This is a genomic window from Arthrobacter zhaoguopingii (genome assembly GCF_009828595.1).
Lineage (GTDB): Bacteria > Actinomycetota > Actinomycetes > Actinomycetales > Micrococcaceae > Arthrobacter_D > Arthrobacter_D zhaoguopingii.
In genome coordinates, this window is record NZ_WPNY01000011.1 from 1 (window position 1) to 57,671 (window position 57,671).

44 protein-coding genes (1 of these 44 running past the window's edge) are annotated in these 57,671 nt (G+C 70.4%); 17 read left to right on the forward strand and 27 right to left on the reverse strand.

Annotation, left to right across the window (positions count from 1 at the left end; genetic code table 11):
• The 3 genes from GVV86_RS13910 to GVV86_RS13920 form a co-directional block, all read right to left on the reverse strand.
• On the reverse strand, positions 1-792 hold a 792-nt coding region (locus GVV86_RS13910; protein ID WP_246669992.1), incomplete at its 3' end, for an aconitase family protein.
• 81 nt (positions 793-873) lie between these two features.
• Complete coding sequence (locus tag GVV86_RS13915; protein ID WP_159803107.1) at positions 874-2,190, reverse strand: class I SAM-dependent RNA methyltransferase; 1,317 nt, start codon at positions 2,188-2,190, stop codon at positions 874-876.
• Between the two features lie 9 nt (positions 2,191-2,199).
• Complete coding sequence (locus tag GVV86_RS13920; protein ID WP_246669993.1) at positions 2,200-4,170, reverse strand: APC family permease; 1,971 nt, start codon at positions 4,168-4,170, stop codon at positions 2,200-2,202.
• Positions 4,171-4,375: 205 nt separating this feature from the next.
• On the opposite strand from GVV86_RS13920, the gene GVV86_RS13925 reads away from it, so the two are divergent.
• On the forward strand, positions 4,376-5,050 hold the full coding sequence (locus tag GVV86_RS13925) for a potassium channel family protein (RefSeq protein ID WP_159618904.1): 675 nt from the start codon (positions 4,376-4,378) through the stop codon (positions 5,048-5,050).
• A complete protein-coding gene (locus GVV86_RS13930) occupies positions 5,047-5,736 on the forward strand; it encodes a potassium channel family protein (protein ID WP_159618906.1) in 690 nt (229 codons plus the stop codon). Before GVV86_RS13925 ends, GVV86_RS13930 begins: the two co-directional genes overlap by 4 nt.
• Positions 5,737-5,803: 67 nt before the next feature.
• Here GVV86_RS13930 and GVV86_RS13935 read toward each other — a convergent pair whose 3' ends face one another.
• From GVV86_RS13935 to dut, 4 genes are all read right to left on the reverse strand, one after another.
• A complete protein-coding gene (locus GVV86_RS13935; RefSeq protein ID WP_159618908.1) occupies positions 5,804-6,553 on the reverse strand; it encodes a DUF3159 domain-containing protein in 750 nt (249 codons plus the stop codon).
• Positions 6,554-6,874 (reverse strand): single stranded DNA-binding domain-containing protein, encoded by a 321-nt coding sequence (locus GVV86_RS13940; RefSeq protein ID WP_159618910.1) that lies wholly within the window; start codon positions 6,872-6,874, stop codon positions 6,554-6,556.
• Positions 6,867-7,625: a DUF3710 domain-containing protein gene (locus GVV86_RS13945; protein WP_159803109.1), complete on the reverse strand. Its 759-nt coding sequence runs from the start codon at positions 7,623-7,625 to the stop codon at positions 6,867-6,869. The genes GVV86_RS13940 and GVV86_RS13945 overlap by 8 nt, the downstream gene beginning before the upstream one ends.
• A 79-nt stretch (positions 7,626-7,704) precedes the next feature.
• Positions 7,705-8,199 (reverse strand): dUTP diphosphatase, encoded by a 495-nt coding sequence (gene dut, locus GVV86_RS13950; protein WP_281406961.1) that lies wholly within the window; start codon positions 8,197-8,199, stop codon positions 7,705-7,707.
• 288 nt (positions 8,200-8,487) lie between these two features.
• On the opposite strand from dut, the gene GVV86_RS13955 reads away from it, so the two are divergent.
• Complete coding sequence (locus tag GVV86_RS13955) at positions 8,488-8,952, forward strand: DUF3093 domain-containing protein (RefSeq protein ID WP_159618914.1); 465 nt, start codon at positions 8,488-8,490, stop codon at positions 8,950-8,952.
• 6 nt (positions 8,953-8,958) lie between these two features.
• Here GVV86_RS13955 and GVV86_RS13960 read toward each other — a convergent pair whose 3' ends face one another.
• Complete coding sequence (locus GVV86_RS13960) at positions 8,959-9,258, reverse strand: DUF4193 domain-containing protein (RefSeq protein WP_159618916.1); 300 nt, start codon at positions 9,256-9,258, stop codon at positions 8,959-8,961.
• Positions 9,259-9,573: 315 nt separating this feature from the next.
• Here GVV86_RS13960 and sepH point away from each other — a divergent pair, with 315 nt between their 5' ends.
• Positions 9,574-10,839 (forward strand): septation protein SepH, encoded by a 1,266-nt coding sequence (gene sepH, locus GVV86_RS13965; protein WP_159803110.1) that lies wholly within the window; start codon positions 9,574-9,576, stop codon positions 10,837-10,839.
• 173 nt (positions 10,840-11,012) lie between these two features.
• On the opposite strand, the gene GVV86_RS13970 is transcribed toward sepH, so the two are convergent.
• The 4 genes from GVV86_RS13970 to GVV86_RS13985 all read right to left on the reverse strand — a co-directional run bounded on the left by GVV86_RS13970 (position 11,013) and on the right by GVV86_RS13985 (position 16,439).
• Positions 11,013-11,735: a thymidine kinase gene (locus GVV86_RS13970; protein WP_159618920.1), complete on the reverse strand. Its 723-nt coding sequence runs from the start codon at positions 11,733-11,735 to the stop codon at positions 11,013-11,015.
• Entirely contained in the window at positions 11,728-12,960 is a 1,233-nt protein-coding gene (locus GVV86_RS13975; protein WP_159803111.1) for an alkaline phosphatase family protein, read from the reverse strand. Before GVV86_RS13975 ends, GVV86_RS13970 begins: the two co-directional genes overlap by 8 nt.
• Before the next feature lie 7 nt (positions 12,961-12,967).
• Entirely contained in the window at positions 12,968-13,645 is a 678-nt protein-coding gene (locus GVV86_RS13980) for a DUF5998 family protein (protein WP_159618924.1), read from the reverse strand.
• A gap of 64 nt (positions 13,646-13,709) precedes the next feature.
• Complete coding sequence (locus GVV86_RS13985; RefSeq protein WP_159803112.1) at positions 13,710-16,439, reverse strand: bifunctional acetate--CoA ligase family protein/GNAT family N-acetyltransferase; 2,730 nt, start codon at positions 16,437-16,439, stop codon at positions 13,710-13,712.
• Between the two features lie 97 nt (positions 16,440-16,536).
• On the opposite strand from GVV86_RS13985, the gene GVV86_RS13990 reads away from it, so the two are divergent.
• Positions 16,537-19,050: a DNA gyrase/topoisomerase IV subunit A gene (locus GVV86_RS13990; RefSeq protein WP_159803113.1), complete on the forward strand. Its 2,514-nt coding sequence runs from the start codon at positions 16,537-16,539 to the stop codon at positions 19,048-19,050.
• A 429-nt stretch (positions 19,051-19,479) separates the two neighbouring features.
• On the opposite strand, the gene GVV86_RS13995 is transcribed toward GVV86_RS13990, so the two are convergent.
• The 4 genes from GVV86_RS13995 to GVV86_RS14010 all read right to left on the reverse strand — a co-directional run bounded on the left by GVV86_RS13995 (position 19,480) and on the right by GVV86_RS14010 (position 26,771).
• On the reverse strand, positions 19,480-20,463 hold the full coding sequence (locus tag GVV86_RS13995; protein WP_246199801.1) for a GNAT family N-acetyltransferase: 984 nt from the start codon (positions 20,461-20,463) through the stop codon (positions 19,480-19,482).
• Complete coding sequence (gene cydC / locus GVV86_RS14000; protein ID WP_159803114.1) at positions 20,450-24,043, reverse strand: thiol reductant ABC exporter subunit CydC; 3,594 nt, start codon at positions 24,041-24,043, stop codon at positions 20,450-20,452. The genes GVV86_RS13995 and cydC overlap by 14 nt, the downstream gene beginning before the upstream one ends.
• Before the next feature lie 83 nt (positions 24,044-24,126).
• Complete coding sequence (gene cydB / locus GVV86_RS14005) at positions 24,127-25,149, reverse strand: cytochrome d ubiquinol oxidase subunit II (protein WP_159803115.1); 1,023 nt, start codon at positions 25,147-25,149, stop codon at positions 24,127-24,129.
• Positions 25,150-25,190: 41 nt separating this feature from the next.
• Complete coding sequence (locus GVV86_RS14010; RefSeq protein ID WP_159803116.1) at positions 25,191-26,771, reverse strand: cytochrome ubiquinol oxidase subunit I; 1,581 nt, start codon at positions 26,769-26,771, stop codon at positions 25,191-25,193.
• A 218-nt stretch (positions 26,772-26,989) separates the two neighbouring features.
• On the opposite strand from GVV86_RS14010, the gene GVV86_RS14015 reads away from it, so the two are divergent.
• Together GVV86_RS14015 and GVV86_RS14020 are read left to right on the forward strand one after the other, a co-directional pair.
• The gene (locus GVV86_RS14015) at positions 26,990-27,358 is read left to right on the forward strand and encodes a BlaI/MecI/CopY family transcriptional regulator (RefSeq protein ID WP_120169614.1); all 369 of its coding nucleotides are present in this window, start codon (positions 26,990-26,992) and stop codon (positions 27,356-27,358) included.
• Between the two features lie 6 nt (positions 27,359-27,364).
• Complete coding sequence (locus tag GVV86_RS14020) at positions 27,365-28,342, forward strand: M56 family metallopeptidase (protein WP_159618936.1); 978 nt, start codon at positions 27,365-27,367, stop codon at positions 28,340-28,342.
• Positions 28,343-28,627: 285 nt separating this feature from the next.
• On the opposite strand, the gene GVV86_RS14025 is transcribed toward GVV86_RS14020, so the two are convergent.
• On the reverse strand, positions 28,628-30,736 hold the full coding sequence (locus tag GVV86_RS14025; RefSeq protein ID WP_159618937.1) for a DNA gyrase/topoisomerase IV subunit B: 2,109 nt from the start codon (positions 30,734-30,736) through the stop codon (positions 28,628-28,630).
• Between the two features lie 266 nt (positions 30,737-31,002).
• On the opposite strand from GVV86_RS14025, the gene GVV86_RS14030 reads away from it, so the two are divergent.
• Positions 31,003-31,224, forward strand: coding sequence for a DUF7455 domain-containing protein (locus GVV86_RS14030; protein ID WP_120169620.1), 222 nt, complete (start codon positions 31,003-31,005; stop codon positions 31,222-31,224).
• A gap of 173 nt (positions 31,225-31,397) precedes the next feature.
• On the opposite strand, the gene GVV86_RS14035 is transcribed toward GVV86_RS14030, so the two are convergent.
• The gene (locus GVV86_RS14035; RefSeq protein ID WP_425513933.1) at positions 31,398-32,654 is read right to left on the reverse strand and encodes an RNA polymerase sigma factor; all 1,257 of its coding nucleotides are present in this window, start codon (positions 32,652-32,654) and stop codon (positions 31,398-31,400) included.
• 239 nt (positions 32,655-32,893) lie between these two features.
• Positions 32,894-34,333 carry a DUF4192 domain-containing protein gene (locus GVV86_RS14040; RefSeq protein ID WP_159803118.1) on the reverse strand — a complete coding sequence of 480 codons (1,440 nt, stop codon included), beginning with the start codon at positions 34,331-34,333 and terminating at the stop codon, positions 32,894-32,896.
• A 321-nt stretch (positions 34,334-34,654) separates the two neighbouring features.
• On the opposite strand from GVV86_RS14040, the gene GVV86_RS14045 reads away from it, so the two are divergent.
• On the forward strand, positions 34,655-35,896 hold the full coding sequence (locus GVV86_RS14045) for an MFS transporter (protein ID WP_246199810.1): 1,242 nt from the start codon (positions 34,655-34,657) through the stop codon (positions 35,894-35,896).
• A 28-nt stretch (positions 35,897-35,924) separates the two neighbouring features.
• Here the strand turns inward: GVV86_RS14045 and GVV86_RS14050 are convergent, their stop codons facing one another.
• The 5 genes from GVV86_RS14050 to GVV86_RS14070 all read right to left on the reverse strand — a co-directional run bounded on the left by GVV86_RS14050 (position 35,925) and on the right by GVV86_RS14070 (position 41,079).
• Positions 35,925-37,031, reverse strand: a complete 1,107-nt coding sequence (locus tag GVV86_RS14050; RefSeq protein ID WP_159803119.1) for a winged helix DNA-binding domain-containing protein — start codon at positions 37,029-37,031, stop codon at positions 35,925-35,927.
• An 11-nt stretch (positions 37,032-37,042) separates the two neighbouring features.
• Positions 37,043-38,800, reverse strand: coding sequence for an ABC transporter ATP-binding protein (locus GVV86_RS14055; RefSeq protein ID WP_159803120.1), 1,758 nt, complete (start codon positions 38,798-38,800; stop codon positions 37,043-37,045).
• Complete coding sequence (locus GVV86_RS14060) at positions 38,797-39,036, reverse strand: hypothetical protein (RefSeq protein WP_159618942.1); 240 nt, start codon at positions 39,034-39,036, stop codon at positions 38,797-38,799. Before GVV86_RS14060 ends, GVV86_RS14055 begins: the two co-directional genes overlap by 4 nt.
• An 87-nt stretch (positions 39,037-39,123) precedes the next feature.
• Complete coding sequence (locus GVV86_RS14065; protein ID WP_159618943.1) at positions 39,124-39,888, reverse strand: SDR family oxidoreductase; 765 nt, start codon at positions 39,886-39,888, stop codon at positions 39,124-39,126.
• A gap of 201 nt (positions 39,889-40,089) precedes the next feature.
• Positions 40,090-41,079 carry a proteasome assembly chaperone family protein gene (locus tag GVV86_RS14070; RefSeq protein ID WP_425513935.1) on the reverse strand — a complete coding sequence of 330 codons (990 nt, stop codon included), beginning with the start codon at positions 41,077-41,079 and terminating at the stop codon, positions 40,090-40,092.
• Between the two features lie 322 nt (positions 41,080-41,401).
• Between GVV86_RS14070 and GVV86_RS14075 the strand changes: the two genes are divergently transcribed.
• The 3 genes from GVV86_RS14075 to sucB all read left to right on the forward strand — a co-directional run bounded on the left by GVV86_RS14075 (position 41,402) and on the right by sucB (position 46,521).
• Positions 41,402-42,961 carry a leucyl aminopeptidase gene (locus GVV86_RS14075; RefSeq protein ID WP_159618945.1) on the forward strand — a complete coding sequence of 520 codons (1,560 nt, stop codon included), beginning with the start codon at positions 41,402-41,404 and terminating at the stop codon, positions 42,959-42,961.
• 195 nt (positions 42,962-43,156) lie between these two features.
• On the forward strand, positions 43,157-44,539 hold the full coding sequence (gene lpdA / locus GVV86_RS14080; protein WP_159618947.1) for a dihydrolipoyl dehydrogenase: 1,383 nt from the start codon (positions 43,157-43,159) through the stop codon (positions 44,537-44,539).
• A 149-nt stretch (positions 44,540-44,688) separates the two neighbouring features.
• Positions 44,689-46,521 (forward strand): 2-oxoglutarate dehydrogenase, E2 component, dihydrolipoamide succinyltransferase, encoded by a 1,833-nt coding sequence (sucB, locus tag GVV86_RS14085; RefSeq protein WP_159803122.1) that lies wholly within the window; start codon positions 44,689-44,691, stop codon positions 46,519-46,521.
• Between the two features lie 151 nt (positions 46,522-46,672).
• Here sucB and GVV86_RS14090 read toward each other — a convergent pair whose 3' ends face one another.
• The gene (locus tag GVV86_RS14090) at positions 46,673-50,122 is read right to left on the reverse strand and encodes a S41 family peptidase (protein ID WP_159803123.1); all 3,450 of its coding nucleotides are present in this window, start codon (positions 50,120-50,122) and stop codon (positions 46,673-46,675) included.
• An 83-nt stretch (positions 50,123-50,205) separates the two neighbouring features.
• Between GVV86_RS14090 and GVV86_RS14095 the strand changes: the two genes are divergently transcribed.
• Complete coding sequence (locus GVV86_RS14095; protein ID WP_159803124.1) at positions 50,206-51,099, forward strand: TIGR01777 family oxidoreductase; 894 nt, start codon at positions 50,206-50,208, stop codon at positions 51,097-51,099.
• A gap of 1 nt (position 51,100) precedes the next feature.
• On the opposite strand, the gene GVV86_RS14100 is transcribed toward GVV86_RS14095, so the two are convergent.
• Complete coding sequence (locus GVV86_RS14100) at positions 51,101-53,323, reverse strand: serine/threonine-protein kinase (protein ID WP_159803125.1); 2,223 nt, start codon at positions 53,321-53,323, stop codon at positions 51,101-51,103.
• A gap of 73 nt (positions 53,324-53,396) precedes the next feature.
• On the opposite strand from GVV86_RS14100, the gene lipB reads away from it, so the two are divergent.
• The 3 genes from lipB to GVV86_RS14115 all read left to right on the forward strand — a co-directional run bounded on the left by lipB (position 53,397) and on the right by GVV86_RS14115 (position 55,957).
• Positions 53,397-54,119, forward strand: coding sequence for a lipoyl(octanoyl) transferase LipB (lipB, locus tag GVV86_RS14105; RefSeq protein ID WP_159618957.1), 723 nt, complete (start codon positions 53,397-53,399; stop codon positions 54,117-54,119).
• On the forward strand, positions 54,116-55,117 hold the full coding sequence (lipA, locus tag GVV86_RS14110; protein WP_159618959.1) for a lipoyl synthase: 1,002 nt from the start codon (positions 54,116-54,118) through the stop codon (positions 55,115-55,117). Before lipB ends, lipA begins: the two co-directional genes overlap by 4 nt.
• Positions 55,118-55,204: 87 nt before the next feature.
• Positions 55,205-55,957, forward strand: coding sequence for a DUF4191 domain-containing protein (locus GVV86_RS14115; protein ID WP_159618961.1), 753 nt, complete (start codon positions 55,205-55,207; stop codon positions 55,955-55,957).
• Between the two features lie 150 nt (positions 55,958-56,107).
• Here GVV86_RS14115 and GVV86_RS14120 read toward each other — a convergent pair whose 3' ends face one another.
• A complete protein-coding gene (locus tag GVV86_RS14120; protein WP_159618963.1) occupies positions 56,108-56,545 on the reverse strand; it encodes an RDD family protein in 438 nt (145 codons plus the stop codon).
• A gap of 292 nt (positions 56,546-56,837) precedes the next feature.
• On the opposite strand from GVV86_RS14120, the gene glnA reads away from it, so the two are divergent.
• Positions 56,838-57,671 carry the 5' portion of a type I glutamate--ammonia ligase gene (glnA, locus tag GVV86_RS14125; RefSeq protein ID WP_159618965.1) on the forward strand. It continues 591 nt past the right edge of the window, so the window shows 834 of its 1,425 coding nt (coding positions 1-834); the start codon lies at positions 56,838-56,840; its stop codon lies off the right edge, out of view.

Sequence of the window (57,671 nt, forward strand, 5' to 3'; positions counted from 1 at the left end):
CGTGGCCCCGGCCGGAATCGACCCCGAGAGCCTGAAGCCGACCACCCGCGGGATCAGCATCGACACCGGCTGGCCCAGCATCGCCGCCTCCGCCTCGATCCCGCCGACCCCCCAACCCAGCACGCCCAGCCCGTTGACCATGGTGGTGTGCGAATCGGTGCCCACACAGGTATCCGGATACGCCCGCAGCACCGTCGCCCCGTCCGCCCCGGTCACCTCCCGGGTCATCACCGTGCGGGCCAGGTACTCAAGGTTCACCTGGTGCACAATGCCCATCCCCGGGGGCACCACCTTGAAATCATCAAACGCGGTCTGGCCCCAGCGCAGGAACTGATACCGCTCCCCGTTGCGCTGATACTCGATTTCCATGTTGCGCTCCAGCGCCCCGGCATTGCCGAACACATCGATCTGCACCGAATGATCAATCACCATCTCCGCCGGCGCCAACGGATTCACCTTCTTCGGATCCCCGCCCAGCTCGGCCACCGCCTCACGCATCGTGGCCAGGTCCACCACGCACGGCACCCCGGTGAAGTCCTGCATGATCACCCTCGCCGGAGTGAACTGGATCTCCGTATCCGGCTCCGCCTCAGGATTCCACCCGGCCAGGGCCCGCACATGATCGGCGGTGATATTGGCCCCGTCCTCGGTCCGCAGCAGATTCTCCAACAACACCTTCAGGCTGAACGGCAGCCGCTCCGCACCCTCCACCGCCCCCAAACGGAAAATCTCATACGAGGTCCCGGAAACCTCCAGCACACCCCTTGAACCAAAGCTGTTGGCAACTCCCATGGCCGAGTCCTTCCACCGCTGGAGGAGTCCGGGGCGGGGTCCGCGTCCGGAACCGATGCCTCAGATTCTAGCCTCGGGTTCTCACGACGCACCCCGTGGCGGGGAAAGCAGTGCGAATGATTCCATGTGGTGCGTGTGCGGGTACAGGTCGAAGACCCGCAGCGTGTCAAGGGTCCACCCGCGGGCCTGGAAGAGGCCGAGGTCGCGGGCGAAGGAGGCGGGGTCGCAGGAAACGTACCCGACCCGCCGCGGGGCAGCGTCGAGGATCTGCCCGACGACCTTCTTGCCGGCACCGGCCCGCGGCGGGTCGAGGAGCACGACGTCGAGCGGGCCGTCGTGGGAGGAAAGCACCTTGTCCACGCGGCCCTGGACGATGCTCACCTGGTCCTGGCCGTGAAGGTTGCGGCGGGCGTCCCGGCTGGTGCCGGCCGAGCCCTCGACGGACAGCACCGACCCCTTGGCGCCGACGGCGGAGGCGAGCGGCACGGTGAACAGCCCGGCCCCGGCGTAGAGGTCGGCGGCGTGCTCGCCCTCGGCGACCTGCAGCCCCTCCAGCACGGCGCCGGTCAGGACCTCGGGCCCCTTGCGGTGGATCTGCCAGAACCCGGCCCCGGTGACGCGGTAGGCGTGCGGACCGACCTGCTCCTGCAGCCAGGTCCGGCCCTTGAGGCGGTGCACGGTGCCGGTTGCGGCGTCGAGGACCGCCACGGAGGCCCCCGCAATCTGGGCCGCGATGGCCCCGGCCCGGCGCGGCGCCGTGCCCTCGGCGGGGATGAGCAGCACGAGGGGATCCCCGCCGCCGGAGCCGACGGCGACGTCGACGCGCTGCATCCCCGAAAAGTCCAGGTCCCACAGCCGCAGGGCGTTCACCGCGTCGACAGCCAGCGGCATCTCAGTGACCGGAACCAGCGCGTCCGAGCGGTGCACGTGCATGGCCAGCCGCCCGTTGCCGGTGACGGCGAAGGCCGCCCGGGTGCGCCAGCCGAGCCCGTCGGGGGTTTCCCCGGGCGCGGCCTCGACGGTGACGTCCCGCTCGGTGCGGGCGATCCGGGTCAGCTGCTCGGCGAAGATCTGCGCCTTGACCCGGCGCTGCTCCTCGAGCCGGATGTGGCCGAATTCGGCTCCCCCGACCGGCGCGGTGCCCTGTGCGGCGGCGGCCAGCGCGTCGGCCTGCGGCCACGGGTGGGTCACCCGGTGGGGTGAGGCCTCGAGGACCTCCACCGTGTCACCGCGCCAGAAGCTCGCGTCCGGCTCCTGCTCGGTGAGGCGGACCCGCACCCTCTCCCCCTGAAGGGCGTGCCGCACGAACACGACCCGCCCTTCATGCCGGGCGACGGTGTGCCCGCCGTGGGCCGGGCGCTCGATGGTCAGCTCGACGACTGTCGATTCGTTTGTCACTTGCTCACTTCAGATCTTGGTTTCTTGGTCGGCCCTGGCGGACGCCAGCTGCCAGGGGACGCTGGCCACCATCACCCCGGGGACGAAGTGGAGGCGGGCCTTGATGCGCAGGGCTGTCTGGTTGTGCACGAGCTGCTCCCACCACTTCCCCACCACATACTCCGGGATGTACACCACGATCAGGTCGCGGGGCGATTCGCTGCGGATGGTTGCGATGTAGTCGAGGATCGGCGTGATGGTGTCCCGGTACGGCGCGGCGAGCACGGTGATCGGGACGGGCAGCTCCAGTCTTTCCCAGTCCTCAAGCGTACGCCGGGTCTGCTCGGCGTCCACATCGACGATGATGGCCTCGAGCCGTGAGGGCCGCGATGCGCGGGCGAAGGCCAGCGCCCGCAGCACCGGCTTGCGCACGTGCGAGACGAGCAGGACGGCGTGGACCCGGGCCGGCAGGGCGCGCAGGTTGTCGGCGTCGTCAATGGCCAGCTCCGACGCCACGCTGTCGTAGTGGCTCTTGATGCTGCGCATGATCGCGAAGAGCACGGCCATGGCGAGGACTGCGATCCAGGCGCCGTATTCGAACTTGGTCACGAGGATCACCACGAGCACCGCCGCGGTCAGGATGAATCCGGCGGTGTTGATCGCCCGGGACTTGCGCATGCGCCACCGGGCCTGCCGGTCGGCGGTGCTGCGCAGCTCGCGGGTCCAGTGGGTGATCAGCCCGAGCTGGCTGGCGGTGAAGGAGACGAACACCCCGACGATGTAGAGCTGGACGAGCTGGGTGACGTCGGCGCCGAAGAGCAGGATCAGGGCGGCCGCGCCGAGGCCCAGCGCGAGGATGCCGTTGCTGTAGGTGAGCCGGTCCCCGCGGGTCCTCAGCTGGCGCGGCAGGTAGCCGTCGCCGGCGAGCCGGGAGGCGAGCAGGGGGAACCCGTTGAAGGCGGCGTGCCCGGCCAGCAGGAGCACAAGCACCGTGGCGCCCACGACAAGGAAGAACGGAAGCGTCGCATCGTTGAAGACCGCCGCCGCCAGCTGGCTGAGCACCGGACTCTGGAGGTAGTTCTCCCCCACCGGGAGGCCGTCGATGAGCAGCTGGTTCGCGGGATCAAGCACCACGCGGACCTTCGCGACGTTGGCCAGGTAGATCACCCCGGCCATCATCAGGGACGCCACGGCCGCCAGGACCACCAGGGTGGTGGCGGCGTTGCGTGCCCGCGGCGCCTCAAAGCTGGGCACGTTGGCGGCCGGGGCCTCGATGCCGGTCAGCGCCGCCGCGCCGGCGGAGAACGCGCGCAGGATCAGCAGCGCGCCCCCAAGCCCCACCAGCCCGGCGTCGAAGGCGGCGTCGGGCACAATTTCAAAGCCTGCGCTCGGGGCCTCGCGGAGGGTCCCGGCCGCGCTCTGGAACACGCCCACGGCGCACATTCCGAGCACCACCGCGGTGAACAGATAGGTGGGAATGCCGGTGAGGCGTGCCCCGCGCGTCACTCCGCGCAGGTTCAGCAGGACCAGCGCTGCCACCCCGGCGACGGCGAGGCCGGTGCGCATCGGCGCCGCGCCGGGTGCCAGTTCGACGGCGTACTGGGCCGCCGCGGACACCGACACTGCCACGGTCAGCACGTAATCGACCATCAGGGCCGAGGCGACCAGGGCGCCGGCCTGCCCGCCGAAGTTCCGGCGGGCGATTTCATAGTCCCCGCCTCCGGTGGGATAGGCGCGCAGGGCCTGGCGGTAGGAGGCGATGACCACCAGCAGGACGGCGATCACGGCGAGGCCCACCCAGGGGGCGAGCACGACGGCGGCCACTCCGGCGAGGGCCAGCGTCAGGATGATCTCATCGGGAGCGTAGGCCACCGAGGACAACGCGTTGGCTGAAAAGGTGGGCATGGCCCAACGCTGGGGCAGGGTCTGGCGCCTGCGCCTGTCACTGCGGAAAGGCTTGCCCACCAGCACCCGCTTGGCGGCCCCGAAGAAAGTCAGCACGGCCCCCAGACTAGCGCGTTTGTGCGCCGCGGAAGCCATTAGGCTGGAGACCTACGGCAGCCGGCGCTGCGGTCTGCGGCTGCGCAAGCCGCCGCCTAAGCACCGGCCGCCGAGCGCCTCCGGACGACGACCGGACACCGACCGGATTGAGCCGGTAAGCAGCCCGGAATGCCGCCGGGCGCAGCAGGAGACAGGGGTGCCCTCGATGGCTCATTTTGTGATCATGGGATGCGGCAGGGTGGGGGTCAGCCTCGCCCACACACTCGACGAGTCGGGCCACAGCGTGGCGATTATCGATCAGGACGACCGGGCGTTCCGCCGCCTGCGGTCCTCCTTCGGCGGCCGGAAAGTCACCGGGGTCGGGTTCGACCGGGACACCCTCAAGCACGCCGACATCGAGAACGCCTACGCCTTCGCGGCCGTGTCCAGCGGAGACAACTCGAACATCCTGGCAACCCGGGTGGCCCGGGAAACCTTCCACGTCCGTCACGTGGTGGCCCGGATCTACGACCCGGGCCGGGCCGAGATCTACCAGCGGCTCGGCATCCCCACGGTGGCGGCCGTCCGTTGGAGCGCCGACCAGGTGCTGCGGCGGATCCTGCCGGAGCAGAGCATCGACGGGGACTACCGCGAGACCTCCGGGCGCCTGATCCTGGGTGAACTCTCACTCAATGACGCCTGGCTGGGCCGTCCGCTCAAGGACATCGAGGCCGCCGGCGGGGTGCGCATCGCCTACCTGACGCGGTTCGGGGAGGGAATGCTGCCCACGGATGAGACCAGCTACCAGCAGGGCGACATCGTGCACGCCATGATGAAGACAACCGCGACCGATGAAATAGGGCGGATTCTCGCAAGTCCACCCAAGGAGAATGCCGAATGAGAGTTGTCATTGCCGGAGCAGGGAGCGTCGGGTCCTCGATCGCGCGCGAACTGCTGTCGAACAACCATGAGATCCTCCTGATCGACGAAAAGCCCGAGGTGATCGGGCGCAGCGGGCTCAAGGGCGCCAAGTGGCTCATCGGGGACGCCTGCGAGCTGACGACCCTCAAGGACGCACGGCTCGACGAGGCCGACGTCGTCGTCTCTGCCACCGGGGACGACAAGGTCAACCTCGTGGTGTCGCTGCTGGCCAAGAGCGAATTCGGTGTGGGGCGCACCGTGGGCCGGGTGAACAACCCGAAGAACGACTGGATGTTCGACGATTCGTGGGGTGTCGACGTTGCGGTGAATACGCCGCGCCTGATGACCGCGCTCGTCGAGGAGGCGGTCGAGATCGGCGACCTGGTGCGCCTGCTCACGCTGCAGACCGGGGTCTCCTCAATCCTCGAGTTCACGGTGCCCCAGGATTCTCCATTGGTCGGTCAGCCTCTGAGCTCGGTCGAGCTCCCGCTCGACTGTGCGGTGGTGGCGATCCTGCGCGACGACGTGCCCGTCACGCCGAGCGCTGACGACACCGTGGAGGAGGGCGACGAACTGTTCTTCCTGGCGGCTGTGGCGGCGGAGAACGACCTGCGGAGCGCTCTGGCGGCGCGCAGCCGGCCGGAGGCGGACTCGACCCCGGCCTGACGGGCGGCGCCGGCTCCCGACGTCGGACCTCCGGACGTCCGCCCGTCGGTCGAGGGCCGGGCTCCGCCTAGCGGGCGGGCCCGGGCTCCGGGGCGGGGGTTTCGGGTGCGGCGGGCCGCGACACCAGCCACGCCAGCCACAGGCCCAGCGCGTACAGCGGCAGCCCCATCGCGACGCGCAGCGTCCCGAGGGCGGCCACATTGCCGGCCAGGTAAAGCGGCAGCTGGACGGCCAGCCGCAGCGCGAGCACGGAGATGATGATCCACGTCGCCAGCGAGTAGGCCCTCACGCGCAGGGGGTCCTTCCGCCATTCGGTGCCCTCGGACCGGATGAAGCCGAACAGGACGCCTGCGATCGGCCAGCGCACGGCGATGGAGAGGGCCATGGCGGCGATGTACGCGGCGTTGATGTAGAAGCCGGGCAGGAAGAAGTCCTCGGCGTTGCCGGTCCGCAGTGCGACGATGGCGCAGAACGCCACGCCGATGAGCCCCGAGAGGGCCTGGGTGAGGGGCCGGCGGGAGACCAGCCGAACCACCGAGAAGGCCGCGGCGGCGGCGAGGGCGGCCACCAGGGACACCGTCAGGTCCCGCGTGATCGTGAACAGCACGGTGAACACAAGTCCCGGCACGATGCTCTCGGAGAGTCCTTGCACCCCGCCGACGGAGGAGAGGACGTCGATGCTGCCGTGGGCCGTGCGCTTCACGCCCGCCCGCGCCGCGTACTGGGACGCAAGGTCCTCCGGCCGTGGCCGGTCCTGTGCGTCGCCGTGCTGGTTTTGGGCGTCGCCGTGCTGGTTCTGCTTCGGGTTCTGGTTCACTCAGGGCTCCTCGGGCCGTCCAATAATTTCATAGCGCGGGTTGTACACGGTCAGCATGCCCTCGACCCGGCTGGCCATGCCTTCGAAGGCGAGTTCGACGCCGGCTTCGATGCCGCGCACTTCACGCTGGCCCATCCACACGAGGCGCACGCGGGTCCCGGGCAGGGGCCCGGCGTCGACCCTCACGATGGCGGAGAAACGCGGTGAGGCGTTCTTTGGCTGGTAGGTGACGGAGTCGATCAGCCCGCGACCGCGCAGCCGCCCCCGGGATCCGCGGGCCGCCCCGCCCGCCGGGGGCAGGGACCGGCCGGTGTCAGCCAATCTCGGTGATCTCGGGGCCGCGCTGGGGCGCGGTGAGCCCGGGCCGGACCGGCGTCGACGGGTTCGGGGTGGCGGATGCATCCTTGGGCAGGCGCAGCGGCAGGAGTTCGCGCGGGGGAAGCGGGTGGTCCCCGCGGACGACGACGACGTTGCGGAAGAGCGCCTCCACCGGCGCGGCCGCGGCCTCGTTGAGCGCCGCCGGTCCGCCGAAGACGCCGCGCAGGAACCAGCGCGGCCCGTCCACGCCGACAAACCGGGCCACGCGGACGCCGGAGGTTCCGTCGGGCAGCGGGGCGGGCAGCTGGGCGATCAGTTCGGTGCCGAAGGTGCCCTTCCGTTCCTGCACCGTGCCGCCCTGGGACCCCACCGAGAGGCCGATCTGCTGGCGGATTTCATCCCAGACGCCCTCGGAGCGGGGTGCGGCGAAGGCCTGGAGCTGCAGGGTTGAGCCGCCGAGGTCGAGGGTGACGGCGATGACCCGTTTGGTGCGCTCCTCCACCTCGAGGCGCAGCTGCAGTCCTTCGGCGGCACCGATCTTCAGCGCCCCGAGATCGATGTAGCCCTCGGTTGAGTCCTTCTCGGCCGAATCGAAGGGACCGGATTCACGCCGCTGTGCCTCGAGGGTCGCCTCCGCCGGCTCCGGGGTCTCGGCGGCTTCCGCCTCGGTTCCGCCGGTGTCCGCGGCGTCGGTGCCCTGGGGCTCCGGCGAGCCGTCGTCCTGCTTTTTCTTCTTCAGGCGCCCAAAAACCATTTGTGGGTTCCTCTCCTCGATCTGTCGACGTGGTGTTCGGTTCCGGACGGCGAAGCGCCCGGTCTGCTGTGGGGGCGGCTCAGCCGCCGGTGGCGGGGTTGTGCGCCTCCGGCACGGGGGTGAAGCCACCGGTGGAGCCGAAGCCGCCTGCGCCGCGTACCGATTCGGGCAGTTCCTGGACCTGCACGAAGGACGCCTGCTCGACCCGCTGGATCACGAGCTGCGCCACCCGGTCGCCGCGCGCCAGGTGCACTGTTTCGGAGCGGTCGGTGTTCAGCAGGATGACCTGGACCTCACCGCGGTAGCCGGCATCGATGGTGCCGGGGGCGTTGACGACAGACAGGCCGTGCCGGGCAGCCAGTCCGGAGCGGGGGTGGACGAAGCCTGCGTAGCCGGCGGGCAGGGCAACGGACACCCCGGTGGGCACCAGTCGGCGTTCCCCCGGCGCGAGCGATACGTCGATGCGGCTGCACAGGTCCGCGCCGGCGTCCCCCGGCTGGGCGTACGCGGGCGGTTCGAGGGCGTCGTCGAGCATCACGATCTGCACCTGCAGGTCCTGCTGCGGGTCTGGCACGGGTTTCTCCAACCTCTGGTGTGCACCGGCGCCGGCAACGCCGGAACCGGTGGGACGTTCGGTGAACTTGGGTGTTCGGTGGTCCTGAACTGATGGTGTTTCTATCGCTGCGGTGGTCCTGGCGGGGGTGCCGCGGGTGGACTCCGCGGCGGGCAGGGCGGGCCGCCATCCCCGCGCTGATCTTCCACCGCTGCTGCTGCCCCAGCACACCACTTTAGCGCCTCGGGCGCGGGGCGAGGGCCCGCTGCCGGGATGAAACCTCAAGGCAAAAGGTGTAAATGTTAGAGCATGTCGAAAGCCGCAGAAGGGTCCGTGGAGGACACTGTCATCTATTCCGAGCGGCTGTGGCCATCAACCTGGGTCTGGCTGCTGGTGCTTGGTGCCGCCGCAGCGTCGATCGTGACCTTTGCCCCCATCGATGTGTTCATCGGATTCGCGGCGGCGGTGGTGATCGCACTGGTCCTGGTGACCCTGCTTGTCCTTTCCACCCCGCGGATTGTGGTCACGCCCACCACCCTCACGGTCGGCCGGGCGACCATCGAGCGCCGCTACCTGGGCGCGGTGTCGGCCTACACCGGCGACGACGCGACCGAACAGCGCGGTACGGCCCTCAACGGCCTGGCGTACCTCTGCATCCGGGGCTGGATCTCCCCCGTGGTCCGCATCGAAGTCACCGACCCCGAGGACCGCACCCCGTACTGGCTCGCGTCCACCCGCAGGCCCAAGCAGTTCACCGCCGCCCTCGCACGCTGAGCCGGCTCAGCCCTCGCACTCGCTGCAGAACAGCAGACCGTTCTTCTCGCGGGCAATCTGCGAGCGGTGGCGGACCAGGAAGCATGAGGAACAGGTGAACTCGTCGGCCTGCGCGGGCAGGATCTGGACCGTGAGTTCCTCACCCGAGAGGTCGGCCCCGGGTAGCTCGAAGGAATCGGCGGCCTCAACCTCGTCCTCGTCGACCACCGGCGACTGCACGGCGGCGGCCGTGGTGCGCAGCTCCTCGATCGGCTCGGCGGCTGTTGCTTCATCGGTGGTGCTCGACGCGTCGTAGTCGGTCGCCATGGTGGTTCCTTCACGCTCCGGTCTTAGGGGGCAGCGGCCGGGCCCGTCCGGAAAGCCCGGCCCGGCCCCGGTGTGTGGGACTTTTACCAGTGCATTCTGCCCCATTGGGGCCGACCGGGGCCGCCGCCCGGCGCCCGCCGTGTCGACCCGGGTGGCCGCAGTGTCGGCCGGAGCGCCTGCCGGGCCGGGCGGCTGCCGTCCGCCGGCTGGCCGCCGCAGCCCAAGAAACCGCGCCACACCACGGGGTGTAGTAGGAATGACGGGCATTCAGTGGCAGAGTTTCGACTAGTAATTACTGTCGGCTGGAGGATTTTAATGCAGGAGCTGCGCCTGGTTGGTGTGGATGGCGATCATCTGCTGTTAAGCGGCGACGGAGGAGCCACGTTTCGTCTGCCGATCGACGAAGCTCTTCGAGCGGCAGCGTCCCGGCAGTCGACGCGGGTCGCTCCCGCCGCCCCGCCCTCCCCGACCGGCCGGACCGGCCCATCGGTCCACCTGACACCGCGGGACATCCAGGCCCGCATCCGCAGCGGCGCGACCGCGCAGGGGATCGCCGAGGAATCGGGGCTCGAGCTCTCCCACATCCTGCGGTACGAGGGACCTGTGCGCGCCGAGCGCGACTACATGGCCTACCTCGCCCAGCGCGTCGAGGTGGCAGCCCCCCTTCCCTCCCACGACGGCTACCGCTCCGCCTTCGGCGACAACCCGGCCCAGCTCGGCGAAATGGTCGCGTTCCGGCTCGAGGCCTACGGGGTCGACGCCGCGAACATCGAATGGGACTCCTGGCGGCGCTCCGACGGTGCCTGGACAGTTGTGGCCCGCTTCGACCTTCCCGAAAGCTCGGCCGTGAACGTCGGCGAGGAGCCGCCCGCGCAGTGGACGTTCAACCCCTCCCGCAAGACCGTCGTGAACGCCAACCGGTGGGCGCAGCTGCTGAGCGAACTCGAGCCGCTCGACGGGCCGCTTCCCAACCGCCGGCTCAGCGCCGTCGCCGACCGGGTCTTCGACTTCGAGGCCGAAAAGGCCGAGGAGCCCCCCGTCGAGACGCACGACGACGCGGACGGCCTGCTCGATGTCCTGCGCTCGCGCCGCGGCCAGCGGCTCGGGGCCGATGAGGACAGCGATGACAACCTCGCCGAACTGCTGACCAAGGGAAGCATTCCCGCGGCGCATCCCCGCGACGGCTTTGAAGCCGAGGACGGCTCGCTGCCCCCGGGACTGAGCCTCGCTCCCCCGCCCCGGGAGGGCGGTGAGGACCCCGACCTCCACGCGGACGGCTCGCCCCGGCTTTACCACGGGGTCAGCACCGAGACCCGCGAAATCAGCATTTTCGCCGTGCCGGTCCGCGCCGCCGAGGACGGCGGAGCACCCGCGGACGGCTCCCGGGGCAAGGACACCCCCGACGCTTCCGGGACACCCGCAGAGGCCGGTCCGGGCGACCGCCGCGAGCAGTCCGGAGACAAGGGCAGGGACACCGGTGCCGAAGCCAAGACCGAGGAACCAGCAGACCGGCGCATCAAGCCCAAGCGCTCAAGCGTGCCCAGCTGGGACCAGATCGTCTTCGGCACCAAGGGCGACTAGCAGTACCCGGCCCGCCTACACCGGCGGGCCGCAAGGGTTAGAGGTTCCCTGGGAGCCCGGAACCACCGGTTCCCCGAGCCTGCGGTTCGCCCGGATCCCCTTGGCTCCTCGGGCCCGCGGTTTCGCAGGGTCCCCCGCTTCCAGAGCCGGCTGATGCGGAGATCCCGCCGGCCTCAGAGCGTCGCCGGCTCCGCCTCCGGGGCCGGCTCGAACGGCAGCGGCAGTTCGTTGCCCACCAGCGCGTTCGAGGCACGCGAAGTCTGCCGGCGCATATGGTGCCTGCGGCACAGCGTCTCGTACTCGGTGACCGGCTCCGCCGCACCGGCGGACCGGGGCGCCTCCCCGGCGCTATCTGGATCGGCCGCCGCCTCGACATCCCCAACCACCATCTGGTCCCCCTCGACGACCATGGTCCCGTCCACGATCCGGGCATTGTGGGTGGCGCGCTTGCCGCACCAGCACAGGGCCTCGACCTGGAGCACCTGGATGCGGTCCGCAAGCTCCACGAGCCGCTGGGAACCAGGAAAGAGCCTCGTGCGGAAATCCGAGGTGATGCCGAAGGCGAAGACGTCGATGTCCATGTCGTCGGCGATGCGTGCCAGCTGGTCAATCTGGCCCGCGGTGTAGAACTGCGCTTCGTCGCAGATGAGGTAGTCAACCCGGGCGCCCTGCGTGAGCCGGCCGGTCACCTCGCTCCAAAAGTCGGTGTCGGGGTGCACCTCGACGGCGCGGGTCCGCAGCCCCAGGCGGCTTGAGATCATCGACTCGCCGGCCCGGTCATGGGAGCTGAACAGCACGCCCTTCCGGCCGCGGGCGCGGTGGTTGTGCTCCATCTGCAGGGCAAGTGTCGATTTTCCGGAGTCCATCGTGCCGCAGAAAAAGAGAAGTTCAGCCATGGTTCGGCCTTTCGGGGGTGGGCTTCGTCCCGCGCCGTGCGGGGACCTTCCGGGCGGGTTCGGGCCGGCGCAGCGTCAGCAGCGGCACCTCGCGCTCGGCCCGCGTCATTGACCCGTGCTGACCGATCACCTCGAGGGCGGAGGCGGAGGTGCGCCGGGTGTCGAAGAGGGCGATCGGCTCGCGGGCGGCCACCAGCAGGTCTCCGATCCGCGGCAGCACCGAGGGATCGACCGTGGGTCCGAACAGGCCGGCCTGCACGGCCTCCCCGCGGGTCAGGATCCAGGCCTGGCGCCCGAAGGCCTCCTGCCACGCCGACCGCAGCCGCTCCCGGCCGGCGGCGTCAAGCCCCGGTTCGAAGTAGAGGTGGACCATCCGCGGCTCCCCGGCGGTGTGGGCGATCCCGTCCACGAGGGCGGGCCGGGCCGAGTAGTCGAAGCGCTGGCCCTCGGCGACGTCGACCATCCCGTGGTCGGCGGTCAGCAGCAGCAGGGTGTCCGCCGGCATCTGCCGGGCGAGGGACTTCATGGCCGAGTCGAGGTCCTCAAGCCGGTCCGTCCAGTCCGTCGAGGCGCAGCCGTGGCGGTGGCCGGCCTTGTCCAGGTCGTTGAGGTAGAAGTACATGAGCATGGTGTCGGCGCCGGAGAGCTGCTCGGCGGCGGCGCGCACCCGTGCCTGCAGCGTACCGGCGCCAACGAAGCTCCCGCCGCGCAGCGCCGCGCGGGTCATCGGGGAATCGGCGAACCTGGACTGGCTGACCGTGACGACCGGAATCTCGCGGGCGGCGCGTTCAAACACCGTGGGATGGGGCTGCCAGGTGACCGGGTCGACGCCGCCGTCCCAGTTGCCGAGCATGTTGACCACCTTGTCCTGCGCGGGGTCAAGCACGTCGTAGCCCACCATGCCGTGCAGCCCGGGCGGCAGGCCGGTGCCCAGGCTCGCCAGGGAGGCTGCGGTCGTCGAGGGGAACGCCGACCCGAGGGTGCGGGCACCCTCAAGGTGCGCGCGCAGGAACGGGGCGTGGCCTCCGCGCTTCTTCAGCAGGGACAGCCCCAGACCGTCGACCATCACCACGCAGATCCGCCGGACGGGCGGCAGCCCGAGGGCGTTGCCGAACCCGCCGAGCCCGAGGGCCGCGGCGGCGCTGGTCAGGACTTCCCCGACGGTGCCGGCGCCGTAGGCCGGCGGTGCGGGCAGGGGTTCGAGGTGCGTCGAAAGGCTCGTCACGGACCCTCTACCGCCCGTGGGGAGCCCGGGTGAACCGTCCGGCGAAGCCGGGCTGGCGGCGTCCACCGCCGTCGGAGGTCAGCACGGCGCCGCCTCCCACGGAGCTGGCGGTGTTCACCTTGCGCAGCGCGCGGGCGAAGGACTTGGCATTCTGGACCGCCTGGACGCCGTCGGCCTCGGCGCTGACGCGCAGCACGATGTCCTCCTGGGCGATCGTGCCGGTGTAGCCGTGGTCGGCGTCGCACTGAGGATCCCCGCAGGAGGCCGGACCCATGTCCAGGCGCTGCCCGCCGGACCAGGCAATGGCCAGAGTCATCTCCCGCGCCGGGTCGGAGGGCTTGTAGTCCTGGGGCTGGGCGTAGAGGTAGCTGAGGACGACGGAGCGGATCTGGCTCACGGGAACGGATTCGGTGGAGATCTGGGCGGTGACCTGCTCACCGGCGTCGTCGAGCTGCTGGTCGTCGACGTGCGTGATGACCAGCATGTCCTCGGTGAGGACCAGCACGGTGATGTGGCGGTGCACCTCGGTGCGCTCGAAGTGGGTCTCAAGGTGCACAACATGGGAGAGCGGCTCCCGGCCGTCGAGCGCATCATGGACGACGTCGGCGACCAGCCGTGGGTAGAAGCCCGCGCGCTCAAGGGACGAATCGAGGTCACGACGCTGCGGGGAGAGCGAAAGGGTCATGGTCCCAGTTTCCCCTACCCGCGTCCGCTCTGCCTAACCGCCGGAGGGCGGCGGGTGCATCGGGTCAGTCCCGCATCGCCCGGCGGGCGCTGTCGGTGCGGTGCCGCGGGTTGCCGACGTCGATGGTGGCGCTGAGGATCGCCAGGCCCGAGGTGGCCACCAGCACGGGGTTGAATTCGAGCAGGGCGATCTCGGGGTGGTTGTCCTTGAGCAGGGCCACCCTCGCCACGAGGTCCTCGACGGCTGCGATGTCGGCCGGGGGCAGGCCCTGGTAGCCGAACAGCTTCCGCGACGCCCGCGGTGCCCGGACCAGATCGGCCACATCGACGGTGGTCAGGGGCGGAACGCCGTGAGCCCAGTCGTCGAGCACGTTCACGGCGTCCCCGGCCAGCCCGAAGGACAGCACCGGGCCCAGGAGCGGGTCCTCGATCGCGCGCAGGGTGCACGCCTGCCCCGAAGGCGCCATCGACTGCACCTCCATGCCGAAGCTTCCGAAGGGGGCGAGCGCCTTCTCCATCGCGACGATATTGGCCCGCAGCGCCTCGGCGTCCTCTATGCCCAGGCGCACCCCGCCGAGGTCGAGGCGGTGTCTCAGGTGCTCGTCGGTGGTCTTCAGCGCCACCGGCCAGCCGAGCCGGTCGGCGGCCTTCACGGCCTCGTCGGCGGAGTCGAACGAGGCCGAGGGCAGCACGTCGATCCCGTAGTGGCCGAGGAGCGCCGCACCCTCCTCGGCGCTCAGGCGCGTCAGACCGACGCCGCTGACCCGGCCGAGGATCCCCTCGAGCTGCTCGGCGGCCGCGTCGTCGTCCGTTCCGGGAAGTTCGGCGAACTCGCCGTGGTCCCGGGCCCGCCAGCGGGTGTAGGCGACGACGGCGCCCAGGGCCGCCACCGCGGCCCCCGGGCTGGCGAAGGCCGGAAGCCCGCGCTGCAGCCCTGCTCCGGCCCGTGCTTCATCCGCCGCCGCAATTACCGGGGCTGCCGGGGAGGCGTCCACGAGGCCGTCGAGCTGCAGCTGCGGATCGAGCACGCCGGCGAAGGATGCGACCACGGGCTTGCCGGCGGCCTCCCCGCAGGCCTGAAGGGCCGCGGAGACTGCCTCTGCGGGCAGGCCCCGGGCCGGAAGCGTGGTGACGATCGCCGCGTGCACATCCTCCCGCGCCAGCGCCCCGGCCACAGCGGCCTCGAGGGCCGGCAGGGCGGCCGACTGGCCCGCGTCGAGGTCCAGGTCCGCCACGACGGCGGCCACCGCCATGCCCTGGGCGGCCACGGCGTCGGCGAGCACCTTGCCCAGGGCCGCGGAATTCGAGAAGACGGCGATCCCGGGCCCGGCCGGCAGCGGCTGGGAGGCAACGATCGAGGCGACGTCCATGAGCTGCTCGGTGGTTTCCACCCGGATCACCCCGGACTGGCGCAGCATCGCGTCGAGGGCGGCCGGCGGGGCCTGCGTAGTGCGCACCGCGTGACCGGGCGGCAGCTGCAGGCCCGTCACGGGCGACTTCGCGACGATCACCGGCTTGGTCTGCGCGAGCCGCCGGGCGATGCGGGAGAACTTGCGCGGATTGCCGATCGTCTCGAGGTAGAGCGCCACGGCCGACGTGGCGCCGTCGTCCTCCCAGTACTGCATGGCGTCATTGCCGGACACGTCGGCCCGGTTGCCTGCGGAGATGATCGAGGAGACCCCGAGTCCGCGGCGGGCCGCGGCCGAGTACAGCAGCACCCCGAGCCCGGCGGACTGGCTGAACAGGGCGAGGCCCCCGCGCCGGGGCAGGGCCGGCGCCATCGAGGCGTTCAGGCGCACCCCCGGGTCGGTGTTGACGATCCCCAGCGAGGCCGGGCCCACCACCCGCATGCCCTGCGCCCGGGCCCGGGCCACCAGGGCGCGCTGTCGGGCCAGGCCCTCTGCGCCGTCCTCGGCGTACCCGGAGGTGACCACCAGCAGGCCGCGGACCCCGGCGGCGGCGCATTCATCCACCACTCGATCCACCTGGTCCTTCGGCACGGCGATGACGGCCAGGTCCACCGGGCCGGGGACCTCGCGCACCGAGGCGTAGGAGACTCCGCCGCCGAGCTCGAAGGCCTCGGGGTTCACCGCGTACACGGTGCCGGCGAACCCGCCCTCGGTGATGTGCTCAAGGAGGGCGTGGCCGACGCTCCCCCACCGGCGGCTGGCGCCGATCAACGCGACCGAGGTTGGGCTCATCAGTCCCGCCACGCTGCGGGCCTCCGCCCGGTGTTCCCGTGCCTCCATCACGGCGCGGGACTTCCGCGTCGCGTCGATGTCGAAGCGAAGCTCGACGACGCCGTCGTCGAAGTGGCGCTCGACCTCGTAGCCGGCCTCGGCGAAGACGGTGATCATCTTGCGGTTCTCCGGGAGCACCTCGGCCGAGAAGCGCCGGATGCCGTTCTCCCGGGCGGCCGCGGCGAGGTGCTCGAGCAGGATCGAGCCGACCCCGCGGCCCTGGTAGGCGTCCGAAACGTTGAACGCGACCTCCGCCTCGGTGGGGTCGTCCAGCCGGTCGTAGCGGCCGATCCCGATGATGTCCGCGCCCCGGGTGATGACGAAGGCCACCCGGTCGTGGTGGTCCACCTCGGTGAAGCGCTTGAGTTCCTTGGCGCTCAGCGTGGCCTTATAGGTGAAGAACCTCAGGTAGATCGAGTTCTCCGACTGCCGGCTGTGGAAGGCCTGGACGGCGTCCGCATCCGAGGGCGCAATGGGCCGCAGGTGGCCCGTCCCGCCGTCACGCAGCACGACATCGGCTTCCCAATATTCGGGGTAATGTCCGTCGGCCACCATAGACTCAGCGTAGTGGGCAACGTCGGCGCGCGTCTGTAGCGCGTCCGGGCCCGCCAACGAAATGCCCGCAGATCCAAGTTGAGGAACCCCCACCGCTATGGCCAGGCGCCAAAAAACAGCTCCGCCCGAAGACTTCACCGAGAACATCATCGACATCGATGTCGAGTCCGAAATGCAGGACTCGTTCCTCGAGTACGCCTATTCGGTGATCTACTCGCGCGCGCTCCCCGACGCCCGGGACGGCCTGAAGCCGGTGCAGCGGCGCATCCTGTACATGATGACCGACATGGGCCTGCGCCCGGACCGCGGCCACGTGAAGTCCGCCCGCGTCGTCGGGGAGGTCATGGGCAAGCTGCACCCGCACGGCGACGCCGCCATCTACGACGCGATGGTCCGCATGGCCCAGGACTTCTCCCTGCGCCTTCCCCTGATCGACGGCCACGGCAACTTCGGCTCCCTCGACGACGGCCCCGCAGCCCCCCGGTACACCGAGGCCCGGCTCGCCGCCCCGGCCCTGAGCCTTACCGACCACCTCGACGAGGACGTCGTCGACTTCGTGCCGAACTACGACAACCAGCTGATGCAGCCGGAGGTCCTGCCGGCGGCGTTCCCGAACCTGCTCGTCAACGGCGCCAGCGGCATCGCCGTCGGCATGGCCACCAACATGGCCCCGCACAACCTCGGCGAGGTTATCGCCGCGGCCCGCCACCTGATCGCCCACCCCGACGCCGGGCTCGACGACGTGATGCGCTTCATCCCCGGGCCCGACCTGCCCAGCGGCGGAAAGATCGTGGGCCTGGCAGGGGTCCGCGACGCGTACGCCACCGGGCGGGGTTCCTTCAAGACGCGGGCGAAGGTGGAGATCGAGCAGCTCTCGGCCCGCCGCACCGGCCTGGTCGTCACCGAACTGCCCTACACCGTGGGCCCGGAGAAGGTCATCGAGCGGATCAAGGACGCGGTGACGTCCAAGAAGCTCCAGGGCATTTCCGACATCGTCGACCTGACCGACCGGATGCACGGGCTGCGCCTGGTCATTGAACTGAAGAACGGCTTCAACCCCAACGCCGTCCTCGCCCAGCTCTACCGGCACACGCCCATGGAGGATTCCTTCGGGATCAACAATGTGGCCCTGGTGGACGGCCAGCCCCGCACGCTGGGGCTGCTCGAGCTCCTCCAGGTGTATGTCGACCACCGGATCCTCGTCGTCCGCCGGCGCACCGCCTACCGGCTGGGCCGCAAGAAGGACCGCCTGCACCTGGTCGAGGGCCTGCTGATCGCGATCGTCGACATCGACGAGGTCATCCAGATCATCCGGTCCTCCGACGAGGCCGCCGCCGCGCGCGAGCGACTGATGTCGATCTACGACCTCTCCGAGATCCAGGCGAACCACATCCTCGAACTGCGGCTGCGCCAGCTCACCAAGTACTCGCGCATCGAACTGGAGAAGGAGCAGGACCAGCTGCGCCGCGAAATCGAGGAACTCGAGCGGATCCTTGGCTCCGAGGAGCTCCTGCGCACCCTCGTCTCCGACGAGCTCGGCACCATCTCCGAGAAGTTCGCCACCCCGCGGCGCACCGTCCTGCTGGAGTCGGAGGCAGCGGCCCCCCTGAAGGGCTCGGCGCTGCCCGAGACCGCGGGCAAGGGCGCGAAGGCGGTGCTGCCGCTGGAGATCTCCGACGATCCGGTCTGGGCGGTGCTCTCGGCGTCGGGCCAGATCGCCCGGACCGCCGACCGTGAACCGCTCGCGGACGGTCAGCGGATCAAGCACGACGCCTTCCGCTCCATCGTGCCTACGACGGCGCGGGCCGAGATCGCCGCGGTCACCTCCAGCGGACGCATGATCCGGCTGCAGGTCATGGACATGCCGGCCCTGCCGCCCAGCGCCGGGGTACCCAACCTTGCCGGCGGCGTGCCCGCGAAGGAGTTCATCACCCTGGAGCGCGGTGAGACCCTCGTCGGCCTGGCGCCGCTGAACACCGTGCTGGCGCTCGGCACGGCCCAGGGTGTGGTGAAGCGGGTGACCCCCGAGTACCCGCTGAACCGGGACGACTGGGAGATCATCGCACTGAAGCCGAAGGACGCCGTGGTGGGCATCGCCCCCGCCGGCGACGACGACCAGCTGGTCTTCATCACCCGGCAGGCCCAGCTGCTGCGCTTCGCGGGCTCCGCGGTGCGCCCGCAGGGCAGGACCGCCGGCGGCATGAGCGGCATCAAGCTCGCCGCGGGTGACTCCGTGCTGTCCTTCAGCGTGGTCGCTGCGGCCGACCCGACTGCCGTCGTGGTCACCGTCGCCATCTCCAGCGGCGCCCTCCCCGGCACCTCCCCCGGATCGGTCAAGGTGACCGACTTCGCCGAGTACCCCGCGAAGGGCCGGTCGACCGGCGGCGTGCGGGCCCACCGCTTCCTCAGCGGCGAGGACGGCCTGGCGCTGGCGTGGGCCGGGCACGGACCGGCGAAGGCTGCGTCCTCCACGGGTGTGGCCCGGGCCCTGCCGACCGAGCACGGCCGGCGTGATGGGTCGGGGATCGCCCTGACCCAGCAGATCGACGTCGTCGGTCCGGCGCTGTCCTGGCCGGCGGCGGAGGACGGCGGGCCGGCCGCTCCGGCTTAGCCCTGCCGGGGTGCCGGCCAGCGGCAGGGCTGCTCTCGAAGCGGCCAGCGCACCCGTTAGCGACGAGCCCCCGTGCATGCGACCAGCGCCCCCGAAAGCGACCACCGATCCGGAAATATCAGGCGCACCAGTCGTTTCCGGGTGCGTCTGTCGTTTCCGGGTGCGTCTGTCGTGATTGGGTGCGGTGCCCTAACGAAGCCCTCCGTGGCATGGACGCGGCACTCATCGGCTGCGGGCGAACCAGAATGCGACCAGCGCCCCCGAAAGCGACCACCGATCCGGAAATATCAGGCGCACCAGTCGTTTTCGGGGGCGTCTGTCGTTTCCGGGTGCACCGGCCGCCGCAAAGGGCACGATCCGGAGCCCTGCGCCCGACAGCGGTCAGGCCACGGTGAGCGACGCCGGTCAGGTCACGCCGGCCGGCGCTGGTCAGGTCACGGTGAGGTCGAACGCCAGTGAGCGCTGCGTAGGCACATACCCCATCCGCTCATACAGGCCGAGGGCGCCCGAGGGGTTCTCCGTATCGACGCCCAGCCCGGCGCTGTCCATTCCGCCCGCACGGAAGCGCCGCATGGCCTCCGCCAGCAGTGCCGGGGCCAGGCCGCGGCCCCGCCAGGCCCGGCGGACCCCCAGCAGGTCCGTGTACCCCTCGGCCCGGCCGAGAAGTTCCCGGGAGTCGGGATCGAAGCTGGCCATCTGGTAGGCAGCCACCGATCCTGTCTGCTTCTCCACGAGGGCCAGGCTCCAGTCGGCGCGGAACTCGGGATGGGCGGTGACGAAGCCCCAGGATTCCTCGTCGCGCGGCTCGCTGCCCCAGTGGTCCGCGAATGCGTCGTTGTGCGCGAGCCGGACGCCGTCGGAAATCGCCTCATGAAAGATCACGAGGTCAAGCTCCGCCGGCAAGGCGAGATCGGGGATCGGCTCCGAGAGTGGGCGGGTCATCTCGGTGAAGTACCGCACGACGGTGCTCCCGGTGAGTTCGAGCAGCGCCACATGGGAGTGGTTCCGCTCCTCGACGTACGTCCTCAGCACCCCGCCGCCGACGCCGGCACCGGCCAGACGCTCCCGAGCCCGGCGCTCCTGCCAGGCGAAGACCGCCCGCCCGATCCCGCGCCGCCGCCACGCCGGGTCGACGCCGCCGGCGCTGTGGGCCGTCACCGAGTCAGGGTTCAACATGATCCGGCCGAAGGCGCGTGCGGTGCCGTCGGCGTCGAGGCCGAGCACGGTGTCTTTGCGCGGGTCGTTCTTCGACGACGCCAGCGCCTGCTCCAGGTCGGCGCGGTCCTCGATCCAGTCGGGCTTGTCCTCGGCCGCCATCCGCAGGATCAGCCCGTGCCACTGGTCGACGTCCTCCACGGTGATGGGACGCCAGGTGAGGAAAGCGGGCAGGGCGGAAGGCTCAGACGGGCTCATAGGCCCAGCGTAGGTCACCCCCGCCGGGGAGGACATCCCGGCCGGCGTGCCGCCCGATCCGCACCTCCTCCTCGCACAGCTCCGCCTCGTGGGAGTCGTGGGTCACGAGCAGCACGGCCTTGTCGGTCAACCCCAGGCGCAGGTCGCGCAGGAGGTCACGGGCGCCGGCCGGGTCGAGGTGTGCGGTGGGCTCGTCGAGCAGCAGGACATCGGCATCGGTCAGCAGGGCCCGCGCGACGGCGAGCCGCTGCCGCTGTCCTCCACTGAGCCGGGTGCCGCCGGCACCGACCCGCGCGTCGAGCCCCTCCCCGAGCCCGTCGAGGAAGGGGCCGAGGCCGACGGCGTGCAGGACCCGGATGAGCTCCGCCTCGGGGATGGGGGCGCCGTCGTTGCGGGCGAGCTGCAGGTTGGCCCGCAGCGTCGAGTTGAACAGGTGGCTCTCCTGGGGGCACCAGGCGATCCTGCGCAGCACCGAATCCCCCGCGGCCACTCCCCCGCCGTTCACCAAAAGGCTTCCGGACCTCAGCGGCAGGAATCCGAGCAGAGCGCCGATCAAGGTCGACTTGCCGCTGCCCGACGGCCCCGTCAGTGCCGTCCAGCGGCCAGGCTCCAGGGTGAGTGAGACGCCGGAGACCACCGGTTCGCCAGGGCCGTACGCGACCGCCGCGTCCTGCAGGGCCAGGGACCGGATGGGTCCGGCGGGCCAAGCAGGTCCGGCGGCGGCAGGCTGCCCTGGGTCGAGCGTGCCGGCACCGCGGCGGGCTCCGGAGGAACGCCGGCGCCCGCGGGTGGCAGTGTTGCTCCCGGCGTGCCCCGGCCGGGCTCCGGAGGGCGCGGGGACGTCCTTCCCGTCGGGATCCGGTGGGAGGACCGGATGGAGCCGAGCGGCCACGGCGCGCAGCGGCCCCCAGTGCTGCACGGCGGCGGCGCCGGCCCCGAAGGGCTCGATCAGCGCCAGCTGCATCAGGGCAATGACAGCCGCGGTTTCGGCCGGAACGCCGGCCGAAACCGTCAGCACGCCGATCGCACCGGCGGTGCAGGCGAGCACGACAAGGCCCTGGCCGGTGCCGGCCGCCCACGCCACCCGCCGCAGCCCCCGGGCGGCACTGCGGTCCAGCGCCTTCCAGCGGCTCAGCGCCCGGCCGGCGGCGTCGTTCACCGCAAGGTCCGGGGCCGCGCGCAGCAGGCGCGCCGTGTGCTCGAGCGACTCGGCCCGCCGCACCACGTTGGCGGCACCGGCGGCCCGGTCGGCCAGGACTGCCGCGGCCGGCGCCGCCACCAGCGCCGCGGCGGTGACCGCCAGCTGCCAGCCGAGAGCTGCGGGGAGCAGCAAGGCCGTCGTCAGGATCGCCGCGGCCCCGGTCAGGAGCGCCGTCAGGGGCGGCAGGACCGCCCGGGGGGTCAGGTCGCGCAGTTCGTCGACATCTCCCACCAGGCTTTCGATGCCGCCGGAGCCGCGGGCGAGCGTCCGCCAGGATTCGGACCGCCCCAGCAGGCCCTCCCACACGCGCAGGCGCACCCGGTCAGCCCGGGCGAAGACGGCGCGGTGCAGGGCGAGCCGTTCGCTGTAGCGCAGCAAGGAGCGGCCGATGCCGAAGAACCTCACCCCCACAATGGCCGTGAGCAGGTACAGAATGGGCGGCTGCTCGGCCGCCCGCACAATCAGCCAGCCGGAGACGGCGGTCAGGGCGACGGCGAAGAGGGAGGAACCCAGGCCGAGGCCGGCGGCGCCAAGGAACCGCGGCTCCCACGGCCGGACCAGGGCCAGCATCGCCCGCAAACCCGCGGCGGGGACCTCCGGGTCGGCGGAAGGTTCCGCGGCGGGGACGGAAACAGGACGCCCGGGACGGTCGGCACCGGCACCGGAGGACCCGGCGTCGTCGGCCGTTGTGCCCGCCCCTGTGCCACCCGGCTGCTCGGAAGCAACCGGCCGCACGGAGACAGCCGGTTTCACGGCAGCGGCCAGCGCGCCGGGCACGGCAGCGAAGGGGACGCCGTCCGGTGCGGCGGCGGGTCCGCCGAGGACGAGGGTGGCATCGGCGAGCGCGGCGGTGTGCTCGTCGTGGGCGATCAGCAGCACCGTGAGGCTTCCGCGGAGCCGGTGCAGGACGCCGCGGATGGCTTCGGTGGAGGCCGCGTCGACGTGGGCAGTCGGTTCATCGAGCAGCAGCAGGCGCACCCCGGGCTGGTGCCGGGCGCGCAGCAGGGCGCGGGCGACGGCGACCCGGCGTGCCTCACCGGGGCTCAGCTCGCCGGTCCGGCGGCCGAGCAGTCCCTTCCCGCCGACCGCGGCGAGACCGTCGGCGAGCGCCGGGTCGCCTGCGGGCAGCCCGGCGTACAGGGCGAGTTCCTCGCCGACCGTGTCGGAGAGGAACTCCGGGTGCTGGGGCACCCAGGTCACCGAGCCCGGGACGGCACCGGACACCGTACCCGTGATTTCCAGCCCGGGCACGGCCGGCATGCCCGCCAGCAGGGCCATCAGGGTGGACTTGCCGCTGCCGCTCGGCCCGGTCAGGGCCGTGATGCGTCCCTCGGCAAGGCGAAAGGTGAGCCCGGCGAACAGCGGGCCACCGGCTCCCGCGAAGCGTGCGGTGAGGTCGTGGACCGCGACGCCGTCCCGGTCCGTCCGTGCCCGGCGCCGGGGCCGTGGAGCCTCGAGGATGGCGCGGACACGCCCGCCGGCCTCCCTGCCGTCCTCGCTGGCGTGGTGGGCGGCCCCCACCTCGCGCAGCGGGGTGTAGCACTCGGGGGCCAGCATCAGGGCGAGGAGGGCGGTTTCCAGCCCGAGGTCACCGTGGATCAGGCGCACCCCGGCGAAGACCGCCACGACGGCCACCGAGATGGTGCTGATGAGTTCGAGGGCCAGGGAGGACAGGAACGCGGTGCGCAGGGTGGCCATGGTGCGCGCGGAGGAGCGGTCGGCGATGGCTGCCAGGGCCCGGGTCTGCTGAGCCGCCCGGCCAAGGCCCACGAGCACCGGCAGGCCCCGGGCCAGTTCCACCAGGTGGTCCGACAGCCGTGCGAGGGCGGCCGCGGCGTCCCGGGTGCGCTCCTCGGTGTGGAGCCCGATCAGGATCATGAAGACCGGCACCAGCGGGACGGTCAGCAGGATGACGACGGCGCTGATCCAGTCCGCGGCGAGAATCCTCACCCCGACCAGCAGTGGGACAACGGCGCAGGTGACCAGCGCGGGCAGGTACTGGGTGTAGTACTTGTCGAGCCCGTCAAGGCCGCGGGTCAGCAGCACGCTCAGCGCCCCGGTCCCGGCGGCCGCCGGGGTGCCGGGACCGGCGTCCCCGCCGGTGCCAGCCGGCAGGACGGCGCTGCCGCCGTCCCCGACGACGCGCTCCAGGGCGGCGTGACGCACCCGTTCCTTCACCCCCACGACAAGCCGCGCGGCCGTGACGTCCTGGCCCCAGGCAGCGAGGGTGCGCAGCACGACGCCGGCGGCACCCAGGATCAGCAGCGGTCCGGACTCGAGCCCCCCGTCAGCGAGGGAGGCGAGCCCCGCGGCGAGGGCCGAGGCCACCAGCACCAGGCCGGCGGCCTTCGCCGCCGCCAGGACCCCGAGCAGGTACACCGCAGGAGTCGACCCGACCGGACCGGCCGGGGACTCCGACCCCCTCCGGCGGCGTCCATCCGTGGCGTGCCCTCCGGGGGCACTCACAGCGGGGTCACGGCGTGGGTCGCAGGAATGCTCCGCTCGGAGATCCGGCGCCGGAACACCCAGTAGGTCCAGCCCTGGTAGGCCAGGATGAGCGGAAGCCCAAACGCCGCCACAATGCTCATCAGACCCAGCGTGTACGGGGAGGACGACGCGCTGTCCACGGTCAGGTCGAACAGCGGATCCAGGGTCGAAGGAAGCACCACGGGGAAGGCGGCGGCGAAGATCGCGCCCACCATCAGCACCATCGCTGCCCCCAGCGCCGCGAAGGCGCGGCCGTCGCGGTTCCCGCGCGCAGAGCGCCAGGACGCGGCGGCACAGCCGGCGGCAAGGACCAGTGCCAGGGCAGTGAGCATCGTGCCGCCACGGACCTGCACGGTGAGCGCCCAGGCGAGCATCGGCAGCAGCGCGAAGGGCAGGAACCGCCGCACCACCCGCAGCGCCGTGCCCCGCACGCCGCCCTCCGTCTTCAGCGCCAGGAACGCGGCGGCGTGGACCAGGCAGAAGAGCACCACGGCCGCGGCGCCGAGCAGCGCGTAACCGTTGAACCAGGCGAAGGGGCCGCCTTCACGGTCGCCGTTGGCGTTGATCGGCAGGCCGGTGGTGGTCAGGGCCAGCGCCGCGCCGATGCCGGCGGCTGCTGTCAGGGACCCCAGGGCGATGGCCCAGTCCCAGCGGTTCCGCCACGCGGGGCTGTCGACCTTGCCACGCCACTCGAAGGCCACGGCCCGGAAGATCAGTCCGAGCAGGACGGCGGTGAAGGGCAGGTAGAGCGATGACAGCAGGGACGCGTACCACGCGGGGAACGCGGCGAAGGTGGCGCCGATGGCGGTGATCAGCCACACCTCGTTGCCATCCCAGACCGGCCCCACGGTGTTGAGCAGCACCCGGCGCTGGGAGTCGGTGCGGTAGACAAGCTTCATCAGCATGCCCACCCCAAGGTCAAAGCCCTCGAGGAAGAGGTAGCCGGCCCAGAGGACGGCGATGAGGACGAACCAGAGGGTGGGAAGAGCCTCGGACATGCGGGGGTACCTTTTTCTGTCTCGGCCGCGGAGAGCGGCCCTTAATACGCGAAGGAGAGGACGTCGGCGTCGTCGGCCCGGTGACCGGAACCGCCGTCGGAGTCCGCCGGGGTGTGAGCGAGTTCGGGCATGGCCGAGGCCACTCCGCCGCGGACGTAGGTGAAGAGCAGGCGGACCTCGATAACCAGCAGCACCGCGTACACCGAGGCGAGGGCAACCAGGGAGGTGAGCAGTTCGGCGGCCGTGACCCCCGGCGAGACGGCGGCGGCGGTGAACATGAACACGCTGTCGATGCCGGCGAAGTCGGGGTTCGGTGCGACGACGAAGGGCTGGCGGCCCATCTCGGTGAAGATCCAGCCGGCGGCGTTCGCGCCGAAGGGGGCGAGGATGCCGAAGACCGCAAGGCGCATGAGCCACCGCGACTCGGGGACGGTGCCCTTGCGCAGCACCCAGAACGCGATGCCGGCGGCGAGGGCGGCGATCGCACCGAAGCCGATCATGATGCGGAAGCCCCAGTAGGTGACCTCGAGGACGGGCAGGTAGTCGATCTCGGCACCGGCGCGGTCGCCGTAGATGGGGTTGTCGGGGAGGTGCGTCCCGTACTTCTCCTGGTATTCGGGAACCAGGGTGTTCACACCCTTGACCTCGGTGGTGAAGTCGCCGTTGGCCAGGAAGGAGAGGACGCCCGGGACCTCGACGAGGGCCACGATGTCGTCGCAGCTCTGGGAGCCGAGGTTGCCGACGGAGAGCACGGAGAAGCCGGTGCCGTCGTGGCAGGCGGCCTCCGCGGCGGCCATCTTGATGGGCTGCTGCTCGAACATGAGCTTGCCCTGGAGGTCGCCGGAGACGGCGGTGCCGGCGAAGGCGATCATGGCGACGACGGCGCCGAGCCGGGCGGAGCGCAGCCAGACCCGGTGGTCGGTGGCGTCCCGCGACGGAGCGGCGGCGGTGCCGACCTCGACCCGGCCGGACGCATCGACGGTGTCGATCCCGTCACGGCGGCGCTTCCAGAGGTGGTACCAGCTGATGCCGAGCAGGAACGCCCCGGCGACGGCGAGGGCCCCGAAGACCGTGTGGGGGAAGGCCACCAGCGCGGTGTTGTTGGTCAGCACCGCCCAGATGTCGTTCAGCACCGGCCGGCCGTCGACAACCTCGTACCCGACCGGGTGCTGCATCCAGGAATTGGCCACGAGGATGAAGTAGGCGGAGAGGACCGAGGCCAGCACCGCGGCCCACAGGCAGAGCAGGTGGACCAGCCTGGGCAGGCGCTGCCACCCGAAGATCCACAGGCCGAGGAAGGTCGACTCCACGAAGAAGGCCAGCAGGGCCTCCAGCGCCAGGGGGGCGCCGAAGATGTCGCCGACGAACCGGCTGTACTCGCTCCAGGCCAGGCCGAACTGGAACTCCTGCACCAGCCCGGTGGCCACGCCCATAATGAAGTTGATCAGGAAGAGCTTGCCCCAGAATCGCGTCATCCGCAGATACGCCGCCTCGCCCGTGCGGTACCAAAGGGTCTGCATCACTGCGACCAGCAGACCGAGGCCGATGGTCAGCGGGACCATCAGGAAGTGGTAGACGGTGGTGATTCCAAACTGCCACCGGGCAATTTCCAAGGCTTCCATGAAACCCTTTCGCGTACACCGCGGGCTGCGCGGCCGTGTTTCTACGTCGTGTAGAAAAGTTCTTCTACATAGCGTAGAACAAATTTCGGCAGGCTTCTACATGGCGTAGAAACCGGCGGCCAAAAGCGGTATCCTTTAATCCGTAGAGCTGTATCCTGTACCTGCCTCACTGGCAGGTACGCACCAAAAGCACCATCGGATTTCGCAGAAGGAAGATCATGGCAACCCTCGGAGACCTCGAACGCACAGTGATGGACCTGCTGTGGTCAACACCCGGGGCACTTACGGCCAACGAGCTGCGCGATTCGATCGCCGTCGTCCCGGCCGGCGCCGAGACCGGGCGCGAGCTCGCCGTGACCACTGTGCTGACCGTCTTGTCCCGACTGGAGAAGAAGGGCCTGGTGCAGCGCGAGCGTGACAGCCGGCCCCACCGCTACAAGGCGGTCACCAGCCGCGCCGACCACACCGCCGAGCTGATGCACGAAGTGTTCGCCAAGGCGCCCGACCGGGAGGCGGTGCTTGCGCGTTTCATCGGCAGCGTCTCGGAGTCGGAGGCGCAGACCCTGCGCAGGCTGCTCGGCGCCTAGGCCCCGGTGCTCTGGGCGTCATACTTTCTGGCGGCCCTCGCGGTGTTCCTCGCGTGGCCGGCGCCCATCGCGCTCTCCCGCGCCCGCTGGCCGGCGCGCTCCCCCTTCACGGCCATGGTCCTCTGGCAGTCGATCGCCCTCGCCGGCGGGCTCTCCATGATCGGGGCCATGCTCGTCTGGGGCCTGGCTCCGCTTGGCGATAACCTCGTGACGGCCTCCATCGGGCTGTGGAACGTACTGATGGAGCAGAAGCCGGCCGAGACCCTCGGAATCATCCACGTCTTCGCCCTGAGCGCTGCGAGCCTGCTGGGCGTCCATCTTGTCTTCACGCTGATGCTGACCTTCATCCGCATCCAGCGCCAGCGCCGGCGCCACCGCAGCATGCTGCGGCTGCTCAGCTCGCCGGTGAAGGACTCCCCCGCGACCCTGGTGATCAATCACCCCACGCCTGTGGCCTACTGCCTGCCCGGCGGGGCACGCTCGGTGACCGTCCTGTCCGATGGACTCCTCGAGATGCTCAGCCAGGAGGAACTCAACGCCGTCCTGACCCATGAGAACGCCCACCTCCAGCAGCGCCATCACCTGCTCCTGTGGGCATTCGCCGCCTGGCGTTCCGCCCTGCCCTGGCTGCCCACCTCGCAGCTGGCGCAGGTCGCCGTGACGGAGCTGATCGAGATGCTGGCCGACGACCAGGCCCTCAAGCACGTCGACGAAGGCACCCTTGTGCGGGCCATCGCGATCGTCGCTGCCGGGTCACCGGCCGTGGCGGACACCGCCCCGTCGGCGGAGACCCGGCTGGAGCTGCCCGCGCCGGACCGCGGAACCATGGCCGAGGACTGGAGCACCTCGGTCCAGCGCCTGCGCCGGCTGCTGACCCCCCTGCGGCCCCTGACCGCCCTTCAGCGCGCCGTCGCCCTGGGCTCGGCCGGACTGCTGCTGGTGTTCCCTCCCCTGCTGCTGATCGCCCCCGCCCTGCCGGGATAAGGCTGCCCGTCGGGGCTGCCCTGGGTGTCGGGGCTGCGCCGGCTCGCGACACACCCGTCCGAAAGCGACAGGCGTACCGGATATATCCGGCGCGAAGGACGTTTTCTGGCGCGCCCGCCGCATTTGGGGCGCAGAATCCGGCCTCCGGTCCCCGGCTCCGTCCGGTGGCGGGTGCGCGCCGGCGGGCCGTTCCGATGGCACCGATTACGACGTCTGCACGCAGAAACGATGTCCGCACCGGAAAAATCCGGTGCGGACGTCGCTTTCGGGTGCGTCGGCCGGGCGCTACGCGTCGATGCGGTCCCGGTCCAGCGTGGCAGCGCCGGCGACGATGAAGTCCTTCCGGGGCGCGACATCGCTGCCCATCAAAAGGTCGAAGACCCGCTCAGCCGACTCGGCCTCGGAGATCCGCACCCGGCGCAGCGTCCGGTGGCGCGGATCCATCGTGGTCTCGGCGAGCTGGGCGGCGTCCATCTCCCCCAGGCCCTTGTAGCGCTGGATCGGCTCCTTGAAGCGCTTGCCGGACTTCTCCATGGCAGCCAGGAGCCGGTGCAGCTCATTCTCCGAGTACGTGTACACCATCTCGTTCGGCTTGGAGCCGGGGTTGATGACCTCCACCCGGTGCAGCGGCGGTACCGCGGCGTACACCCTGCCGGCCTCCACGAGCGGGCGCATGTAGCGGAAGAACAGGGTCAGCAGCAGGGTGCGGATGTGGGCGCCGTCGACGTCGGCATCCGTCATCAGGATGATCTTGCCGTAGCGCCGCGCATCGAGCTGGAAGCTGCGCCCGGAGCCGGCCCCGACGACCTGGATCAGCGCCGCGCATTCGGCATTGGAGAGCATGTCGCCCACCGAGGCCTTTTGCACGTTGAGGATCTTGCCCCGGATGGGCAGCAGGGCCTGGTAGTCCGAGGACCGGGCGAGCTTGGCCGTGCCGAGGGCGCTGTCGCCCTCGACGATGAACAGTTCGGACCGCTCGGGGTCGTCGATGCGGCAGTCGGCGAGCTTGCTGGGCATGGAGGAGGTCTCCAGGGCGTTCTTGCGGCGCTGGGTCTCCTTGTGCACGCGTGCCGAGATGCGCGACTTCATCTCCGCGACGACCTTCTCCAGCAGCAGCGCGGACTGCGCCTTGTCGGCGCGTGCGGTGGAGTTCAGCCGGGCGGTGATCTCCTTCTCCACGACCTTCGCCACGATCGCCTTCACCGCGGAGGTGCCGAGGATCTCCTTGGTCTGGCCCTCGAACTGCGGCTCGGCCAGGCGGACGGTGAGGACGGCGGTGAGGCCGGCGAACACGTCGTCCTTCTCGATCTTGTCGTTGCCGGCCTTGAGCTTGCGGGCGTTGGCCTCAATCACCTTGCGGAAGGTCTTCAGCAGGGCCTGCTCGAACCCGCTCTGGTGCGTGCCACCCTTGGGTGTGGCGATGATGTTGACGTAGCTGCGCATGGTGGTCTCGTAGCCGATGCCCCAACGCAGCGCGATGTCGACCTCGCAGTCCCGTTCGACCTCCGCCATCTGGCTGTGGCCGCGCTCGTCCAGGACGGGAACGGATTCCTTGAACCGGCCCGAGCCGTGGATGCGCCAGACGTCGGTCACGGCGGCGTCGACGGCGAGGAACTCGGCGAACTCGGAGATGCCGCCGTCGTGCTGGAAGACCTGCTCGACCGGTCCGGCCTCGCCGGGGGTGCCGGGGATGCGGCGCTCGTCGCGCAGGGTGATCCGCAGGCCCGGGACCAGGAAGGAGGTCTGCCGGGCGCGGGTCTCAAGCTCCTCGTAGGAGAACTTCGCGTCCGGGGTGAAGATCTGCCGGTCGGCCCAGTATCGGATCCGGGTGCCGGTGACCCCGCGCTTGGTGGTGCCGACGACGTCGAGCCGCGAGCTGTCGAGGAAGGGCTCAAACTCGGCGGTGGGCGAGATCGTCTTCCCGTCCAGGAAGCGGCCGGGCTCGCCGCGGCGGAAGGACATCTTGTAGGTCTTGCTTCCGCGGTCAACGTAGACGTCGAGCCGGGCCGAGAGGGCGTTGACCACGCTGGCGCCGACGCCGTGGAGCCCGCCGGAGGCGGTGTAGGAGCCGCCGCCGAACTTGCCGCCGGCGTGGAGCTTGGTGAAGACCACCTCGACGCCGCTGAGCCCGGTCTTCGGTTCGGCGTCCACCGGGATGCCGCGGCCGTCGTCGTGGATCTCGACCGACCCGTCGGCGTGGAGGATCACGGTGATGCTCTGGCCGAACCCGGCCAGGGCCTCGTCGACCGAGTTGTCGATAATCTCCCACAGGCAGTGCATCAGCCCGCGGGAGTCCGTCGAGCCGATGTACATCCCCGGCCGCTTGCGGACGGCCTCAAGGCCCTCGAGGACCGAGAGATGGCGTGCGGTGTAGTCGGAACTGAGTGGGGTCACGTTGGGGTGATCTCCTTGACGCGTGGCTGGAGTGAGGGACCCAACGCCCGGAAACGGCCGCTGGACACCAGGGTCAAGCTTATTACCCGGCGCCGACATCGCCGTGCAGGCCCGGCCGGATCCGCGGCTCCGGCTGTGATCCCGCGCACCTCCGGCGGTGTCAAGGCGGGCCCTCCGTACGCCGGGAGCGAAAGAAAACCCACCCTGCGAAGAAACGGCAACGAATAATGGTTATATGAATACACGATCCACATGAGGAGGCATTCATGAGTACTGCAGTTGCAACCCGAGAACTTACCGCCCAGCACCGCTGCGACCGCTGCGGAGCCCAGGCCTACGTGCGCGCAGTCCTTTCAACCTCCGGTGGAGAGCTTCTCTTCTGCGGACACCATGCACGGTCCGTCGAAGCGAACCTGCGGCCGCTCACTTCCGAGTGGCAGGACGAGACCGAGCGGCTCCGCGAGAAGCCGGTCGTTTCCGAAGACTGATGTGCTCGCGGCCCGTCCGCCGCGTGAAGTGGAACCGGTACGCCGGTCACCGGTCGTTATAAGTTCAGTCTCGATAAGCACATAGGAAAGGCCCCCTCTTCGGAGGGGGCCTTTCCTATGTCTGCTGTTACCTCTGGCATGCGGCGGGCCGGGGAGGGCCCGCCGCCCGGGTGCTAGTCGAGGTAGTCCCGCAGCACCTGTGAGCGTGACGGGTGCCGCAGCTTGGACATCGTCTTCGATTCGATCTGGCGGATCCGCTCGCGGGTCACACCGTAGACCTTGCCGATTTCGTCTAAAGTCTTCGGCTGCCCGTCAGTGAGGCCGAACCGCATGGCGACGACGCCGGCCTCGCGCTCGGAGAGCGTGTCGAGCACCGAGTGCAGCTGTTCCTGAAGCAGCGTGAAGCTGACCGCGTCGGCGGGAACCACGGCCTCGGAGTCCTCGATGAGGTCGCCGAACTCCGAGTCGCCGTCCTCGCCCAGCGGGGTGTGGAGCGAGATGGGCTCACGGCCGTACTTCTGGACCTCGACGACCTTCTCAGGGGTCATATCGAGCTCGAGTGCCAGCTCCTCGGGGGTAGGCTCGCGGCCCAGGTCCTGGAGCATCTGGCGCTGCACGCGGGCGAGCTTGTTGATGACCTCGACCATGTGGACCGGGATGCGGATGGTGCGGGCCTGGTCGGCCATGGCGCGGGTGATCGCCTGGCGGATCCACCAGGTGGCGTAGGTGGAGAACTTGAACCCCTTGGTGTAGTCGAACTTTTCGACGGCACGGATCAGGCCCAGGTTCCCTTCCTGGATGAGGTCGAGGAAGAGCATTCCGCGGCCCGTGTAGCGCTTGGCCAGGGAGACGACGAGACGGAGGTTGGCCTCGAGCAGGTGGTTCTTGGCGCGCTTTCCGTCGTGGATGACCCATTCGAGTTCGCGGCGCAGCTTCGGATCCATGTCCGGGTCCGCGGCGATCTTCTCCTCGGCGAACAGTCCGGCCTCGATCCGCAGCGCGAGGTCGACTTCCTGCTCGGCGTTGAGCAGGGCGACCTTGCCGATCTGCTTGAGGTAGTCCTTGACCGGGTCCGCAGTCGCGCCGGCGGACACCACCTGCTGGGCGGGGGCGTCGTCGTCGTCGGCATCGGAGTAGACGAAACCGGTGCTCGTTCCGACCTCCGCCTCGGCGGGGTCGGGCTTGATTTCGTCGGCGTCCGGTTCCACCGCGGCATCCACGATTGACTCCACGGGCTCATCGATCGGGTCGACGGCCACTGCGGTATCCGTTGATGCTTTCGCCGGAGTCTTGGCTGCTGCAGCCTTGGTGGCAGCCTTTTTGGGTGCGGCTCTGCGCTTGGTGGTGGTGGTGCCGGCTTCCGCTGAAACCGGGGCTGCTGTCTTCTTAACCGACACAGAGAACCTTTCATACGCGGTTTGCGGTGCCATCAAGGGGACAACACCACTATGACCCTGTCAAGTCCACGCCTTGGTTCAGACGAAGACCGAGGATCAGCTCCTAATAGGAACTTCCTCCGGGTGCGGGACTATTCCGGACCTGCCCTGTTCGGCAGGCACCGGAGCCTCGCAGGCCTCCATGTGATGCGCGGACCCCACCGGGTCTCGTCGTTCATTGTCTCACGCTTTGGTGTTCGCGTGAATTTCCGGGCCCTGCGGACCGTGTCCGGTCACGCCGGCCGCCCACGCCGGGCACTCCACGCGGTCTCCGGGCTGCACGCCCAATCCGGGAGTCCGCCGCGGAGGATGAGTTGTTTAAGGAGCCCAGCCAGCCGGTAGCCGGGGCAGGCGCGTTCGGCGCGCTCGAGATACACACAGGCGAGGGATCCACGGCCGCGGGCGAACTCGATCCACCCAAGCATCGAGTGCACCGCCGCCTGGGATTCGCCCGCGGATACGGCGGCGAGTCGGAGGAGGAGATCGTGCGCGGCGTCGAGCGTGTCCCACCGCGGCGCCTCGGATGAACGCCCCACCAGGAAGTCGGTGTAGCGCCGGCAGGCTCCGGCCCGCTCTTCGGCCGGAAGCAGCCCACCGCCAAGGGCATCGATCGATTCACGGTACGGGATGCCGGCCGGGTTGAAGCCTCGACGAGCGTCGGGACCACCGTGCGCGCCGCCGTACGTGCCGCCGTCCGCGCCGCCGTCCTGACCGCCGTCGGGACCACCGTGCGCGCCGCCGTACGCGCCGCCGTCCTGACCGCCGCCCGCGCTGCCACCCTTTTCACCTCCCCGCGGTGCCTCCAGTGCCAGGGACCGTCCGGCGGCGGCAAGGGGCACCACCGGCTCCACCCTTGGATGGCCCGGACCGCCCACCACTCCGCAGGCGCGTGCTCCCTGTTCGGCTGCCTCCAGGCCACACCCAGCGAGCACCAGCACTGAATCGCGGATGGCCCTGCACGAGAGGCCCGCCAGGAGGAAGGCCGCCGTCTCGTGCTCCTGCCGGCCCAGCGGTGGCCGTCGGCCGCTGAGCAGTTGGTCCCAGACGAGCAGGGTGGCCCGGAACTGGGAGGCGGTGGTACAGATGCGGGCGCACCGGCGGCGGTAGGAGGCCGTGAGCGCCTCGACCGACGGCTCCCCCGCCACCGTCGACCCCGGCGGCAGCGCCGCGGCCGTCTCCACCGACGGCGAGAAGGAGCTTCCCCGCAGCACCAGTTCGGCGCTGGCGGTGCTGTCGCTGATCTCCGCAAGGGGCCGCCCCGGCCAGGGGCAGCACCGGGTGTCGGCACAGAAGTATTCGCGCCAGGCCGTTCCGGAGACCACCCAGCCGTCCCGCAGCGGGGTTCCCGCCGCCCGCAGCGTCCGCTCGAGCTGGCGGACCATCCGGCCGTAGGGTGGCCGCTCCGGTTCGGACCACCGGGCATCCGTGTAGAGGATCATCACCGCCCCGTCGGCCGCGGTGTCGGACGCCAGGATGGCCGCCACTCCCTCGGCATAACTGCCTGCCCCGGCGCCGGCGCCCGGCAGGTCGACCCGCAGGGTGGCGCCGACCCGGCCGCCCGACAGCGTCAGCACCACAAGGCTCTCGACGGGAAGGAATCCAATGGCATGCGGGACGTAGGACAGGAGGTCGGCTGCGGTGCCGAGGTGCAGCCGTTCCGGGTCGCTGGTCATGGTGCCAGCCTGCGCCGGCCTCTTGCTGCCCGTCCGCGCGGGTCCGGTTAAGTGGACAACCACCGGCGCGGTTTCCGCCCTGCCCAGCAGCCCGGGCCCCGTCATCTCCCGGAGGAAAAAGCCGTGGCCTGTTCACCTGAGGGAAAGGGGTGGTCCGGTGGTATTACTGGGTGGGTGAACAGGAAGATCTCCCACCGGCGACAACGGCGTCCGGGGTCAGGCGGCACCGCAGCGGAACCGGCAGCGGGCACCGCCGCGGACCAGGCAGGCGGCACCGCAGCGGAGCCGGCAGGCAGCGCCGATGCCCGTGACCAGCGCCGGGTGGTGCAGGTGCTGGCCGGTGCCCAGATTCTCGGCGGCATCGGCATGGGTGCCACGCTGTCCCTCGGTGCGCTGCTGGCCGCCGAGCTTTCCGGGTCAAGCTCCTGGTCCGGGATGGCGGCGACCATGAGCACCCTCGGCGCGGCGGTCCTCGCCGTTCCCCTGGCCCGGCTCGCCCAGCGGTCCGGCCGCAGGATCTCCCTCTCGACCGGCGCCCTGATCGCGGGAGCCGGAGCGGTGCTGGCCATCACTGCCGCGGCGGTATCCCAGTTCCCCCTGCTCTTGCTCGCCCTGCTGCTGCTGGGCGCGGGCTCCGCGACGAACCTCCAGGCGCGGTTCGCCGCGACGGACCTCGCCTCCGAGGCCACCCGCGGCCGCGACCTCTCCCTCGTCGTATGGTTCACCACCATCGGCGCGGTCCTGGGCCCCAACCTGTTCGAACCCGGCGAAGCGCTCGGCGCCGTTCTCGGCCTGCCTCCGCTCTCCGGAGCCTTCGTGTTCTCCGCGGTCGCCCAGGCGGCCGCCGCCGCCGTCTATGCGGTCTGCCTCCGCCCGGACCCGCTGCTGCGCGCCCTCACCCTGCGCGGCACGGCGCCGGGTCCGGAGCGCCGCAGGGGTGGCCTTGCCGCTCTCCGCGGCAACCCCCTGGCCCGCTACGCCGTCCTCGCCATCGCCTGCAGCCACGCCGCGATGGTGGCCCTGATGTCAATGACCCCGGTGCACCTTCGCGACCACGGGGCGAGCCTGGCTGTTGTGGGACTGACCATCAGCCTCCATGTGGCCGGGATGTTCGCCTTCTCCCCCGTGTTCGGCTGGCTGGCCGACCGCGCCGGGAGGATCGCCGGAATCCTTGTGGGCCAGGCCCTGCTGCTCGGCGCCCTGATCCTCGCCTGGACCGGCGCTGAATCCGCGGCCGCGGTCACGGTCAGCCTCATCCTGCTCGGCCTGGGCTGGTCGGCCTCCGTGGTCTCGGGGTCGGCCCTCGTCGCCGAGTCGGTGATCGTCCCGGACCGGGCCGCCGTCCAGGGGGTCTCGGATCTTTCGATGAATGCTGCCGGAGCGCTGGGTGGGGCGCTCGCAGGCCCCCTCCTGACCGCGCTTGGCTATTCAGGCCTCGGGCTCACCGTGACCGGGCTGGTGGGCGTGGTGGTCGTCTGGACCGCCGTCCGGGCCTTCACTGGGCGGGCGCCGGCGGGACGCCCCCTCGAAGCGGCCGACGCGCCCCGGGCCGGCGGGTCCTGACGCGGCGGAGCCACCCCGCGCCGAGCAGTTACCCGTCGGCACCGTCGAGTACCACGGGCAGCCCGAGGAACCGCGAGTAGCGGTCCGCCGCGGCCCGCAGGGCCGCTTCCCCGCCCGTGCCGGCGGGGGCCTCCCCGGGGAACGGCGCAACTGCGAGGCAGACGGAGCCGCCGCGGATTTCCTGCTCCCAGGTTCCGCGAATCCTGCCCGAAACCGCCAGGGCCGGGCGGAACAGCCCGTTCACCGCAGGGCCGACGGCGCTGCGGTGGCGCTCCTCAAGCACGAGGGTCCGGTCCGCATACCCGATGGTGTATTCATCGAAGCCGGGAAGCAGGTGCGCCGGCACCGGCCCTCCGGACCGGGCGTCGAGGACCCCGGGGTCGACATAGGACGGCTCCCCGTCGGCCGGCAGGACCGCCAGGTCCGGTTCGGCCAGGTGGAGGGCGAGCCGGGAGTCGGTTAGGGTCAGTCCGCTCCACCAGGCGAGGTCGCGGGCCGTGGCGGGCCCGTGGCCGGAGATATAGCGGAACGCCAGCCGGGCCAGCGCCTCCTCCCGCCCGGGCGGCTCCACCGCCGGGATCCGGTCCCGGAACAACGCGAAGGTCTGGGTGCGGCCCTGCGGCGGACCGATGATGACCACCTGTGTCTCGGCGAGGTAGCGCAGGATGTGTGAACCGCGCTGGCCGCCCGTCGGGATGCCGGCGTCCTGGAGCAGGCGCAGGACAGTGGTACGCGGCAGCGCCGCTCCCTCGAGTGAGGCACCGAGCACGTCCGCGGCCTTCGCGAACACCGCCCCGGTGAGGCCCGCGTCCCGCCAGAGCTTCCCCCGGCCGCTCCAGGCGCGCGGACCGAGCAGGGACAGCAGCCACGGCGCGTCCGCCGGTGCGGTGAGGTGGAGGGTTCCGCGCATCGTCCAGGTCTGCACGATCGTCCCCCCGTGCAGTGCGTCGGCGAGCGCCGCGTCGGTGAGGCCCGGGGTGCGCAGGCCCAGGCTCCACCGGGCCCCTGGGAGGTTCTGTGCCTGGACGGCGAGCATCCGGCGCACGGTCTCAACCGGACCCCGCGAAGGGCTTTCAGCGAGCCGGTGCGAGCGCAACCGGAGCTGCCGGAGATCATCCTGCGTTCGGGCCGCCACGGAGGTTCCCGTCAGGCGTGCTGGACCAGGCGCTGGCGCACGGCCATGTCCCGGTACAGCGCGCTGCTCTGAACGAGGGTCGCGTGGGTGCCCGAGGCCACCACCCGCCCGCGGTCCATCACAAGGATCCGGTCGAAGTCGGCGATGGTCGAGAGGCGGTGGGCGACGACGACGACGGTCCGGCTCCGCGCGGCCTCGCTGAGGGTCCGCTGCAGCAGCTGTTCCGTGCGCGAGTCCACGGCGGAGGTGGGTTCATCCATCAGCAGGACCGGCCGGTCCGCCAGGAGCACCCGCGCCCAGGCGAGGCGCTGGCGCTGTCCACCGGAGAGCCGGACGCCGTCCTCTCCCAGGTTGAGCCCCAGGCCCGACTCCGAGCGCTCCACCAGATCGCCCAGTCCCACCGACTGCAGCGCCGAGACCATCCGGGCCGAGGTGGCGTCGGGGGCGCTGATCCGCAGGTTGTCGGCGAGCGTGCCGCTGAGCACGGGCGCTTCCTGCTCGACGAGGCCGAGGCGGGAGCGCAGTTCGCTGCGCGGGATGGCCGCCAGGGGCACACCGTCATAGGTGATCGTTCCCCCGGTGGGCTCGTAGAAGCGCTCGAGGAGCCCGAGCACGGTCGACTTTCCAGCACCCGACGGTCCGACGATCGCAGTCCGGCTGCCGGCGGGGACCGAGAAGCTGAGGTCCGCGAGGACAGGTTCGCCGCCGTCGTCGTCGTACCCGAAGGACACCGAGTCGAACCGGACCTCCGGCGCCGTGGACGCGGTGCGACCGGGCGTGAGTCCGTCTTCGTCGCCGGCTTCGGGCTCCAGCCGGGTGACCTCCTGGATCCGGTCGAGGGCCGCCAGGCCCGCCTGGATCTGGACGAAGGCGCCAAGGGCGGATCCGATCGGCAGCACCAGGAGGAACAGGTAGAGGATGAACGCCAGGAGGTCGCCAAGCGCCAGAGACCCGTCGGCCACCCGGACGCCGCCCACCGTGAGGACCACGATGAACGCGCCCTGGATGCAGATCGACATGATCGGCTCGACGACGGCCTGCAGTTTCGCGGCCGCAACCCCGGCACGGTAGGCGCCTACCGCCTCCCGGTCGATCAGGGCCGCCTCGCGGTCCTCGGCCACCGCGGCCTTGATGGTGCGGATGCCGGAGAGGCCGCGCTCCACGGCGGCCGCCATGGCGCCGACCGCCTCCTGCACCTGACGGCTCCGCCTGCGGATCAGCGATCCCAGCATTACGACGCACGCGGCGCCGCCGAGCACCGCGGTGACGGTGATGCCGAAGAGCAGGGGGTCGAGAAGGATCATCAGCACCACCGCGGCGGCGAACATGAGCACCGAGGAGACGATCTCGAAGAGGCCCGAGGTGATGACGCTGCGCAGGAGCGTTGTGTCCGATCCGACCCGGGACATCAGGTCCCCCACGCGCCGTGCGTCGAATTCGCGGACCGACAGGCGCAGCAGCTGGCCGACGAGGGAGCGGCGGACGCCGAGCACGACGGATTCGGCGGTGCGCTGCAGGAGGTAGGACTGGCCGGCGCTGAAGACCGCCTGGCCGAGGGTGATCGCCACGAGCAGCCACACGAAGGTGGTCCAGTCGGTGCCGGCGCCGACGGCGTTGATGAGCTGCTGGACCATGAGCGGCTGCAGCAGGGCAAGGGCGGTGGCGACCAGCGAAACCGCTCCGGCGGCCACGAGCAGGCTCACGTGTCCGCGCAGGTAGGGCAGGAACTCGGCGAAGGAGGCCCGCCGCTCCGGGATTTCGGTGCTCACTTCCGGCGTCCCAGCAGCCCCCGCCCGCCGTACTTTCGGTGCACGGCCTGCCGGGTCACGCCGAGGGGGCCGGCGATCTGTTCCCAGGTCAGCCCGCGGGCCCGGGCGCGCCGGACCTGGACTGCCTCGACGCGTTCGAGTTCCTGCCGAAGCCGTGCCGCGGCTGCGAGGCCCGATCTCGGATCGTCATCCGCCGCGGCGGTCCTCACAAGGTCCATCATGTCCTCCACTCTCATCGTGTCAACATAGGTTGACCGACGGCACTCTGTCAAGGGACGTTGACATGCGAAGAGGTATCCGATGGGACAGCGGAGCCGCCGGGATCAGGGGCGCCCGGCGCCAGCGGTCCACGAAGCGTAGGTGGAGCCGAGCACCAGCGGCTCGGCCGGAATATTGATTCCCTGCCGGAAGGCCTTTCCCGCGGCCCCGGGGAGCGGCAGCGGGAGCCGGAGGCCCCGGCGGCCGGAAACCCGCAGGTAGTCGGCGGCGTACTCGCGTGCCGTGCGGACCTCGGGGCCTGCCACCTCACGCGCGTGTCCGGTCGTGTCCGCCGGGACGAGTTCGACGAGCCGGCGGGCGACGGCGTCGGGATCGATGGTCTGGAAGCGGGCGCCGGAGAAGTATGGACAGAGCCCCACCCGCCGCAGGGAGGAGTGAAGGGCCTCGACGAAGGTATGGAACTGGGTGGCACGCAGGATGCAGGTGTCCGGTCCCGCGCCGAGGTAGGCCTGTTCCTGGGCGAGCTTGGCCTGATAGTAGGCCAGCGGGGACCTGTCGATCCCGACGATCGAGAGCAGGACCGCCCGGCCCACCCCTTCGGCGGCGGCGGCCTCCATCAGTCTCGCCGCGCCGCCGACGAAAGTTCCCTGCTGGGCGGCGCGGAGCTTTGCATTCGTCACGTCGATCAGCGCCTCACACCCGCGCAGCGCCTCCTGCAGGCCCTCCCCTGTCGACACATCGGCAGCGCGGTACTGCGGCCCCTCCGGAGAGTCCGGCCGCCTGCCGGAACGGGAGAGCACAACGACCTCCTGCCCTTCCTGAAGCAGGTACCGCGTGACCAGGGAACCGACAGCTCCCGTTCCACCCACAACCGCTACCCTGCGCACCGCGCCCCCTTGCCGCTTGGAAGTCCGGGCCCCTGCCGGCCGGATGACGCCACTCTAGACGCCGGTGCGGGCAGAACACAGGACCGGGCCACAGCGTTGCCCCAGCGGAGAGTTAACGCAGAGGGCACCGGGTCCTTCCGGACCCGGCGCCCTGACGCGGTGCGAAATGGCCTGCTCAGCCGGTCAGCGCTGGCCGAACGGATCGGTGGCATCCCCCGGGTCCTCGTCGCGGTCCAGCGCACCGCCGAGCAGCAGGCTTGACTCCTCTTCGGCCTGCGGGCTGGCCAGGTAGGCCTCGACCTCGGCGCCGAGCTCCTCGGCGCTTGCCAGCTCGCTGTTCTCCTTCACCAACAGTGAGCGCCGCTCAACGCTGGCGGTGCGTTCGTCGTAGTTTTCCTCGAGGGAGCTCACCACCGACTGCACCTCGGCCGAACCGCTCACCTGGCGGGCGATCTGCCGTTCGACGACCCGGCCGGTCTCCCGCAGCCGGTCGGTGGGGAGCATAAGTTCCGCCGTAGCGCCCAGGTGTTCGAGTGCGGCGACGGCAGCGGGCGGGTATTCGGCCTCGGCAAGGTAGTGCGGCACGTGCACCACGAGCCCGACGACGTCGACGCCGGCCTCCATCAGCCGCATTTCCGTCAGGGAGCCCACCGAGGCGTCGACCTGCACCGTGGGCCGCCAGGCGTTCATGCCGGCGGTGAGGTCGGGGCGGTTCCCGTGCGCGGTCACGCCGATGGGCCGGGTATGGGGCACCGCCATGGGGGCCGAGTGGATCCAGGCGACGAGCGAGACGTCGAAATCCTCGATCAGGAGCTTCACGGCGCTGACGAAGCGTTCCCACTGTAGGTCCGGCTCGAGTCCCGCCAGCAGCAGGAACGGCTCGCCCAGCCCGTCATGAAGAAGGTGCAGTTCAAGCCGCGGAGCCTGATAGGCGGTGAAGTGGTCCTCCTCGAAGAGGATCCGGGGACGCCGGCTGCGGTAATCGATGAGCTGGTCGGTGTCGAACACGGCGACGAGTTCCGAATCGAGGGTCTCCAGGAGCTCCTCGCTGACCTGCGAGATGACCTGGCCGGCGTCGAGGAAGCCGCTCAGGCCCGCCAGCAGGGGCAGGCCCTGCAGCCGCTCGGGGTCGACAGTGGTACTGAGGCTGAACAGTGTCCGTGGATCAAGCATCATTTCCTCCTGCATTTCCCGAGGCAGCCGGCGCGGGCGCGCCATCGGGGTTCCAACTACTCTGCTGATTCTCTCAACACCGAGGGCGCATCCAACATTCCGCACCACCGGCAAGCGGAAATCCGGCGGGCTCCGGTGAGGGCCCGGACGGGCCCCGGCCGGCGGACGGCCATCGGCGGGCTTCGGCCGCCCCGGTCCCGGTGCGCGGGTACCGAGGGGATACGATCGAAGGACGGACACCGGCCTGCCCGCGGCCCGGCGCCGGGTGCTGCACAGGCGGCCCGGAGCCCGATTCCCCATCTCGGAAAGAGGAAACACCTTAGTGATGAAGCCAAGCGAGCCCACTCTGACAGCGGTTGCCAAAGAGCTGAAAAAAATCCCAAGTGACGCCCTGGTGATCGGCGTAGGCAAGGGCCAGGACGGCCCGGTCCTGCTCGACAGTCCCCTGCCGGCGAAGGCCGCCCGCGCCCTGGGCGATTCGCTCCAGGTCCTCGGCGTGACCGGCGCCGCCGACGACGTCCGCCGGCTGGCCGCACTGCCGGACACCGGCTCGGAGTCCCTCGTGCTGGTCGGCGTGGGCCCGGTGACCCCGGGAACCGCGGTGCCGGCCGAGACCCTGCGGCGCGCCGCCGGAGCAGCGGTCCGCCAGCTCAAGGGCCTCGAGACCGTGGTGCTCGCCCTGCCGGCACCGGGCGTGGCCGACGCCACGGCGGTCGCCGAGGGCGCCGCCCTGGGCGCCTACGCGTACGACGGCTACCGGTCGGGCCTCGGCGCCGACGGCAGGCCCGCCCCGCGCAAGGATGACGGACCGGTGCGCACGATCCTGGTCCACACCGCCGCCGCACAGGACGGCGCACAGGACGCCGCGCTGACGGCCGGGCTGGCCCGCGCCGCCGTCCTGGCGAAGAACGTGAACGCGACCCGCACCCTGGTCAACCAGCCGCCGAGCCACCTCTACCCCGAGAGCTTCGCGCAGGCAGCGCGGGACCTCGCAAAGGGCCTTCCCGTCAAGGTGACGGTGATGGATGAAAAGAAGCTCGAGCGCGACGGCTACGGCGGCATCCTCGGGGTCGGCAAGGGCTCCTCCCGGCCGCCGCGCCTGGTGAAGGTCGAATACGCGCCCGCGAAATCGAAGGTGCACCTGGCCCTCGTCGGCAAGGGCATCACCTTCGACTCCGGCGGCCTGTCCCTGAAGCCCGCCGCCAGCATGCAGACCATGAAGCTGGACATGGCCGGCGCCGCCGTCGTGCTGAACACCGTCCTCGCCGTGGCCGAGCTGGGCCTGGCCGCCAAGGTGACCGCCTGGCTGTGCCTTGCGGAGAACATGCCCTCGGGCACCGCCCAACGTCCCGAGGACGTCCTGACCACCTACGGCGGGCGCACCGTCGAGGTCCTCAACACCGACGCCGAGGGCCGTCTGGTGCTCGCCGACGGCCTCGCCGCCGCCAGCGAGGAGCACCCCGACGCCATCATCGACATCGCCACCCTCACCGGTGCCCAGATGATCGCCCTGGGCAACCGCACCTCCGGCGTGATGGGCGACGACGGCGTGCGCGACGCGGTCAAGGCCGCAGCCGACCGCGCCGGTGAGTCGTTCTGGCCCATGCCCCTGCCCGAGGAACTGCGTCCGAGCCTCGACTCCCAGGTGGCCGACATCGCCAACATCGGCGAGCGGTTCGGCGGCATGATGACGGCGGCCGTCTTCCTGCGGGAGTTCGTCGGCTCGACCGACGGGGAGAAGATCCCATGGGCGCACCTCGACATCGCCGGTCCGGCCTTCAACGAAGGCTCCCCCTACGGGTACACGCCCAAGGCAGGCACCGGCGTCGGCGTCCGCACGCTCCTGGCCTACGTCGAGGACGTGCTCGGGCGGGCCTCCTAGGTCAGCACGAAGGCCCGCCCGGCACACCGCCCGGCGGGCCTTCGTGAGACTGCCCACACGTGCCCGGAATGGGGGGTTCCCATGTGGCCGCGGGCAGCATGGAGCGATAGGGTAAAGCCTGATCACCAAGCAATTTGGCACAATCAATCACCGACGCGTCTCGGCGCGTCATTGCTTACGCGAGGGAGCGTCAAAGTGGCCGATACGGCAGCTGCGCAAGAATTCGACATCCTGATCCTCGGCGCGGGAAGCGGTGGCTATGCCGCCGCCCTCCGGGCCGTTCAGCTGGGTTTGACCGTAGGCCTCGTGGAGAAGGGCAAGCTGGGCGGCACCTGCCTCCACAACGGCTGCATCCCCACCAAGGCGCTCCTGCACACGGCGGAGGTCGCGGACAGCGCCCGCTCGGCAGGCAAGTACGGCGTGAACGCCACCTTCGAGTCGATCGACATGGGCGCGGTGAACGCCTACAAGGAAGGCATCATCGCCAGCAAGTTCAAGGGGCTGACGGGCCTGATCAAGTCCCGCGGGATCACCGTGATCGAAGGCGCCGGCCGGCTGACGTCCCAGAACACGGTCGAGGTCGACGGGACCTCCTACACGGGCAAGAACATCGTTCTCGCCACCGGTTCCTACTCGCGGACCCTGCCCGGCCTTGAGATCGGCGGCAGGGTCATCACCTCCGACCAGGCCCTGCAGATGGACAGCGTCCCCAAGAGCGCCATCATCCTCGGCGGCGGCGTCATCGGCTGCGAGTTCGCCTCCGTCTGGGAGTCCTTCGGCGTCGACGTCACCATCATCGAAGCCCTCCCCTCCCTCGTGCCCAACGAGGACGCCACCATCGTCAAGGCCTTCGAGCGTGCGTTCAAGAAGCGCGGCATCAAGTTCAACACCGGCACCCGCTTCCAGGGCGTCGAGCAGAACGACGAGGGCGTCACCGCCACCCTCGAGGACGGGAAGACCTTCAAGGCCGACCTCATGCTCGTGGCCGTCGGCCGCGGACCGGTCACCGCGGACCTCGGCTTCGAGGAGGCGGGCCTCACGATGGACCGCGGCTTCGTCATCACCAATGAGCGCCTCCACACCGGCGTCGGCAACATCTACGCCGTCGGCGACATCGTCCCCGGCCTGCAGCTGGCCCACCGCGGCTTCCAGCAGGGCATCTTCGTCGCCGAAGAGATCGCCGGCCTCAAGCCCGTCGTCGTCGAGGACCTCAACATCCCCAAAGTCACCTACAGCGAGCCCGAGATCGCCTCGGTCGGTTACACCGAGAAGGCCGCCAAGGAGAAGCTGGGCGAGGACAAGGTCCTGACCCAGGAGTACAACCTGGCCGGCAACGGCAAGAGCTCCATCATCGGCACCGGCGGGCTGGTGAAGCTCGTTCGGGAGAAGGACGGCCCCATCATCGGTGTCCACATGATCGGCAGCCGCATGGGCGAGCAGATCGGCGAGGCGCAGCTGATCGTCAATTGGGAGGCCTACCCCGAGGACGTCGCCCAACTGGTTCACGCCCACCCGACGCAGAACGAATCCCTCGGCGAGGCCGCCCTGGCCTTCGCAGGCAAGCCCCTGCACAGCTGAGCTCCGCCCGCACCCCCAAGTGCGGGCCCGGTGCACCCCAAACGGGGTGCACTAAGCTCGCAATAAGCCATCCAAGCATTTCCGGCTGACCCCGCACCACCGGGGGCCCGGCCGCCAGGAACGAACCAACAAGGAGAAACGGGGACACTATGTCTGAATCCGTGAACTTACCCGCTCTCGGTGAAAGCGTCACCGAGGGCACCGTCACCCGCTGGCTGAAGCAGGTAGGCGACCGAGTCGAAGTTGACGAGCCGCTCCTTGAGGTCTCGACCGATAAGGTCGACACCGAGATTCCCTCGCCGATCGCGGGCGTCATCGAAGAGATCCTCGTCGCCGAGGACGAGACGGCCGACGTCGGCGCCCCCCTGGTGCGCATCGGCGACGGCTCGGGAGGCGGCTCGGCCGACTCCAACGGCAGCGCGGCTCCCGCCGCCGATCCGGCCGCCGAAGCCGCCCCGGAACCGGCAGCCGAAGAGGCACCCGAACCGGCGCAGGAAGCCGCCCCCGCGCCCGCCGCTGAGGAGGCTGCCGCACCGGCCGCCTCCGGTGGATCGGACAGCGGTTCGGACAGCGGATCCGGCGAAGGCACGGAGGTCACCCTGCCGGCCCTCGGCGAAAGCGTCACCGAAGGCACGATCACCCGCTGGCTCAAGGCCGTCGGTGACGAGGTCGCCGTCGACGAACCGCTCCTCGAGGTCTCGACCGACAAGGTCGACACCGAGATCCCCTCCCCCGTGGCCGGAACCCTCCAGGAGATCCGCGTCAGCGAGGACGAAACGGCCGAGGTCGGGGCCGTCCTCGCGGTCATCGGGACCGGCGCCGGCGCACCGGCCAAGGCCGAGGCGCCCCAGGGCGAGCCGCTCGCCGCCGGCGAGGCGGAGAGCCGCGAAGCCCCGGTGGCGGTACCCAAGGCCGAAGAGGCTCCGAAGCCCGCCGAGAAGACCTCTGAGCCCGAGCAGGAAGCAGCGCCCGCCCCGGCACCGCAGGAAGCGCCCGCTCCGGCCCCCGCGGCCGATCAGGAGGCTCCCGCGGAGTCCCAGCCGGCCGGTGACGCCTACGTGACCCCGCTGGTGCGCCGCCTGGCCAACCAGAACGGCGTCGACCTCGCCTCCCTCCGGGGCACCGGCGTCGGCGGTCGGATCCGCAAGCAGGACGTCCTCGAGGCAGCGGAGGCGGCCAAGGCCGCCGCTCCGGCTCCCGCCGCGGCACCGGCGTCCGCGCCGGCCCGCGCTGCCGCTCCCGCCGTGGAGCCCTCGAAGCTGCGCGGCACGGTCGAGAAGGCCCCACGGATCCGCCAGACCATCGCGAAGCGGATGCGGGAGTCCCTTCAGGTCTCCGCCCAGCTCACCCAGGTCATCGAGGTCGACATGAGCCGCATCGCGCGGCTGCGGAACACCGCGAAGAACAGCTTCCAGGCCCAGAACGGCGCCAAGCTGACCTTCCTGCCCTTCATCTCGAAGGCCGTGATCGAAGCGCTGAAGCAGCACCCGAAGCTCAACGCGTCCTTCGACGAGGAAAAGAAGGAGATCACCTACCACGACGCCGAGCACCTGGCGATCGCGGTGGACACCGAGAAGGGCCTGCTGGTTCCGGTCATCCGCGATGCGGGCAACCTGAACCTGGGCGGCCTGGCGAAGAAGATCGCCGACGTCGGAGCGCGCACGAAGAACAACAAGATCGGACCGGACGAACTCGCGGGCGGAACGTTCACGATCACCAACTTCGGCTCGGTCGGGGCCCTGTTCGACACCCCGATCATCAACCAGCCCCAGGTGGCCATCCTCGGCACCGGGACGATCGTCAAGCGCCCGATCGTCGTCACGGACGCCGACGGCGAGGACACCATCGCCATCCGTTCGATGATGTATCTCAGCCTGACCTACGATCACCGCCTGGTCGACGGCGCGGATGCCGGCCGGTTCCTGCAGACCCTCAAGGCACGCCTCGAGGATGGAGCCTTCGAAGCCGAGCTCGGCCTCTAGGTTCTCCGCTTCACCACAAAGGGCGGCGTTCCCCTCGGGAAACGCCGCCCTTTGCTATTGTCTGCCGGTTACCGTCAGCCACTTGACGCCGCCGGTCCGGCACCCAGCGGGAATCCGGCCGCCGGCCCGGGAGCCGGGCGGCCGGGACCGGTCAGCCGCCCGGGCGTGCTGGCAGCGGCGCCGGGCGCAGGGAACGGTATCCCTCGCGCGCCGGGGGGAGGTCCGTGGGCAGCTCGGTGAGCATCTCCTTGAGGGTGGCCACACCGTGCTCGAGCTGCGGGTCCTCCCCCGCGGCGTAGGCGTGTGGAGGGAAGGGCACGTCGATGTCGGGGTCGACGCCGTAGTTCTCAACGCCCCAGCCGGGCCCGCCGGTCATCCAGAAGGAATACCTCGGCTGGGTGACGCCGGTGCCGTCGGCGAGGCGGAACCTTCCGTCGATACCCACCACGCCGCCCCAGGTCCGCGTCCCGATGACCGGGCCGATCCCGCGCAGCTTCGCGACCTGCGTGATGATGTCTCCGTCGGAGCCGGCGAACTCGTCGGCGAGGATGACGACCGGCCCGCGCGGGGCGTGCGCCGGGTAGGTTCCGGGCTGCTCGCCGCGGGGGAAGGCCCAGGCCGTGACCTTCCGGCCGATCAGCTCCGCCACCAGCTGCGAGGTGTGGCCGCCGCGGTTGCGCCGCACGTCGACGATCAGGGCGTCGCGGCCCGTTTCGCGGTCCAGGTCCCGGTGCAGCTGGGCCCAGCCGTTGGCCACCATGTCCGGGATGTGGAGGTAACCGAAGCTCCCGGCGGAGGCCGCGTGCACGATGGAGCGGTTGGCGTTCACCCAGTTCTGGTAGCGCAGCCGTTCCTCGCTGCGCAGGGGCACGACGGCCACACGCCGGGTGGCCGCCGCGCCGCCGCCGTCCCGGCGGGTCACGGTCAGCTCGACGGTCCGGCCGGCCGAACCGGTGAGCAGGACCGACGGCCCGAACCCGGCAGGGACCGGCACGCCGTCGACGGCGTCGATGGTGTCCCCCTCGGCGACGGCCACCCCGGGGGCGCTCAGCGGGGAGGATGCCTGCGGATCGGATGATTCACCGGCGAAGATCCGCTTCACCGTCCAGCCGGCTTCCGTCGGCTCAAGCTCGGCGCCCAGGAAGCCCTGCGCACCGCCCGGTTCCGCGTTCAGGGCCGGGGTGACGTAGGCGTGGGAGGTTCCCAGTTCGCCGTGGAGCTCCCAGAGGACGTCGATCAGGTCGTCGTGCGAGCCGATCCGGTCAAGGAGCGGGCGGTACTTCGCGCCGACCGCCTCCCAGTCGATTCCGCCGAGGTCGGGCGTCCAGAAGAAGTCACGCTGGAGCCGCCAGGTCTCCTGGTAGGCCTGCTTCCATACGGCGACCGGGTCGAGCAGCACCCGCACGCGCTCGAGCCCCACTTCGATCCGCTCGGGCGACTCCGGCTCGACCTTGCCTGAGGTGGGGACCGCGGTGACGGTGCCCTGGCGGACGAGCACGGCGGTCGAACCATCCCCGCTGACCCGGTAGGAGTCCGCCTCGGCGGCGAGGACCTCGACGGTGCGCCGCTTCAGGTCGAACCGTTCCAGCCGGCGCGCCGGCTCCTGGTCGGCGGGAGTGGCCCGGCCGTCGCCGGTCAGTCCCCCGGCCTCCCCTGCGGTCCACAACAGGGCGCCGTCGACCGCGGAGAGGGACTCGTAGCGGCCCTGGGCGACGGGTACGGCGATGATCCGTTCCCCGATGCGGTCGGCGTCAACGCTGACCGCATCGGGCGCCTCTTCAGCGCCCCCGTCTTTCCCCGCGCCGTCCGGGCGGGCGGAGTGCGCGGCCGGGCCGAAGGGCGAGGGCGTATCGGCGGCGAGCGCCACCAGGAAGGGCTTGGTTGAGGCGGGGAAGCTCAGGTCGAAGCGGTGCGTGTCGTACACCGGATCGAAGCTGCGGTCCGAAAGGAACGCCAGGTACTTGCCGTCGCGGGTGAAGACGGGCGTGGAGTCGCGGAAACGCCCGTCGGTGAGGTCGTGGACTTCTGCCCCCTTTTCGGCCAGTGCGATGCGGATCCGGGTCCGGGCACCCTCGGTCGTCACCGGCTCCGCCCAGGTGACCCAGCGCGAGTCCCCCGAGAAGGCGATGTCGTTGATGGCGCCGTGTTCGGGCGCGGCAAGCGGGAAGAACGACCCCGAGGCCACCTCGAGCACCAGCAGCCCGCCGAGTTCACCGGCGACGGCGACGCGTGCCCCATCTGGGCTCACCGCGAGTTCGCTCGCGCGGAACGGGCCGTCGAAGGCGAAGGTGCGCAGCAGCCGCGCCTCCGGCGCGTCCTGGGCGGCGAGCGCGGTGGAGCCCGGGTCGCCGGCCCCGCCGTCGTCTCCGCCGTCGTCTCCGGCCGGGGCCTGTACCGCAGGAGCGCCCTGAAGCGCCGGCACCGGGGCCGGCAGGGCGGGGCCGCCGCTGTGCCGCTCCGGGTCCGGGGAGGTGCCCGGCTGCGGTGCGGTGCCGGCCGGCCTGGCAGCACCGAAGACATCACGGATGTAGAGGGATTCTTCGCCGCCGTGGTCGGCAACGTAGACGACGCCGTCCGCCCCAAGGGGCCGTCCCAACCGGGCCCGCACACCGGCGGTGCCCTCGATCACGCGTGAGGGGCCGTCCCGGTGGGTCAGCCAGTGGAGGGTTCCGTGGGTTTCGACCACGCTGGCATCACCTGCGGGAACCGGAACGGCGGCCGCGAGGTGGCGGGCGGCGTCGAGCAGAACCGGCCGCCGCGCGGTTGAGGCCGACCCGAGCTCGATGTCCAGCCGTTCCGGCGCCGTCTCCGGGTCGAGCGAGCCCAGCAGCCACAGCTGTCCCGCCGATTCGTAGACGATCCGCTCCCCGTCGGTCGAGGCGTGGCGCACGTAGAAGTCTTCATTGTCGGTGTGCCGGCGCAGGTCCGAGCCCTGCCGGTCCACGGAGTACAGGTTGCCGTAGCCCTCGTGGTCCGAAAGGAACGCCACGCGCCCTCCCACCCACATGGGATCGGTGAGGTTTCCGTCGAGCTCGGGCACGAACCGGGCGAAGCTGCCCCCGCCGTCGGTGTCGATCCACAGTTTTCCGGCCGTTCCGCCGCGGTAGCGTTTCCACCACGCCTGCTCGCGCGTCATCACGCTGCCGATGATCACCGGGCGCTCGTCGCCGAGCGCTTCCCCGTGCACGATGGTGTCGACCGGGCCGTACGGGAGCACCGTCTGGGCGGAACCGTCGAGGGGTACCCGGTAGGCCCAGGCCAGCCGGGGGTCCTCATGCCGGTAGGCGCTCGTGGCGATGACGTCGCCCTGTTCGGTAAACCCCTTGACCCGGGTGCTCTGGTGCCCCCAGAAGGTCAGGCGCCGGTAGCCGCCGCCGTCGGCGTTCGCCGCCACCACCTCGGGCGCACCGGCCTGCACCACGGTCCAGGCGATGACCTTTCCGTCCGGGGAGAACCGGGGGTTGCGGGCGGGCAGCTGCATCGCCGAAATGCGCCACGCCCTTCCACCCGAAACCGGCGCCACCCAGACGTCGTTTTCGGCGACGAACGTGACGGAATCTCCGGAGAGATGCGGATAGCGTAAGTAGTCTGAGGAACCCATTGCCCGATTCTAGCCACAGCCTCCGCCGCAACCGCTGAGGCCGCCGTGTTCCCCCGCGACGTCGTGGATGGTTCGATGGGGGCATGCATATTCTCATCGCCGGCGCTTCCGGCCTGATCGGCAAGGCTCTCTCGAACCGGCTGCGGGACAACCACACGGTCACCCGGCTTGTCCGGCGTGCTCCCGCAGGCCCCGATGAAGTGGCGTGGGATCCGGCCCGGGGCGAGCTCGACCCGTCGGTGATGGACCAGGCCGACGCCGTCATCAACCTTTCGGGCACATCAATTGCCGGCGGCCTGTGGACCCGCAGCCACAAGGAGTCCCTCTACTCCTCGCGCATCCGCTCCACCCGCACCCTGGTCGAGGCGATGCGGCGGGCCGGAAGTCCGCCGGCCGTGTTCCTCAGCCAGTCCGCCTCCGGGTACTACGGGAATCGGGGCGACGAGGTGCTCACCGAGGCCTCGGGCTCCGGTGACCTCTTCCTGTCCGACGTGTGCCGCCGCTGGGAGGCCGAGGCGGTGAGGGCCCCCGAGGGCGTACGCACCGTGCTGACCCGCACAGGCATCGTCATGAGCCGGAAGGGGGGCGCCCTGCCGAAGCTGCTCCTGCCGATGCGCCTCTACGCCGGCGGCCCCCTGGGAAGCGGCCAGCAGTGGTGGCCGTGGATCACCATGACCGACGAGGTCCGCGCCATGGAACACCTGCTCACCGCGGAGGTGGAGGGGCCGGTGAACCTCTGCGCGCCGCAGCCGGAGAGGCTGCAGACGCTCCTCCAGGAGCTCGGCAGGGCGTTGCACCGCCCCACCCGCTTCCGCGTCCCGCAGAAGGTCCTGACCGTGGCGATGGGCCAGCTCGCGGACGAGCTCCTGCTGGTGAGCGCACGGATGGATCCGAAGGTCCTCACCTCCTCGGGCTTCCGGTTCGACGCCGTAACCGCCGCCGATCTCGCCGAGCAGGTCCGGGATCGGCGCGTCTGACTCAAGGGCCCGGCACGGCCGCATACACCGAGTGGATCCTCCAGCCGCCTTCGTCCTGTAGGACGAAGACGAGTTCCTGCCGGCGCGGAGGGACCTCCGTCGAGACGGCGGCTCCCGAGCTGTCGAGTTCGGTGTGGGCCGAGACCTCCACCGTGGCGGCGACCGCCGCGGTCCGGGGTGCGCTGCCTTCGGAGGGGGTGCCCGACCCCGGGGGGAGTGCGGCAGGGGGTAGTGAGCCTGGGGGTTCGACGGCCCGGGCCGCGATCAGGGTCAGCCGCAGCCCGGCCAGGCGCCGGCCGGTTTCCGCCAGCGCGGTGACTTCCCGGTGGTCCGCGGCCATCGCCGGCGACCCCGGCGCGTTGACCTCGCCGAGCGCGGCGGGATCCGCCGTGGCGAAGGCGGCGGCTCGCTGCTGCGCCAGCTGAGGCAGTGCCTCAAGCGGGTCAACCTTTGAAACCGGTTCGGGCGCCGGGGCCTCCGACGGCTCCAGGGTGTCGGGCGTCGATCGAGGCCCCGAAGCATCCGGGGTGCCCGATGGAGGATGGGACTCCGCATGGCCTGGTGCACCTGCGGACTCGGGGGCCTCCGGTGATTCCGGAACGTCCGGGGGAGCCGGTCCCTGCCGGGGAGCCGGTTCCTGCCGGGGAGCCGGCTCCTCCCCGGGAGCCGGTTCCTCCCCGGGAGCCGGTTCCTCCCCGGGAGCCGGTTCCTCCCCGGGATCGGGTTCCGGGCCCCTCGCCGGCGGCAGCTGATCCGGCCCGGGTCCGGGCAGATCCGGCCCCCGGTCCGCTACGGCCTCCGGCGGGCGCTCAGGCAGGCGGGGGTGCCCGCCCTCCCCCTGCGCCCAGACCGCCCCGGCCGCAAGCAGGACCGCGAGGGCGGCCGCCGCAATCCATCCCGGAATCGAGTCCGGAATCGAGTCCGGAACCCGACCGGGTCCCCACCGTGCGGCCGACCGCCGGCCCCTTCCCGCCGCCGCAGCGCGCCGGCGCGGTTCCGCGGGCCGGGAATCCGTCCTGATCCCCCGGGCCCGGACCCGCGGCCCGGAGCTCCCCCTCCCGCCCCCGAACGCTGATCCCGCACCGGACCCACCGGACCTCCCTCCGCCCGGACCGAAGCGGCCCAGGGGACCCCGAAGCCTGGCGTCTGGTGCCGCGTCGCGCCGCGTAAGTAGGCGCGGGCGGACATCCTCCCCCACCGCCTCGACGAGCCCGACCGGCACTGCCGTACCCGCCCGCAGGGTCCCCCGCGCAAAGGAGACGGCATCAGGGCGCTGCGCCGGATCCCCGGACAGGGCCTCCTCGATCAGGCCAAGGAACCGGGGCGGAATCTCGGGTACCAGCAGAGACAGGGGCGGGCGCTGCGCTGACGGCCCGGGCACCCGGCCGGTCAGGGCAAACCACGCCACCGCACCGAGGGCGAAGACGTCGGCCTCGGTGTTGAGGCACTCCGGCTCCGAGGGGCGGGGATCCGTGAAGCCCGGCGTTCCGGCCGTGAGCCGCCGCCCCTCGCCGAGGCGCCGCCCCAGTTCGAAGTCGCTCAACAGCGGCTTGCCTTCCTCGGTGAAGAGGATGTTCGAGGGAGTGACGTCACCGTGGGACACCCCCTGCTCGTGGAGGTAGGCGAGCGCCTGCGCAATGGGCACCAGGACCGTGACCACCTCGCCGACCGGCAACGGACCCCGCACCGCCACCAGGTTCTGGAGGGAACCTCCGGGGGCGTAGTCCAGAAGCGCACCGGGGCCGCGGTCCGTCGCCACGATCCCGTGGACATTCACGAGGTGTTCGTGGCGCAGCCCGCCCGTCACGTCCACCTCCCGGTGGACCATTCCGACCACGATGCCGGGATCCCTTGCGTCCTGAGCAGCGCCGGAGTATCCCTCGGAGCCGACCTTCAGCGCGAAGACTGCGCCTCCGTCGTTTGCGGTGACGAGCCAGACAGAGGAACTGCCGCCCGTTCCGAGCAGGCGTCCCGTCTCGAATCCCTCGACCGAGGGCGGGGATCCGGCACCATATCCACCGTTCGGCACAGGGGCAACGCCGCCGTCAGGCTCAGGGGCAATGCCGCCGTCGTGGATCCCGGGACGCCTGGAGAAGGCGCCTCCCCCGGCATCGACGTCGCTGCTCCGGCGCCCGGTGCGACCGGGGAAACGGTGTCCGTCGCCGGCGGAGGTGTCCATCCTTAAGTTGTAGTCCCCGAAATCCCACCCGAGGCTCTTATCCACAGGGCAGGCGTACCTCTTTCGTGTGCGGATTTCTCCGCGCCTTTTTGCGGGTGGCGGGCATTACCCTTAACCCATGACTCTCGAGTTCGCCAGGATCGGCCTCTCTCCCGAATACGTCGACTACACGAGGGCCTGGGACCTCCAGCGCAGCCTGCACGACGCAGTCGCCGAGGGGCGCTCGCCGAGCACCGTGCTCCTGCTTGAGCACCAGGCCGTCTATACGGCGGGAAAACGTACCGAGGACCACGAGCGGCCCTTCGACGGCACGCCGGTGGTGGCGGTGGACCGGGGCGGGAAACTGACCTGGCACGGTCCCGGCCAGCTCGTCGGATACCCGATCCTCGCCCTGCCCGAACCCACGCGGGTGACCGACTACGTGGCGATCCTCGAGGACGTCATCATCGCCGCGCTCAAGGACTACGACGTCGAGGGCATCCGCATCGACGGGCGGTCGGGGGTGTGGATCGCCGCCGGAGGAGGACTCCCGGACCGGAAGATCGCCGCCATCGGAATCCGCATCAACCGGCGGGTGACCATGCACGGATTCGCAGTGAACTGCAGCAACAGCCTGGCACCCTTCGAGCAGATCGTTCCCTGCGGCATCACGGACGCGGGCGTCACCAGCATCTCCGCCGAGACCGGCCGCACCGTTCCACCATCGGACATCGTGTCGCGCATCGAGGAAGAACTGCGCAAGAATGAGTCTGCATTGGTACTCGACGACGCGGCCACAACGCTTCCCGACGGACCGACCGACGATGCTGGCGCCGACCAGCCCAAAGGAGCTTTACTGTGAGCCTGGCCCCCGAAGGACGCCGCATGCTGCGCATCGAAGCGCGCAACGCCGAGACGCCCGTGGAGCGCAAGCCGGACTGGATGAAGGCCAAGGTCAATATCGGCCCCGAGTTCGTCTCCATGAAGAACCTGGTCAAGAAGGAAGGCCTTCACACGGTCTGCGAGGAGGCCGGCTGCCCCAACATCTTCGAATGCTGGGAGGACCGCGAGGCGACCTTCCTCATCGGCGGATCCGAGTGCACCCGCCGCTGCGACTTCTGCCAGATCGACACCGGCAAGCCCCAGCCGCTGGACCGCAGCGAGCCCTTCAAGGTGGCCCAGTCGGTCCAGTCGATGAACCTCCGCTACGCCACCGTGACCGGCGTCGCCCGTGATGACCTGCCCGACGAAGGTGTCTGGCTCTATGCCGAGACGATCCGTCAGATCCACAGCAAAAACCCCGGCACCGGCGTCGAAATCCTCATCCCCGACTTTTCCGGGCGGCCCGAGCACATCGCGGCCATCTGCGACGCGGCACCGGAGGTGTTCGCGCACAACGTCGAAACCGTCCCGCGCATCTTCAAGCGGATCCGGCCCGCCTTCCGGTACGAGCGGTCCCTCGATGTGATCTCTCAGGGCCGGGCGCGCGGCATGGTGACCAAGTCAAACCTGATCCTCGGGATGGGCGAGACGCGGGAGGAAATTTCCGAAGCGCTCCGCGACCTTCACTCCGCCGGGTGCGACCTGATCACCATCACCCAGTACCTCCGACCGAGCGAACGGCACCTGCCGGTGGACCGGTGGGTCAAGCCCGGCGAGTTCATCGAACTCCGCGAGGAGGCCGAGGAGATCGGGTTCCTTGGGGTCATGAGCGGACCGCTGGTGCGTTCCTCCTACCGGGCCGGCCGGCTGTGGGCGCGCGCGATGCGGCGGAAGGGGCTCGAACTCCCGCCGGAGCTTGCGCACCTCGACGACTCCGGCCCCTCACTCCGGGAAGCCTCCGATCTGAAGGCCGGTTGACGGCCTGCAGGCACCTCAGCACTTCCGGCTTCAATAGGCCGCCTCGGCGCGCCCTGAGCGGCCGCCATCACGTAGAATTGAGCCACTATGTCGCACAGCATCAATCCTGAGGGATCCCCCGCGCCCAAACGGCGCCTTTTCTCCCGCAAGCCCAAGGCTGCCAAGCCGGCGAAGAAGACCGGCAGGACCAAGCAGATCCTCGAAGTCTTCAAGATGACGAGGCGCAACGACCCGAACGTGGTCTGGGTGATGCTCCTTGCCTTCCTGGGCATCATTGCTGTGGGGCTGATCATCGGTCTGCTCATCCAGAACGTCGTGACGCTGATGCTGATCTCGGTGCCGCTGGCCTTCCTGGCCGCGGTGTTCATCCTGTCGCGCCGCGCCGAACGGGCCGCCTTCTCGCAGATCGAGGGCAAGCCGGGCGCCGCCGGCGCCGCACTGAGCGTGCTGCGCAGGGGCTGGATCCTCGAGGAGCAGCCCGTGGCCATGAACCCGCGCTCCCAGGACGCCGTGTTCCGCGCCATCGGCCGCCCCGGCATCGTGCTGGTCACCGAGGGCCCGTCCGGGCGCGTGAAGCGCCTCGTCGACGACGAGCGCCGGAAGATGGCCCGCATCGTGCCGAACGTGCCTGTCCACGTGATCCAGGCCGGCCGCGGCGAGGGCCAGGTGCCCCTGGCGAAGGTGGCCAAGACCGCCCAGAAGCTCAAGAAGTCCCTCACCAAGCAGGAGGTGCACGCCGTCGACAAGAGGCTGCGCGCACTCGGCACCCGCCTGCCGATCCCAAAGGGCGTCGATCCGTACAAGGCCCGCCCGGACCGCAAGGCGATGAAGGGCCGCTAGGCCCGCGGACTTCTCTGTGGCAGGAAATTCCCGTGAAGCCGGGGTTTCCTGCCACAGTTCGTTAAGGGGCCAGTGCGTTAAGGGGCAGTGGTTTGAGTATCAGTGCTTTGAGTACCAGTGCCCCGAGGGGCCGGTGCTCCCGGGGCCGGACTAAATCCGGACGAGGACGGTGCCGCGGACTCGGTCGTGGAGGCCGCGCTGGTCGGGGTCGAAGATGAGTGCGGGAATCACCAGGCAGATCAGCACGGAGCGGATTGCGGCGGTGAGGAACCCGGCCGGACGTCCATCGAGGGTCTGCACCTGCATGCTCAGCACCCGGTGGCCGATGCTGTAGCCGAAGAAGCCGACGAAGAGGATCTGTTCCAGGAGGAACAGGTACGTCGTGGCAAACGCGTCCCAGCCGAAGAAAGCCTGCGAGATGAGGGTGCACAGCGCCCAATCGATCAGCAGCGCCACCACCCGGGGCCCGACCCGCGCGATGGAGCCGGGGCCGCTCTTCGGACGTCCCAGCCGCTGTCCGGGCCAGTCCTGCGCTCCGGAGGGAGGAGGTCCGTTGAGCCAGGATCCGACGTCGTTTCGATTCACCACAGGCCCAGTTTACCGGCGGACGCCCGCCGGTCTTTCCCGTCCGGCGCAGACCGCCGTCCCGGCCGATGGCGCTGGCTCGGCCCTTCGCTCCCCGGACGGCACGCTAGGCTGAAAGCACTGCCCATTAAGTAACGTGCCGGAAACAATGGTGACACCAGAGGGAAACTGCGCGCTTCTACAGTTGTAACTTGTCGGCTGCAGCAAGGCACTGCCCGTGTGTCCGCTTTCTGTTGACGCGGACACCCGATGACGCCGGGCCGTTACCCAAGCTATGCGTAAGGAGCATCAATCCATGTTCAAGAATGCGGACGAAGTCCTCAAGTACATCGCTGACGAAGGGGTGAAGTTCGTCGACGTCCGGTTCACCGACCTGCCCGGAGTGCAGCAGCACTTCAACGTGCCGGCGAAATCGGTGGACGCCGACTTCTTCATCCACGGCCAGCTGTTCGACGGCTCGTCCATCCGCGGCTTCCAGGGCATCGCGGAATCGGACATGCAGCTGATCCCCGACGTCACCACCGCCTTCATCGACCCCTTCCGGGTCGAAAAGACGCTGGCGCTGAACTTCTCGATCGTGAACCCCCGCACAGGCGACCCGTACCACCGCGACCCGCGCGGCGTCGCCGAGCGTGCCGAGGCCTACCTCGCCTCCACCGGTATCGCCGACACTGCGTTCTTCGCACCGGAGGCGGAGTTCTTCATCTTCGACAACGTCCAGTACGAGTCCTCACCGCAGGGAAGCTTCTATAAGGTCGACTCCATCGAGGCCCCGTGGAACAGCGGCCGCGAGGAGGTCGGGGGAAACCTTGGCAACAAGACCCCGTTCAAGGGTGGCTACTTCCCCGTCTCCCCCGTCGACAAGCAGGCCGATCTCCGCGACGCCATCTGCGTCGAGCTGGACCGGGCCGGCCTTGAGGTCGAGCGGTCCCACCACGAGGTCGGCGGCGCCGGACAGGCCGAGATCAACTACAAGTTCACAACGATGACCCACGCTGCGGATGACCTGCAGAAGTTCAAGTACATCGTCAAGAACGTGTCCAACGCATGGGGCAAGTCGGCAACGTTCATGCCCAAGCCGGTCTTCAACGACAACGGCTCCGGCATGCACTGCCACCAGTCACTGTGG

Coding starts and splice junctions, on each gene's coding strand:
- GVV86_RS13925 (WP_159618904.1), top strand. CDS start 4,376: ATGGCTCATTTTGTGATCATGGGATGCGGCAGGGTGGGGGTCAGCCTC.
- GVV86_RS13930 (WP_159618906.1), top strand. CDS start 5,047: ATGAGAGTTGTCATTGCCGGAGCAGGGAGCGTCGGGTCCTCGATCGCG.
- GVV86_RS13945 (WP_159803109.1), bottom strand. CDS start 7,625: ATGGTTTTTGGGCGCCTGAAGAAGAAAAAGCAGGACGACGGCTCGCCG.
- GVV86_RS13955 (WP_159618914.1), top strand. CDS start 8,488: ATGTCGAAAGCCGCAGAAGGGTCCGTGGAGGACACTGTCATCTATTCC.
- GVV86_RS13960 (WP_159618916.1), bottom strand. CDS start 9,258: ATGGCGACCGACTACGACGCGTCGAGCACCACCGATGAAGCAACAGCC.
- sepH (WP_159803110.1), top strand. CDS start 9,574: ATGCAGGAGCTGCGCCTGGTTGGTGTGGATGGCGATCATCTGCTGTTA.
- GVV86_RS13970 (WP_159618920.1), bottom strand. CDS start 11,735: ATGGCTGAACTTCTCTTTTTCTGCGGCACGATGGACTCCGGAAAATCG.
- GVV86_RS13980 (WP_159618924.1), bottom strand. CDS start 13,645: ATGACCCTTTCGCTCTCCCCGCAGCGTCGTGACCTCGATTCGTCCCTT.
- GVV86_RS13985 (WP_159803112.1), bottom strand. CDS start 16,439: ATGGTGGCCGACGGACATTACCCCGAATATTGGGAAGCCGATGTCGTG.
- GVV86_RS13990 (WP_159803113.1), top strand. CDS start 16,537: ATGGCCAGGCGCCAAAAAACAGCTCCGCCCGAAGACTTCACCGAGAAC.
- GVV86_RS13995 (WP_246199801.1), bottom strand. CDS start 20,463: ATGAGCCCGTCTGAGCCTTCCGCCCTGCCCGCTTTCCTCACCTGGCGT.
- cydB (WP_159803115.1), bottom strand. CDS start 25,149: ATGTCCGAGGCTCTTCCCACCCTCTGGTTCGTCCTCATCGCCGTCCTC.
- GVV86_RS14010 (WP_159803116.1), bottom strand. CDS start 26,771: ATGGAAGCCTTGGAAATTGCCCGGTGGCAGTTTGGAATCACCACCGTC.
- GVV86_RS14015 (WP_120169614.1), top strand. CDS start 26,990: ATGGCAACCCTCGGAGACCTCGAACGCACAGTGATGGACCTGCTGTGG.
- GVV86_RS14030 (WP_120169620.1), top strand. CDS start 31,003: ATGAGTACTGCAGTTGCAACCCGAGAACTTACCGCCCAGCACCGCTGC.
- GVV86_RS14035 (WP_425513933.1), bottom strand. CDS start 32,654: ATGGCACCGCAAACCGCGTATGAAAGGTTCTCTGTGTCGGTTAAGAAG.
- GVV86_RS14040 (WP_159803118.1), bottom strand. CDS start 34,333: ATGACCAGCGACCCGGAACGGCTGCACCTCGGCACCGCAGCCGACCTC.
- GVV86_RS14060 (WP_159618942.1), bottom strand. CDS start 39,036: ATGAGAGTGGAGGACATGATGGACCTTGTGAGGACCGCCGCGGCGGAT.
- GVV86_RS14070 (WP_425513935.1), bottom strand. CDS start 41,079: ATGCTTGATCCACGGACACTGTTCAGCCTCAGTACCACTGTCGACCCC.
- sucB (WP_159803122.1), top strand. CDS start 44,689: ATGTCTGAATCCGTGAACTTACCCGCTCTCGGTGAAAGCGTCACCGAG.
- GVV86_RS14090 (WP_159803123.1), bottom strand. CDS start 50,122: ATGGGTTCCTCAGACTACTTACGCTATCCGCATCTCTCCGGAGATTCC.
- GVV86_RS14095 (WP_159803124.1), top strand. CDS start 50,206: ATGCATATTCTCATCGCCGGCGCTTCCGGCCTGATCGGCAAGGCTCTC.
- lipB (WP_159618957.1), top strand. CDS start 53,397: ATGACTCTCGAGTTCGCCAGGATCGGCCTCTCTCCCGAATACGTCGAC.
- GVV86_RS14115 (WP_159618961.1), top strand. CDS start 55,205: ATGTCGCACAGCATCAATCCTGAGGGATCCCCCGCGCCCAAACGGCGC.